The organism is Bacillus proteolyticus (assembly GCF_001884065.1).
Classification (GTDB): Bacteria; Bacillota; Bacilli; order Bacillales; family Bacillaceae_G; genus Bacillus_A; species Bacillus_A proteolyticus.
This window is the reverse complement of sequence record NZ_MACH01000160.1, coordinates 1-57402: the sequence shown is the minus strand read 5'-3', so window position 1 is coordinate 57402 and position 57402 is coordinate 1. Positions and strand designations below refer to the sequence as shown.

Sequence of the window (57402 nt, the reverse complement as noted above, 5' to 3'; positions counted from 1 at the left end):
TTATTATAAAATCAACTATAAAAATTCATTAAAATATAAAGTGAATTACAAATATTATTAAACTATAAAAATGTATAAGATCTTTAATAAATTCTATTTCTCATTTTAAATATAAACCATATTCTGATATGATATATACATATCTAAAATACTAGCAAACAATAGTTATGGAGGTGTCCTTACATGACACAAGATTTATTGTTCATTACAAAACCTACTGTAACGACAAAAGAGGCAGCCGGCTTATTAGGAGTAACGGTACAAACAATTTTACAAAAAGAAAAAGATGGATTAATAGAATGTGTATATAAAGATAACTGGAAGCAATTCGGTAGTAAGATTTACTATTTAGAGGATATTGAACGTTTAAAAAATATTGAAGAGGTTGAAGGCTATAGCACAAAAGAAGCAGCTGAAATTCTCAATGTAGCACCATCCACAGTTTTTACATATATCAAATCTGGTAAATTACCTGCCTCAAAGATTGAAAAACGTGGAAAAGAAGTATATATCATTGATAAAGATGACCTTGAAACTTTTCAACTTACTTATGAAAAAACTACATCAAAAGAGCGAAAAGCATTCATTACTAAGATTCAAGAAGAAGATATATATTTATATCAATTATTAACACATCAACATACCGGTAAAACAGCTAGGGTAATAGAGATCAATGGAGCAGACGGCAAGATTCTTACAGAAGACGAAGAAATTTTCCCTCTATCCACTTATAAGGAACATGATTATTCCTTTGAGCCTTTTCATAAACAAGCGGTAATTACGAAACGAGGGTATTTATCTTTTTCATTTAAAAAACCTCAGCTATTTAATTCCATCACTTATAATCTATTAAATTTATTTTATAAAGAGCTAGGTGTCACAAATATGCGATTGAGTATTTCATCTGATACTATCAAATTAGAAATTAAACCTTTCGTATTACAAGTTGATCCATTGCAGTTTCAAGAGGAGATTAAATACTTACATTCTCATATGAAATCCGGCACGATCCTTCCACATGTAGAAGGTATTTACTTTAAAAGTAATGTAGATTCATTAACTTTTCATGCAGAACATGAATTTAAGCAAAAAATAGTGCAAATGGCAGCAAATGCAGGTATGGGACAGGAAGAATTCTTATTGCAAGCTGTAAAATCTTATATAAGAGATTTAGAACAACGATAAATATTTATTAAGAAGAAAAAGCGTAGGAATTTAATCTTTCTACGCTTTTTAAATTATTCAATTTAAATATTTATTTCCATGATATCACCACATGCACAAACAACTTAATAGAAATTTATATTATTCCTTCAAATAAATACAATCTGTGCAGCAAAATCATTTATACTAAATGAGCGTATATAGTCTAACATACTTAAAGGAGAATAGAACATGATAAAACATATACTCAGTTTCATTCTAGGAACAATTGTTATGTTATTTGGTTCCTTTTGCGTTATTCCCTACACTCTCGAAGCAATTGACAGTAATGTAAGATATATTACTCGTAACAAAAAATATTTTAGTAAGCTATATGACTATGACATTAACCTTTGGATGATTGCAATGGTTATATTTTGCATTTTTTCTGCGATTTCTGTTTTTATATTAAAGTTACCTAATTATAAGAAGAACAGAAGTACTCATATAAAAAAATATAGTCATACAAATCAGCGTAAAAAAGCAAAGAGAAGGCGTCGTAAATAATTGTTTTTTATAAAACAATATACATATTTTATTTTGGATAACATAAGAAGAAAATTGTGATACTCATTATTGGGGTAGTGTCACATGCCCATCAACTTAAGAAAACAGATTCACCCCAAAACGAAAAAATGAGCTTAATTCTCATATATAACTGTTGAGAGATAAAATTTTTGTTTTAGTGGTGCTTCAAAATTCAACATAATTTTGATTTTACTTTAATAATTGATGAGGCCCATGGAGTTTTTCCATGGGCTTTTATTTCCGGTATATCAACTTTTTACTATCAAGAGGATAAATAGAAATTTAGAATATAAGTAGTTTACATATTTTCAATGTTTTCCACTAACGTGTATTACCCACTTTTTACTCCATCAATTAAGTGTTTAATCTTGTTTAAGTGTTCAGAGAAATCATTTTTTCCTAACCAATTTTTATGATATTCAATACTCTCAAAAGTAGTCATCATAATTGCCTTTTTTTATTAATAGAACGGTGTCAACGACTGCTAATCCAACCAGGAATACCTTTTCTTAAGTAGTTTTTCAGCTTGGATAGCAACTAATTCATCTAATTTACCTGGTTTGGCAGTAAATACATTAATCCACACTTTGGCTTTACTAGATTTCCTCTAAATAACCTCTTTGAAATAAAAATCGCCTTTCCTACATTGAATAACATAGATATCCGGAAAGTTGATACTGAAATCTAGGGTGTTCATAAATACTTCGTCTATACTTCTAGATCCGTTTTACTTTCATTTTAATGGTGTTTCAAGCCCTTGACTTGATAGTGATGCGTATTCCTGTGAAATCTAATATACAAATAGCATCAATAAACTTGTAACAATCCCGACCCAAATGCAGAGAATGAAACAATAACCCATGATATCTTTAATTTTCAATCCCAGCACTCCTAAAAGAGGTAGTGCCCAGAACGGCTGAATCAAATTTGTCCATGCGTCCCCCCAGCCTACCGCCATAGCGATAGTAGCCGGATCTACACCTAACTTCAAGCCTGCCGGGACCTGCAGTGGCCCTTGCAAAGCCCATTGCCCCCCGCCAGATGGCGCTAATAAGTTCACCAATCCCGCTGACCAATATGTAAATATATCAAATGTATCCTTTGACGCAATGGATGCCATCCATTCAATGATTGAGCTTCCCAATCCTGAACTACCTAAAACAGCAATAATCCCCGCATAAAATGGAAACTGTAGGATAATTGGAGAAATGGATTGCGCAGATTCTTTGAATCCTTGTGCAAAGTTGCCAAGAGAACCATGCAGGAGCAAACCAAGTGATAAGAAAAACAAATTAATAATATTTAAATCTAAACTATGACCGTTTATGAATTCATAAACACAATACAACGTGCCGATTGCACCTAATACTATTCCTAGAACCGGTGTCCATTCCAGCTTTTCCGCAGTAGTTAAATTCTTTTGAGGAGGTTTTACAAAAGAATGTGTATCTGTTTCGAGTGCTTTATACCTGATAATCCCGCTTTTTGGAGCCATAAGTACAATAATAATTGGCATCGTGATGAATAGAGTGAAAAAAATAATTAGAGTAGAGTAACTAAAGATTGTTTGTGAGGTAGGAATAATTCCAATCATATCTACAAGAAAATGATCCTTTGTGGCAATTGTCAAGCCAATAGAACTAGAGAGACCAGCGCTATATAAGGCTGTCGGAGCATAAGCAGCTGCTACAAGTAATGGAAAATGTGCATTCGGATTCTTTTTCGCTACTTCCTTCGCAATGATCGCTCCCACAACTACCGCTAATCCCCAATTGATATAGTATGCAATTGCACTGATTAAAAATGTCATCGTATAAGCCTTTTGAGGTGTATCGGCTAACTTTGCAACTGACTGCAAGCCTCTATTAACAAACGGGACAGAAGCTAACGTCATCCCTGTAACCATTAGCAATACCATTTGCATTGTAAACGTTAAATAAGTCCAAAACCCATCCCCCCAGGATTTTACGATTTTGTACGGATTTGAGGGATTCATCAACAAAGCTATTATGAAAGTAAATAAAGTGAGCAGCACAGCAATAACAAAGGCATCCGGGACATATTTCTGAGACCATCTCGAAAATACATTTGCACACCGTGTAAGCAATGATTCTTTCTTTCCTGGATCTGTATTTGTCTCCAATAAGGAATGTTTCATAAATATTCTCCTTTCCAAATTTTCATAAAGTAAATATGAATAACATTCCACAAAAGAAAATAAAATCCTTTTGCACTTGCAAATTCTTCCCCCACTCGACTTAAGGAAACTTTTTATCTTTAGCTGCTATTTCCACCTCATAATTTACTTCTATATTTATACTAGAATAATTTAATTTTTATACATTTTTTATACATACCTGTCCTCTAATCTTAAATATTCTTTATGTTTAAATGTAAGTGAAATTATAATTTTCACCCCTTCATCATGACCATGATTATCCAACCTTAATGTTTTCCTTATAATTCTTCAAGTTGTCCCCTAGTTAACTATTAATTTTCACACTAGTAATATCGATATACAAGGAGGATCGCTGGTTCTGGTGTACACAACGACAGTATTTTTTTGCACCAAAAACTCCTTTTCCATACCGATCCCCCACTTTTTTTAGAATAATACTATCAATATGTCCAAGTTTAAGAGATTACTTGCAATTATCTTGAAGTTTTTGCACCAGAACCAAAAATAAGCCCAAAGAATTAAATAATTCTTTGGGCTTATTTTTAAAGTAATGTGGAAAATGACGCGCCCACATACATTAACGGCGACGTTTTCTCCTGTAATATTAGGGACAGTTGCATCACTTTATGTTGCCGAAATTAATTGGCTTTTATTTATTGCGATGATGCTTGCATGTTTAGCATTACAAATAGCAACGAATTTATTTAAAGAGTATTATGATTTCAAACGTGGATTAGATACCGCTGATTCTTTTGGTATTGGTGGCGAAATTGTCCGTCATGGTGGGATTTTCATTTTAGAATCTCCTTTATTTATTGGAAAATACTTTAAATTCAGGCACAGTAACAGTACTTCAATAATATTTCTTTTAGTTGTATAATTTTTATATAACTAAAATTGTTTATGTATCTATTTGTTTGCACCTGTTCTAAGTTCCCATTAGTTCTTCGTCAAGCTTCCCTAAAAATTGTCGTATCTATAGGGAAGCATGTAGATCCTTGCTATAAATATAAGTGTGGCTATAATAAATTTTTGAAGGAGATTCGAAATGGAAAAGACAAGTGACATATTATTATCTAAAATAGATACCTTAAATGATGAAGATCAAAAGGTATTAAAGAAACTTATTAGTAAATTGAAGTCGTTCGCTCATGCTCCACTAAATAGAAAACATTGTTTACGTATGACACAGTTTATTGAATCTCAAGAGGTAACACGACTTGTAGCAGATGTAATACAAACATATGAATTAAAACTGATGCCGAATAGTAGTTTTAATTCGTATGACGTTATCGGATATTATTATGGTATTTCATTACTTACATGTTGTGTTGTATTTGAGAAAGGTGATTATAATAAAGCATACGCTGTATTAGAGAATGGGGTCATTAAAGAAAATGCGAAGAATGCTCTTGTAGCTAAACGTGGCGGTGAGAATTACTATGTTATGGCACGTATACTTAATATTTTTAAAACGGATAAAGAGAGTATAGATATATTGTATACAAAACTATCAAATTATAACATACATTAACATTTCTCTACTCCAATGAATCAAAAAAAGAATCTACTTTTAAACAGATCTTTTTTGATTCATTTATTTAATCGCTGTAAACTGCAGTTCCATACTTAAAATATGGAGCATAAGCGCTAATGACTTCATTTCTACAGCATTTTTAATAATTAAATAATCTGGCCCAGACCAACCTCACCAATAATCCGGCTGGCGATGACTTTAATCCTGCCTAATCTCCATTCATACATCCATAAATTACACATTAGTTGAACTACCCCCACTTTCACTTCGTTTAGAAGAAGGGGCCTCAAGCTAAGATTTTGAGAACCCCTTTAACAAAAATTTCACCTTTTACAGCTATTTAAGGGTATTAGGGTCACTTTTTCCTTTTGGGGGAACAAAATTAATTTCTTAACTCGACAGTGATGTATGATGACCCCTATTAGGAAGAACGAAAAAATTTTTTCAGGGTAAAAATCAAGATTACAGCCAAATTTTTGCTAATTGAGAAACTCCTTCTATTATCTTTTTTTCACATAAATTACCCAATCCAAGTTGAATATGGGGATATCGTGGTATGTAGTTCGAGAAATATTTTGAACAAGGATAAACTACAATTCCGTGTTCATATGCCCTTTCAATTAGCATTTTTTCACTCATTTCTGTTTTCACTTCAATAATAACGAAAATTCCGGAGTTACCACCTTTTATTTCAACATGATTCTTAAAATTTTTTAATAATTCCCTATTCAATAGATTCATTTTACGTTTATACAAAGCTTTCATCTTCCTTAAGTGTGAGTACCAATGTCCTTCATTCATAAAGGTCGCCAGTGTTCGCTGATGAATAGATGAGGATGTTTGCTCCAGCAAAGGGAGTATCTTTTTATATTCACTTGTTAGCCTCCTAGGCAAAACCATATAACTGACACGGATAGAGGGTAGCAGTGCTTTTGAAAAAGTTCCTAAATAAACCACCCTGTCATTAGAATCTAAACTTTGAAGCGATGGTATAGGTTGATGGATGTATCGAAATTCACTATCATAATCATCCTCAATAATATATCCTTCCACCCTTTTTGCCCATTGAATTAACTTTAATCTTTCATTGACGGGGATAGTCACTCCATATGGAAAGTGGTGAGTAGGAGTGACATATAAAAGTCTGGAAGGCGATTTTAAAAGGAGATCGACTTGGATGCCTTGTTTTTTTACCGGGATTGGATCAATGATAAATGATTGAAGAACAAAAAGTTCCCTTGCCACATTATATCCAGGGTCTTCTACTGCCAGATAATGATAGTCTTGCTTTAGCAACAGCGACAAAAGTAATAACAAGTGCTGTGTGCTACTGCCAATAATAATTTGTTCTGCAGAAGTATTAACTCCTCTTGATTGAAACAAGTAATCTGTTAGTACCTTCCTTAATTTAATGTCGCCTTGTTTTTCTCCGTATGAAAACATGCTAGAGTCTTTAATGACTTTGTTTGTAAGCATTCTCCATTTTTTCAAAGGGAAGTTTTCTTGATCCACTGTCCCAATCTTAAAGTCAATAGTTTTCGTGGCAGTGCGATTTGTTTCATGATGCTGTACTCTAATGGGTTCATAATTAAGTGTCTCATCCGATATAGTAGCCTCTACAAAAAATCCCTTTTTGTTCTCACTTCGAATATATCCTTCCGATTGCAGTTGTTCATAGGCTACTTGTGTTGTGTTTCTGCTGACCTCTAATTGGATAGCAAGTTGTCTAATCGATGGCAATTTTGTACCCTTTTCTAATTTACCAGATAAAATCTGAGTACGTATGTATTGATAAACTTGTTGGTACATAGGAGTGTTACTTTCTCGATTGATATTAAATATTAGTTCATTCATCATTGTAATACCTCATCTGTCATTTGTATTTATTGTAAACTGTACCTTTTAGAAATGACAGTATAAATGCATAATGAATTTAGAAAAACATTGATTTGGGAGAAAACTTATGACAATATTTATGTACATATTTTGTTTAATTGTATGGGGACTCAACTTTATTGCAGTAAAAATCCAAGGAACTCCTGTCAGCTTAGAATTATCCTTAACTTATCGTCTAGTTATGACAGCCTTTTTATTTTTGATTCTTGTTTGGTTCCTTCGACCAAGAGGGATGCCAACAAGAAAAGATATCCCATTTGTAATAGTTTTTGGTGTGTGTAACTTTGCATTAAGCTATTTATGCCTTTATTACGCCACAATTTTGAGTTCTGCCGCAATCGTAACATTGGTTTTTTCATTAAAAGTGATTTTGACCCCGATTACCCTTCGGATTTTTTTAAAAGAAGAGTTACATTCACGCGTTTTGGTTGGGGGGATTTTTGGTGTATTAGGCGTATGTATTCTCATCTATCCGAATTTGAACAACTTTCAAGGGTCCAATGACATAAAAGGAATTATGTTTGCGTTCTTAGGTACGCTTGTTACAGCAATAGGTGATGCCTGCTCGGCACGAAATGCAAGTCACAAGGTGAATCCTATCTATGCAAATGCCATTGGATTTACAGTGGGCAGTATATTGATGGGAGTAATTGTATTATTTCAAGGACAAGAATTTATATTTCCAACATCGTTTTCATATTTATTTGTGTTGCTATATTTAACTTTGGTTGCTTCATTTGTAGCATGGTTATTCTATTTAAAGCTTGTAGAAAAAATTGGAGGAGCTCGAAGTGGCTATATGGTTGCACTTTTCCCGGTAATTGGAGGAATAGCTTCCGTTTTAATCGGTGAGTCCGACCCATCATTGTATTTGTTTGCTGGTTGTTTTTCTAGTTGTATTGGCGCTGCTATCGCATTGGGGTTTAGAACTCGGAAGCAAGTTGCGAAGTTTGCTCTAAAAAGAGTTAATTAAGAAGGAATAAGTGTTGTGAACTTGAAAATAGAGCTCATTTATTTGGTATGCAAATCTTTAAAGAACATACACTGAATCTTTAGAAAAAGAAAAAATCTCACCTGAAATTAAACTTATATAACCTTAGCTTGATGGGCATGCGGTAGCACCAACAAAACGCGGATTTCGTACGTTATCAAGACCTAAATAAAAAAAAGATTAATAAATTAAAGGGCATAACATATTAGTCATATATAATATGTTATGCCCTTTGTTATTCGACAAACGCACCCGATAGTATCATAAAATACTAAGTCTATTACTACAAGTCGGAGGGTAACATTCCATATACAATACTATCTGTCCATTCATTTTTATTCCAAAAATCTTGTATGAAATGGGCTTCCTTTCTCATGCCTATTCGTTCACACAATTTTTGTGAAGCTGTATTACGTGCATCAAGATTAGCTTGTATACGATGTACATTTAATTCATTAAATAATTTAAATACCAAACTACTTACTGCTTCTGTTGCCAAACCTCTCCCAGCTACTTCATTTGAAAAACTATAACCAATCTCAACAGTGTCTTTCATATCTGTGTACCATACAGATAAATCACCAACTACTTTAGTCTTGTATATAACTGCCAAACTTAATAGTGATTCTTTAGTGAGTACATTGTTTGCTAGCTTCTTATTAAATCTTTTCTGCATATCTTCATGAGTCCACTTATTATGTAATAGGAACTTACATGTATCATCATTATTATAAATAGCAAATACATCCTGTAAATCAGTACTCTTAAAAGGTCTAATTATTAATCTTTCGGTTGTGATTTCCAAGTTAGCTCTCCTCCCTTACATTCATACTACAAAACATTTTTTATAGTATTTAAACCTCCTTCTTAGATTTTATCTTGATTACATTTTTCATCATAGAAAATTAAAATCCTTCTTTTACTAAACTGCATCGTTAGCTGCATAAGAAAAAGAGCTACAATCGCAGCTCTTAAATTACTATTGCATCAGTTAGTTGAATAACAAATAACATTATCTAATATAGTTTCTCCACTATCTTTTTCATATAAATTATAGCTAACAGGTGGACGGCCAATTATATACTTATTATCAGAAAATCCGACAATATCATCCCTCCCTAATCCTGTCGAAACACTCCAGACAAAAATAATCTGAAATATAAAATAAACAACAATACCACATAAAAAAAAAATAGGGTTGATTTAAAAAATAACTTTAAAGGTATCCTGCCCAAAAACATTCCCTCCCATTTCACCTCGGGATAGCAAGAACAAAACGTGAATTTTGTACGCTAAGGAACCGAATTTATTAGATTGTTGAAATCAATCCCCCGTCAGTGCCATAAGAAAAAGAGTTACCGCAGTAACCCTATTGCTTATAATACACGTCATTGGGAGAAGCTATGGATGAATAAAGTCAATCTATGAAATTTCCCACAATCTTTTAACCTCCACCAATTCCTGTCCATTGAATTCCATTCTATATATATCTGGTTTTGATGTCTGTAGTAAAAAATTCAAATCATACTTACTGTCATAATACTCCATCATCAAAGTCATAACAGCTCCATGAGTGCCTAATACTACTTTCTGTCCTCGATAGGTGTTTAATAATTCTTTTAAGACTTTTATAGCACGTTTCTGACAGTCGACATTAGACTCTCCTCCCATTAAAGCAAAGTCGGGATCTAAGAATGACTTTTTTATCAAAGGGAATAATTCTTTATCCGACATTCGTTCCTCTTCAGCAATAAAGATTCTCTCTTTTAAGTCCTCAAATACTAAAACTTCTTGTCCTATTTGCTTCGCTAACTGCTGAACAGTTAGAATTGAACGATTGTATGGACTTGAGATAACTACGTCGATTCCCTCATCTTGTAATGCATCTGTTATTCGTTGAACATCTAATTTTCCTTTTTCAGTTAATCCTCTCGTTTGTTCTTTACCAGATTTTGGTGAATCTCCGTGTCTCACCATATATATGAAAGTTTTCATAATTACCTCCAAGTTTTTAAGTTTCTTTATTCCATATATAGCTTATATTAATTTAAAAAAACTTTCCCGATGACCATAACTAATACTCACTATAAAGCCTTCTACATGCGATATCTTAAATACGTTTCTTTACAATTCCGTGAACGAAAATGTATTATGTCATAAAATAATAGAACACGTAAAAAAGAGTGCTAAAACAGACGCGTTCTGTTCTAGTTCTTTTTTCATTTTTTAATTAATAATTCGTTTGCATATTCACGAGCCCAACGATCGGCGTCTAATACTGTTTCTAAATCTGGATTTGCAATGCTATGATGAGCTTCAAGAGTGGAATAAATTGTCTTTTCAATATCAAAAAATGAAATTTCATTTTGTAAATATAGCGCATTTGCAATTTCATTCGCTGCATTTAATACAGCTGGTGTTGTACCACCAATTTTTCCTGATTCATACGCATAATGTAAGCAAGGGAATTTTTTGAAATTTGGTTTTTCAAAGTGTAGGCTAGCTATCTCTAGTAGGTTTAATTTTTTATAGTTTGATTGTAATCTAGTTGGATAATGGAATGCATATTGAATCGGCATTCTCATGTCAGGGGCACCGAGCTGTGCCATGATAGAGCCGTCAATAAATTCAACTAAAGAATGAATAACACTTTCTTTATGAATTAAAACATCAATTTTCTCATAAGGGATATCAAATAACCAACGTGCTTCCATGACTTCAAAGCCTTTGTTCATTAATGTAGCTGAATCAATGGTTAGTTTTGCTCCCATTAACCAGTTTGGATGCTTTAAGGCATCTTTAGCTTGTAAGATTTCCATTTCTTCGCGCATTTTATCTCGAAATGCACCGCCAGAAGCAGTAACAATAAGCCTCTCGATTTCTTGAGTATTTTCCCCATTTAAACATTGAAAAATGGCAGAGTGTTCACTGTCTACTGGAATTAAGCGGCAGCCGTTTTGTTTCGCTAAATCTGTCACAATATGCCCTGCCGCAACTAATGTTTCTTTGTTAGCAATTGCTATATCTTTTTTCGCTTTTAATGCTTCAATTGTTGGAAGGAGACCAGCGACACCGACAACTGAAGATAATACAAGATTAGAATCAGGGTGAGTTGCAACTTCAATTAATCCATCTGTTCCATATGTGACTTTTGTGTCCGTAGGAATTCGCTTCCGAAGAGCATCTGCTAATTCTTTTGTACTTACACTTACAATTCGAGGGTGAAATGTATATATTTGTTTTTCGAGAAGGTCAATATTGTGATTTGCTGTTAAACCAATAATTTTAAAATGTTCCGGATGAGAAGTGACTACATCTAATGCAGACGTACCAACTGAACCGGTTGAACCAAGAATTGAAATATATTTTACCATAATAATTCCTCCAAAGTTGTATAATCCCCTTTTACAAATCTATCCTACGATTCTATAGAAAGAATAGCGTATTTTTCATTTTAAGTATTATATTATGATGACATTTTATTCAATCTTTCCTGAGACTGACTATTAGTTCTAACGAACAAGCCATTATATAGGAAAAATGTCCCTATTATTACAATGATACTAATGTAAACAGACATCATCGTAGGAACCAAGAATGCACCGACGATAATAGTCATTCTTGCAATTAGATCCGCACCAATATCTGATAGACCCGCAAAAGCTGAATACGATCCTCTTTTATCAGCCGGAATCATATTAGCTTGTTCTGCATTTCTGATTGGGGAGTAGACAAGTTCACCAACAGTGGCAATAAAATTAAAAATAATCAGTACGTACCAAGTGTTTGCAGATGTTACTGTCACATAGCCTACACCATAGAGCACAAGACCTAAAAGTAACGCTTTTTTTCCACTTAGATGATCTGTAAATTTATTTACAATAAACGTTAAACATACTACTAAAAGCATATTTTGTATGTTAAGAATACTTAGCATCCTCACTCCTACTATTTCAAAGTTCCCAATGCTTATTGGATTGAATGTTTCTGAAAGTCGTACACCAATATAACTGTTTAAAGAAAACTCTGCCGCAAATATGCAGGTAGACCCTATTACAACTCTTAAAAATGCCCTATCTCGAATAGCAACTTTATAGTTTTGAATTAGATCAAGTACTATATTTCCCTTCCTTTTTTCTAAGCACTCTTTAACTTCTGCAACTAACCAAATTTTATAAGCAATCGGTAATGTAGCAGAAACAAAAGTCAGTAATATAAACAACTCTTTTTGGTGATTCATGTATAAAAAACCACCTAATGCTGCACCAATTGCCATAGAAAGATTCATAAGCCAATAGTCAATTGTATAAACAGCTTTTCGATTTTCTGGTGTAGTTGAGTCTATGATGATAGCTTGCATGGATGGGCGCCCAAGACTGCTAGTTATTATAAAACCTACATAAGCGATTGCAAATAACCAAATCATCTTATCTGTAGGATATAAGCTTAAAGTCATGAATAAAAACATCAAAGTACTAGAAAAAGAAGTTAACAATAAGATTTTCTTTCGTTGAAAGCGATCTGAAATGTAACCTCCAATTAAATTTGAAAAAAAACTTAAAATAACTGTTAAGATTAAAAATAACCCGGCCCATACTTTATTTATTTCTTGAGCAAAAAACAATGCCATGAAAGGCATTACTGCTGATGTAACAGCACGATTAAAAAACGATGTAATTAAGCGTACTTTTATATTTTGCTCAAAGTCTTTCCAATTCATCGTATCTCCTCCCTTTGTCTAATGTTATATTAAACTAGACTTATCAAACTAAAAATGGACATATTCAGAAAAACATGTCCACTTATAAAAGGAGATAGGAAAATGGATAAAAATTTACTTAATCTATGGCAATCATTTTCTTCAGGAAATATAAAAATACAAGACCTGGCAGATTTTTTAAATTTAAGTACAAAGCAAACAGTACGTTACTTACATAAATGGATGGATGAAGGTTGGCTGACTTTCATTTCTGGAAAAGGTAGAGGAAATTCCTCCTCTCTCCAATGGTTGAAAAATATAGAACAAATCTATGAGTCACAAGTAATGGAATTTATGGATCAACAACCTGTTGAAAAAAGTAGTAAATATTTACTATATAATTGGTCTCCAAACAGTAAACTACGCTTGATGACTAAGTTTCATTCAAAATTTGGCTATATACATAATTCGGATGATAAATTAATTATTCCAAGAAGAAAGCCCTTTTTAACAACACACCCGCTCGAGGCTACCGATGTACATAGTGCACATATTGTCGCGAACGTTTTCAATCGACTTGTTTATATGGATGAAAAGGGGAACATATTCCCTGAAATAGTTCACAGTTGGGATTTAACTCAATCTAAGCTTAGACTATATTTAAAAAAGTCTATAAAATTTCATGATGGATCCATCTTAACAGCGGCTGACGTGAAACTATGTCTCTCAAAACTACGTATTCATAAATACTATAAAGACTTATGGGCACCCATAGACAAAATAGAGATTGTATCACCATTAATTATTGATATACATTATCCAGATAGTTGTAGTTATTGTTTACAAATGTTATGCATGATAAATACAAGCATTTATAAAGAAAATAACGGCCAAATCATAGGAACCGGTGGTTTTTATATAGGGGAGAATAACCTGGAGAAAACATCATTGATAGCATTTCATGATTATTTTCAAGAAAGACCATTGCTAGATACAGTAGAATTCATTCAGGTCCCTCTAGAATTTGATACTATTTATCAATCTTCCAAACACCATAAATGTAATTCTACCTTTCAAGTAGAAAGGAATTCAGGTTTCGGTGTTATAATTATGAATGCTTGGCGTAATTCCTCAATTCAACACATAGATGTTCGTAATTACTTACATTCTATTATCGCTAACAATATGAATCATATTCATGAATATGATTCTCAAAAAATCCCAAATATTAAAAGCTGTTTGAAAGACATAGATCATCAAGTCAATATTCCAAAAAGAAAACGTCCCGAATTTAAAGAACCACTTATTATAAAAGCTACTCAGTATACAGAAGCGACAACAAAATGGTTAATGAATATCTTAGAAAAAGAAAATATACCTTTTCAAGTTAAATGGGTTCCATTTGAAAACTATCTTAGGGATGAAAAACTTAATGAACAAGTCGATCTTTTTATTCATGGTGAAGTATTCGAGATGAATCAAGAGATATCATTTTATTATTTTTTAACAGCTAGATATTCACCATTGGCTAAGGTTTTAAAAACAAATAAATCACTAAGAAACCACCTTTCTAAATACAAACATACACATTTTGAGGAGTGGGCTTCATTAAATAAGAATCTTGAAAAAGAACTGATAGAATCCTCTATTATGATTCCCTTATACTATGATACACGTCAAATTCCTTTTTCATCAGATTTAACGAATATTAAGATGAAATATTTTGGATATGTGGATTTTTCTCAACTTTGGATAAGACCTTTAATTTAAAATTCACAAGAAACCTAATCCACTTGTAATAATTATCACCCTATTTAATTTCCCTGATGCCAAAGGTGAATTTTTTAGGAGTACGGATTCATCGCTATCAGGTCAACTAAACTGGTATCTTAGAGTCATCAACTTAAACAATAAATAACACCATCTCCAGTTTTCAATATTTTGAAGGACTCACAAAACAAAATTATTATCTCTCCACAGTTATCTAAGAGAAGTTAGCTCGTTTTTTCGTTTTGGGGAACCATCGATTTCTAAGCTTGATGACGATGTGGCGAGACTTCTTAATATAACACCAATTTATCAGTAGTCGTATCTAGAAACCTAAAAAAGTCCATTTAGAAGATCTAAAGGGACTTTTCACTTATATAATCCTATCTATAGTTAAACAAATAAGATTGAATAAATTCAGAGGCCTTTGGACCTATACCCTGTTAACATAATATTTGTACTGTTCTCTTATATCAATACCTGCGCATGAGCATTTACCTGAAATAAATACCAAAATTCTTTTAAGGAATACAAATGTGTTAATCCTTTCCGAGCATGAATTCGAACAGGTACTCCTTGCAATGTATCATGAAAATATAAAGGATCATCAATTGGTTCATTTGGAAAACCAAGTGTAAATAACTACAGCGACATAAAACCACTTTGGCCCTAAATCACCTTCTTGTATAATTAGTTGCATGAAACTTTCTCCTAAAAGAAGGTTTATTTTTCGAATATTCAGTTGACGATTATGACATATCCACTTTACAATTTAATGGTGATGATTTTCTCACAATTAAACTACTTAGAATCTACTTTACATATGTAAAAACAATTAAAAATAGGGGTGTTAAAATGAAGAACCGAGTAAATGCAGATTTATTACCAGGTTTAGAAATGTTTCCTGATCTCGATTTACGCCCAGAGAACTTACAAACAATCAGAGAAGGAATATCGCAAATGAGACCACCTACTGTTGTTGATGAATCCCTTTCATTAACAGATGAAGTCATTGTTGGACCTGACGCTAATCCATTACCATTAAGAATTTATCGTCCTAAATTAAATAATGGATCCTTACCTGTCCTGTTATGGATACATGGTGGTGGTTATATCTTAGGGTCTATAGATGATAATGATGATACTTGTATGAGGTTTGCAAAAGAAGCTGGCTGTGTGGTCGTGTCTGTAGACTACCGTTTAGCTCCAGAGCATCCTTATCCAGCACCAATTGAGGATTGTTATGCAGCATTAAAATGGATTGCTGATAACGCAGAGCCATTAAACATTGATTCGAATCGAATTGGTGTTGCAGGAGCGAGCGCTGGCGGTGGACTAACAGCAGCATTGACATTATTAGCTCGCGATCGAAAATATCCTTCTATTTGTTTTCAAATGCCACTTTATCCAATGATTGATGACCGAAATAATACACCTTCTACGAATGAAATTAAAGAAGGATTTGTTTGGAATCAAAAGACAAATGAAGCTGGCTGGAAAATGTATTTAGGAGAAATATATGGGACGGATAATATTCCTGCCTATGCAGCCCCTGCTCGAGCAGAGGATTATAGTAATCTGCCATACACCTACACGTTTGTTGGTCAATTAGATCCATTCCGCAGCGAAACATTAACCTATGTAACCAAACTTGCGCAAGCTGGTGTTGATGTCGAATTTCATTTATATCCTAGGTCCTATCACTGGTTCGAAGGATTAAATCCAAATGCCGAAGTATCTATTTATGCTGTGAATGAAATGATACAAGCAGTAAAGACTGGTTTCGAAAGAGTAGCTAAGGTAGAGGCTTAATCTCTTTACATATTCTATTATCTTAACAACAAACACACTCTCTTATTAAAAAGAGAGTGTGTTTGTTGTTGTACATTTTTTAGTGCTTTCATTCCGTTTTATTTAAAGTTGCGGAATTGAAATAAGATGTTTAGACGATATGTTTACTTCCTCTGCAAGTTCTTTGATTTTCATCATAATTTGATTCATTTCTTCTGTTGTCGTCCTTGGGTTGATGGAACAAAGTCGAATTACCATTTTTTCTTTTAATTTGGTCGTACTTAGCATAGCGAATCCTCTATGATTAATCTCTTCCACCAGTTTTTTGTTTATTTCATGAATTGTATCTGTAGATGTTAGTCCACAAGGAATATAACGAAAAGTAACAATCCCTAACTGGGCAGGTGTTACCACTTCCCAATCTTTTTCTTTCCTTAAAAACTCTTCAACTTGTTCAGCTAACATAATGCCATGATCAATTGCCTCGCGAAAAGCTGTGACTCCAAATACTTTAAAAGAAAGCCATACCTTTAATGCCCTAAATCTACGAGAAAGTTCAATTCCACGCTCCCCAAAATTCACTTTTTCTTCTATATTAGTTTCCGTATCCTTAATATACTCTGGGATCATACGGAACGTTTTGCTTAAGTATTGGCTGTTTCGAATGAGTACACAACCAACATCATAAGGTTGAAAAAGCCATTTGTGCGGGTCTAACGTCAAAGAATCGACACGATGAATTCCTCTTAACAACTCACTTCCTTTTTCACTGAGAATTGCTGCAGCCCCATAAGCCCCATCCGCGTGCAGCCATACATCTTCATCATTACAGAGATCCGCCAATTCATTGAGGGAATCAACCGCTCCGCAATTAGTTGTCCCTGCATTAGCAATAACACAGAATGGTTTTTTCCCTTTTAATCGATCTTCTTTTATTTGCTTTTTTAAAGTACTAACTGAAATTCTTAAATCTTCATCTGTTTCAATTCGGCAAATTTGATGATGTTTAAACCCTAATACTTTAAGTGCTCGATCTACAGAAAAATGAGTTTGGTTAGAGAAATACACAACTGCATTTTCTATGTCATTATTCAGCTTGACCTGTCTCGCTACAGTAAGTGCAGTCAAATTAGCCATGGAACCTCCACTTACAAATATCCCTTCGGCTGAATCAGGGAATCCTAGCATTGATTTTAACCAGTTGATTGTCGTTAATTCGATTTGTTCAGCACCAGCACCTACTATCCAAGCTGTAGGAAATACATTGAACCCACTTGCTAAAAAATCTGCTACTACACCAACATAATTATTAGGACCGGGCACAAAAGCCATAAAATGAGGATGATCCACATGAGTAATTTGATTAAACACATTGCTATTAAGAAAATTAAGTAATTCTTTCGGGTTGGATCCGTTTTCTGGAATTGTTTCAGTTAGCTTGTCTCTAAAAATATTAATATCAATCGTTTCAGATACTGGTTTACTTTTTAAATGATTCATATGATCAACAATCAAATCAACCGCTTGATATCCTAACTGACGCATCTCTTCGGCTGATAACTGCAGGTTTTTCGTCATTTTGTTTACTCCTATTCTATTTAAAAAGGCGAGTTCTTACTCGCCTTTTCATTTTTTATAATTTGTAATCACCGATTGCCTGTGTTGGATTTTGCAGAATTATGTTGATTAACTGATGGATATGATTCAATATTCCCTGTATTTTCTCCGCTTCATATACAGTTTGATCATATCCAAACTTTATTGTAAGTTGCTCTTCAGGGAAGCACATAATTCCATACTTTACATGTGGCTCATCAACGACTTGGTAATCTGTGATGGCAAAATTTCTGTTTTCATTTGAAGAAAAAATAGCCTGGTTAGTTGGATAGTTTTCAAAAACCCAAAGATGGTCGGTAAGCTGATTCATCATTTCACTTTGTTTTTGTATCTCAACAAATGAATAGTATGCATACTCATTACATTTCAATGTTTCTAGTTGTACTTTTTGCATAAAGTCCACAAAAGATTGCGTTTCTGTCCATGCTAGTCGGATAGGCAAAACATTTGTGAACAGACCAAACATATTTTCAATTCCTTCTACTTCGTGAGGTCTGACAGATACTAGATTAGGTAATACTACTTCTCTCATTCCGTTGTATTTGCCAAGCAATATTCCCCATACAGCTAGTAATGCCGAATTCATAGTTGTATTGTTTTTATTCACAAATGTCTGTAACTGATTAGTCAAACCCTTATCTAATGTTAAATCCATAAATGTGAAATTTAACCCTTCACTTTGAGTTGGTAATTTCTTTTTAGGAATACTAATTTTTTGATTGTATCCTGATAAATAATCCCGCCAAAAATGACGTGCTTTTTCATGATCTTGTGCTAAAGTCCAGTCTATGAATGTTTCAAAAGGTTTTACCATAGGTAACTCCACTGTAGTTCCCGCATTTATTGTTTCGTAGAGTTGGAATAATTCGTCTATCAAAATGCTGACGCTCCAACCATCACATAATAGATGATGGGAACTCCAAACCACCTTATGCTCGTCATTCCCTAGTTGGAATATACAGAGACGGGTCATTAGTTCATCGGTTTTGAATCCTCGACTTAAATTTTCATTTATCCACTGGTCTAGGAATTCTTGCTGCTCTTGTTTCGTCATCTCGATCAAGCTTTTTGTCTCTGAAATCATTTGAACATCATGTAGAACAGCTTGCCAAGGTTGTGCTTGTTCATCTTGCACAATAATCGTTCTTAAAGAATCATGACGATTAACTAATTGTTGGAAACACTGAATAAAGAGATCAATATCCAGCTCCCCCTTTAGTGTCCAAATTGTTTGTTCAAAATATGCATTTGTATCAGGTTCAGTGGCAGCATGTTCATAAATAACTTCCTGGAAAGGTGCCAATGGGTAAATTCGTTCTATTTTTATACCCGGTATTTTTTCTTGTATTTTGGTAAGTGTATGCTGATTAAGTTGTTTATCTTTAACCTTTAGTAATGTAACTTTATTTTCGTTCAATTTCTTTACATCATTTGTTTGTGAACTTGAAAGATGGTCTAGCTTTTTAACAAATTGAACCATGTCTCCTAATACAGGAAATGAAAATAGATTTTTTGGCTCTAGCTCAAATCCTTGTCTATACAGTCTGACGGAAACTTGAATCGCTTTTATCGAATCTCCACCTAAGGCAAAGAAATGATCATTTACTCCAATCCGATCTACTTTGAGTACTTCTTGCCAAACATTAGTTAATATTTTTTCCATTTCAGTTTTTGGAGCAATAAATACTTCATTTTTTTGTTTCTCCGGAGCAGGGAGCGCTTTTCTATCTAATTTCCCGTTTGGAGTCAAGGGCAGTTGTTCCAAATAAACAAAATAAGAAGGAATCATGTAATCTGGCAAGTAGTCTCGCAAATGCTTTCGTAGTTCTGTTGTACTAATATTTTGCTCAGTTACCACATATGCGACTAAAAATTTTATTCCATTCTCATCTGTCTGATCAATCACTACAGCATGTTCGACTTGTTTGTAAGTGAGAAGACAATGGGCGATTTCTTCTAACTCTACTCGATATCCTTGAATTTTGACTTGATGATCTTGGCGTCCTAAAAATTCAATATACCCTTCAGGATGCATTTTGCCACAGTCTCCTGTCTTGTAAATAAGACCAAAATCCGGATGTGACACAAATGCTTCATTCGTTTTCTGTTCATCATTTAAATATCCTTTAGCAAGGCCCACTCCCCCAATATATAAATCCCCAATTACACCAACAGGGCACATTTTCTTTTCATAGTTCAACACATAATACGTTTGGTTTGCCAAAGGCATCCCATATGGAATACTATTCCATTGTGATTCCACCTGTTTGACAGGATAATAAATTGACCAAATCGATGCTTCTGTTGCTCCTCCTAGTGAAACTACTTCCGCAATCGGAAAATGTCGTTTTATTTTTTCTGGTAAAGAGAGTGGAATCCAATCTCCACTATGTAAAACTAAACGCAAGGAAGAATGTTCAAAATGAGAGCCTACTTGCTCCAATGCCAAATCCATGATTGCAGGTACTGTATTCCAAATTGTAATTCCTCTACGTTCGACGGTACGGATTAATTCTTGCATGTCTCTTGGATCACGAATCATTACCAACATTGCACCTGTGCTTAACGTTCCGAAAATATCGTATACAGATAGGTCAAAACACATGGAAGAGATACCAATAATACGATCATCTTCATTTACCTGATATTTTTGATTAATATCTTGAATGGTATTTGCAACCGCTTGGTGAGTAATAATTACTCCTTTTGGCTTTCCTGTACTTCCTGAAGTGTAGATAATATAGGCAAGATCTTCCGGACCAGCAATGGCAGGAATATCTACTGTTGTATATAATGACAAGTGATTTTCTTCATAAAGACTAGGTTCTAATAAAAGTTTACATGAGCTATTTTCTAAAATATATGTTTGGCGATCTAAAGGATGGTCGGGATCAATCGGTACATAAGCGGCACCTGCTTTTAAAATCCCTATCATATTAGCAATTGTGTCAACTCGTCTCTGCGCCAAAATCCCAACTTTGTCACCTAGACCAATTCCTTGTTTTTGCAAGTAGTGCGCAACTTGATTGGAGCGCTTATGAAGCTCCGAGTAAGTTAACCATTCTTGTTCAAAGACCACTGCTACTTCATCTGGTGTACGCTTTACTTGGTCTGTAAATAATTGATACAGAGTAGTTGAAGGTATTTTTTCTGTTGTCTGATTGTATTGCTCAATTAAAGTTTGATCCGATTCTTTCATTTGCAAAGAGGTTACGTCACTTTGTTTCACCAATTGTTCCAACAAGTCAACAAATTGGGAAAACATTGCTTCTATTACATCAACATCAAACAATTCTTCTACATAGTTCCAGCTAATTAATAACTCTCCATTTTTTTCAATTACCACATTATCCAAATACACTTGTGGAGTCCGAGCATGAATATGGCGAAGAGAACCAAGTTGTTCCCAAGCAAAAGCACCCGCACCTGCTAGCATCGAGGTGAAAACAATTGGCATAACTGCTTTTGGCGTCATTTGGTGATATCGAGTGAAATCTCGAATAAAGTTAACTCCATCGTAATGCCGATGTTCAAGGCCATCTAATAAAGTAGATTGCGTTTGTTTTACTCTAGTAAAAAAAGATTGCTCTGGTTTTACATCAACATCCAACAAGATGAGCGAAGTGAAATCTCCCACAATCTGCTCTACTTCTTCATGAACAGGATAACGGTTAAATACAGTCAAGTTAATAGCCAATTTACGTTGGTTACTCCAATATGCCAACACATCTCCATATATCGTACATAGTAGAGCGGAAGGAGTTACTTCTTTCTCTTGTGCTAACTTCCGTAACTTTGTCCATTTTTCATTGTCCAGGATCTTAGTAAGTGATTGGAATTTAGGAGTAGCAATCTCTGCCGGATCCTTTTTTAATAGCAAAGAAGGTGCGAACGGAAAGTCAGGAAGCTTACTTGTCCAATAATCTATTGCTGTTTTATATTCTTTGCTTTGCTCCATTTCATCATAGATAAACATGTAATCTTGAAAATCAAAAGATAGAGATTCTAATCTTTCCTCTGGTTTGTAATAATAATGAAACAAATCATGTCCAACGATGTTCATGCTTGCTCCGTCCATTAACAAAGCATCGTATCGAAAACATAACAAATACGTGTCTTCTTTTAAAAGAAAGGCTTTTAATTCAAACAAAGGCCATTGCCCCAAAGGGAATACATGGTTAGTCATTCGAGAGCGTTCTTCTTGCAAGTGAGCGTTTTGTTCCCCATCATCTAAATCAATGAGACTTTCTATTTCAATCTCGTAATCAGGAACGCTTTGTAAGATTTGTTGTTTTCCCTCTGGCAAGATCATAGCTCGTAACATTGGATGACGATGAATTACCTTTTGAAAACTTTTGGAAATACGGTTGATATCCAATTTTGTTTCATATTCAAAATAAGTTTGAGGTGAAATACCACTTAATTCAAACTGTGAATTCCGTCCTAACATGTAAGCTGTTTGAACCTCTGTTAAGGGAAATGGCTTAGACAAATCTTTAACACGAGTTGGTATATTTTCAAAGTTTTCCTCTGTATGCTCTGCCTCTACACAAGAACTAAGCTGAGCAATCGTAGGATGTTTGAAAAAATCTGTTGTACTTATTTTCAAACAGTCTTTTCTTAATAAATTAATTATCTGTAGTGCTTTAATCGATTCTCCTTTTAAAGCAAAAAAATTATCATGAATACCGATTCCCTCAATCTCTATAACTTTTTCCCATGCATGCACCAATTTTTGTTCAATTTCATTGCGCGGGGCAACGTATGGAATTGATAAATACTCCGTTTGCGTTATATCCAATAATCTTTTCCGATCTACTTTCCCATTTGGATTCAACGGAACCTCTTCCACCTGAATCATTTTTTCAGGAATCATAAACTCAGGTAATTTATTGCTTAAATATTTTCTAAGCTCACCAAAAGGGACCTTATTATCCGATACATAGTAAGCGGCTAATAATTTCCTGTTTCCATATACCTGATCAACAACGATAGCTTGGTTTATCTCTGGATATTCCCTTAACTGAGTTTCGATTTCTCTTAATTCAATCCGATACCCTCGAATTTTCACTTGATGATCCATTCGACCTAGATATTCAAATTCGCCATTAGGCAACCAACGAACGAGATCACCCGTATGATACATCATTTCTCCTGTCGCAAAAGAATTCGGTACAAATTTTTCATCTGTCAGTTTAGGTTTACCAAGATACCCTCGGGCTACCGCAACGCCAGCAATGCAGAGCTCACCCGGTATCCCAAATGGCTTTAATTGACCATACTTATTCAATATATAGGAACGATAATTGGGATTGGGATTTCCAATCGTCACTTCTTTGGCAGAGCTCAAATCTTTTACTGCTGCACAAATGGTCGTTTCTGTAGGACCATAGATATTTAAAATTGTCGCTTCACTGATACATCGAATTTTTTCTACCAAATCAATGGAAAACGCTTCTCCTGCTAACAAAATGGATTTTAAATCTTTTAGAAAATTTGCCCCTTCTGGATCACTCAAAATCACTTCCATTCGCGATGGCGTTGATTCCCATAAATCCACTTTATGTTCTTTGACCAAATGAGCCAATTCTTTTGTTGCAAACTGGTCCTCTGTAGCAATGACTACTTTCGAACCTTGCGTTAAAGGCAGACATATTTCTAACAAGGAAATATCAAAAGAAACACTAGCAAGAAACAAGAACGACTGATTATCTTTTACTTTGTCTCTCATAACACTTAAAAAATGGACAAGAGATTTCTGTTCCACCATTACGCCTTTTGGATTACCTGTTGATCCTGATGTGTAAATAACATAAGCTAAATCATTAGGATCACTTTCTCGAACTAAATTGCATTCTTCACCTTGGAAGTGATGTTCTTCATCAAGATATAGCACTTCACCAGCAAATTGCGGTAATTCTACCTCTGTTCGCTTGCTCAGTAAACATTTTGCTTGACTATCTTGTAACATATATTCAATTCGTTCACTTGGATAGTGAGGGTCGATTGGTAGATAAGCTGCCCCTGATTTTAAAATTCCCATCATGCCAATGATCATTTCCAATGACCGATCTACCATAACCCCAATAATACTTTCTTTCGATACACCTTTACTTTGAAGAATAGAAGCCAATTGATGTGCTTTCTTATTCAATTCTCTATATGTCAAAGATTGATCATTACAAACAACAGCAATTTGATCTGGGGTTTTTAACACTTGCTCTTCAAACAAATCTTGAAATGTTTGAGACAAGTCTATGCCCGTCTGACCTTGATTCAATTCTTCTAGCAACTCTTTCTCTTCTTCTGAAATAATACAAATATCTTTCACCGCCAGATTCGGATTTTTTGATACTTGCTTTAGAACATAAAGATAAGAATTTGCAAACTGTTGCAAAGAAGAGAATGAATGAGACTTGAAAGAGATTTGAAATTCAAATTCATTATGTATTTCATTCCATTTTCTCCGTATCCAGATGGATAAATTATTCTCTGCATATTCTTCTAGCGAATTTTTATTATGCAATCCTTCCATCCCAATAACGATTTGAAAAGGAGTTAAATGGTGTTTCGCTAATAATTCAGAGAGTGGATAACTCTGATTGTCATACCCAAATAAAGTCGTTTGTTCAACTTGATCTACCACTTGCTTAAAAGAGTGATTCGGTTGGATTTCACTTCCTATAGGAAGCAAATTATTATGATTTTTCCTTTGTTCATCATTTTTTCCAATTACAGGAACCCCAATTGTAATCCTTTCTTGATCTGTATAATGTGCCAAGCAAACCCTTAAAGTTGTCTGTAACCAGCTAAATAAAAGTATATCCTGTGACTTACTTTCTTTTTGTATAATTTGACTAAGCTCTGAATCCATAATGACTTGAATATGGTCGCACGGATTGTCTTTATTCAATTGATAACCACTATTAAATAAAGAAAAATCGAGAACCTCGGAAGATAATTGCTCCTTCCAAAACGTTTCTATCCTTTTATTCTCATGAATTGAAGTTCGATCTTTAATGTGCATTTTTATCTTTAGCCCCCTAATATTCATTTCATCTATTCGTTAACTTTTAAGCCAACTTCAAGCCCATGGAGAAATACTTGATGGTTATCTAAACTTAAAAAGCGCTGAATCTCTTCAAATTTCATATGACCAACGGAACAAACTCCTAAATTTAATGTCTCAGCTACCATATTTAAGGTAGCAGTGATGATGCCTGACTCAATACAAGCAAATAAATATCCATCTGAACCGTATTTCGGTATGGAAGCGCTCGCATTATATACTAAATAAACTGAAAAGGCAGACTGAGTAAATAACTCCTGGTTAATTAACTCATGATCACTTTTGATTACTTGATCAATATTGTTTACAATCACAAGACTATTCTTTGATGGGTTAAAATAATAAAAACCAGCTTTCATACCTTCTATACGTTTTGGTTTTATATAAACAAAGATATCAATAGGATAGAGCCCGCCTGCACTTGCGTAATGATAGTTTATTTTTTCTTCTTTAACCTGTTTTAGAGTGGATATGAATTGGGAAAATTCTGAAAAACTAATATGTTTTTTCATATCAAATTGGCGACAAGACCTACGCTCCTTGATTATTGTGGGTAACTCATTTGTTGTTTCAAGTTGAATTTCGGCTGACCGCGCAGCATGGTGCGTTCGATTTAATTGTTCACTAATATACTTATCTAAGTCCTCTTTAGAAAAGCGAATCTTATTGCTATATGGATTCGGAAAAATTTTTTCTTGTGTGGAAAATACTTCTCTTGGATGTAATATGTTACTTACTAACACACGATTTTTGATCATAAGTTCTATTATTTTTTGTGTCTCTTCTTCATTTCCTAACGAAAAACGATCTACTAGCTCGTTAATCGTCACACCTTTTTGAGTCAAAAAATAAAACTCAGGAAACCACTCAGATAAAACGCCTGTAAATCTCGTTTCTCCTATCAAAACTTCATTATGCAACTTCTCCCAATGCTTAATAGGAGACCAGTAATAAATTTGCTCGCTCATATTCCCCTCCATAAATGATTAACTTATTTTACTTCCAATCCACAAAATTTTAGATTGTATTTCTTGTCCCATAGCAACTATGAATGCATGTACTTCAAGACCGCCTGAGGATAATAAAATAACTTTTTTTCTTTAAAATCTTTTATTTCATCATAAAACACTATTTTTTATTGAGCATTTCACATCCTTTTCCTGAGTAATCCCATAAAATATAAACCTTTTAAAACATTGGGAATATTCATGTATTTTCAATGTGAAATTATTGTAATGGATTGGAAAGCAGATGAATATAGTTATTAAACAAAATAATATTGAGAAAGTTTTATTTGTTATAGCAATAAAGCTTTAAAATGAGATTTATTACATATAAATTAAGAGGTTCTGTTGCAAATTTTTCTAAATGAGACTACACTCTACAAAAAGAGTAAGGCGAAACACAAGTGCGATGAAAACAGTTCAAGAAAGATATTATTTTGGTAGCCGTCGGCTACTACTGTCGTTTTTCTTTAAGTTATCGTGATGTCTCTGAAATTTTAAAAGAACGTGATTATCAGGCTGCTTATAGATTTATGAAAAGATTAGTGAAAACATTTGGCGAACCAACGGCTCTAATAACAGACAAAGCGCCGGCATTACTTTGCGCATTTAAGAAATTAAGAAAACAAGGTTTTTATTCAAATACAACGCATTGTACAATCAAACATTTGAACAATCTCATCGAACAGGATCATAGGCATGTCAAGAGGCGTTTTGCCAAATCCGCAGGATTTCAAAACCTTCGGCATGCTTCACGTACGATAAAAGGAATCGAAACCATTCATGCTCTATATAAAAGAAACCGAAGTCTTGGCTCAGACTTCGGTTTTTCAGCGTATAATGAATTACACAAATTATTAATCACTGCCTAAATGGTTCCACCATTTATCAACACCTGTTTATGCTGTTGAAACTTTGCAACAGAACCCTTTTCACTCATATAATCCTATCTATAGTTAAACAAATAAGATTGAATAAATTCAATTTTTCTTGTTTTATCTAATAAAACTTACCCACTGACGATCTGCATCGACTTGAATAATATCACCTGTTAAAAGGAGTCCTTTTTTGTCACTCCCATCTTTCCAATGTAAAACAGCACCACCTTTAGACTCATGGAGAGTTGATGAAACCTATATCTAAATAAACGGGGTCACCATACATAGCCATCAATTTAAGAATTTTATAAAACCCCCAGTATGAAAATTCCGTGTATTTTTGACAGAAAATGGCTTGTTTTTTCGTTTTGGGGGTACTCCAAAATATTAGCTTGATGGGGATGTGGTAGGGCCCTATAGTTGACTCTTTTTCTACACCTAAATATTCTAGAGTTCGTTCTAACATAAGTGCAGCCTGTTGACGTGTGAGTTTGCCATATGGGGTAAACTTAGTAGCTGAAACACCTCGGATAATTCCTGTATCATATAGGGCTTGTACATCAAAATACCGGCTGCGAACGTATTTACATCAAGAAGATTAATGGAGCAAATGATTGCCCAGAATTGGTATGATAGCTGTTTTTGCAGAGTTTGAGCGGGATATTATTCTTTGAAATTCTCTTCTTAAAGATAATACGTAAATACAAACAAAACCAGCAAAACACCGTTCCTATGTCGTACTGGTTTTGTTGAAGTCCATCTTGAATTGTACCTAGTTCAACGTAATTGCAAATTCTGAGTTCGGTGCCCCAGCAATTACTACCGTTCCGTTCTTCGGCAGTTTTACTTTGTTATTGCCGCTCACGATGGTAAAGTTGACGCATACTCCATTCTCATCATACACCGCGAACGCACCCTTTGATGGCAATGTCACAGTCATCCTTTTCCCTGCTGCCGCTTGCGGGATCGTAAACCATTTAGCATGCCCATTTGCTTGCAGCGTAACTTTGGATGATTGGCCTGCATCAAGTGGTTTTACGTTGGTTCCACTTACGTATAACAACCCGGCCATTTCCATATATTCATTGCCGCCTTCTGTATAGAAATGCGTTTCCGTCGTATCACGGCCATTCATCACGGGAATCTGGAGCTGATGCGTCGCGGTGTTCGGACCTGTAATTTTTCTGCCCTCCCAATAGCCCGCCAGACCTTCCTTACGAGTAATTTGTGTGGTAATAAGTTTCGGTTGTACGAGATATTCAATAGAACTAAATTTTTCATTCACGAGATAGAACTTGACACCTTCCCGCTTCGCCCATGCGGCAGCGGTTTTCTTCGATAGCACATTGTCTTCTAGTTTCTCGGCTAAATAGTGAGTCATCGCACCTTGCCCTAAGTCTGGTGTCGATTTATATGTGCTCTCCCTCAAATAAATTCTTCCATTCTTCTCGGTGACGAAGTTGAGCTTAGAAGTACCCTTCTCATTAATAAAGCTTCCATCCGCAGTATATACATATTTTTCTTCTCGATTAGATGGTAAGAACAGCTCTCCATTATTCGTAATTTCAATTTTGAAATGAGTTTCGCTATTGCCATAAAAGCCCGCTTTCTTTGCCACGTCTTGAGGCATCTTGACCTTGACCGGCTTGCCAAAAGATTTATTCGGCTTGATGTTCTTAATTGTACCCTTCTCTTTAAGCAAGGCGAGCAGCAATTCAGTTGCCAGCAGTTGATTTGTTGAGCTTCGTCCACCGGATGACAACACAGCTGCTGCCATTTTCTGTTCCGGAAGCACGACCAGTATAGCATGTTGCAGTGCCGTGTCGCCGCCCTTAGCCAAGCCTTTTATCCCATATTCACTGAATGGGTATAGTTTCACACTATCCCAGCCAAGACCATAGTTAAAAATATTATCTCCATCCCCCGGCCACATTCCTTTTTTATATTCCTCTTGCTCCATCGCCTTGACTACCTTATCAGAGAGGATCCCTTTTCCCTGTCCCATAAATAATTGTGAGAATCGCACCATATCTTCTGCCGTGGAAGAGATCCCTCCCGTACCAATCACATTCACCGATTCAATTGGAAGCTGCCCTTGGTACGCCGGAAAATAAAGTCCAGCCCGCTTTTCATCTCTCCATTTGTCCTGCGGCGTTCTTGTATGATTCATCTTTAAGGGTTCTGTAAACCGTTGATGTAGAAATTCGGTAAAGCTCATACCGCTGACTCTTTCCACCAAAATTTCGGCCAGCGTAAAGCCATCATTGCAGTATACCGAGAACGCGCCAGGGTCTGCTTTCAGGCTCTGGTTGGACAATTGCTGCAACAAGAAATCATGGGAATAGGTATCATTATCGTTAAATAAAAATGCATTACTTAACGTGGAACCTTGCAAGCCAGAGGAGTGATTCAACAACATACGCGGGGTAATGCGTTTGTATCGCCCATCTTTCATCTTAAAATCAGGAACATAGTTGACGACAGGGGCATCCAAATCGACTTTTCCTTCGTCGACCAATTTCATTACAGCCGCTGTTGCATACATTTTACTGACTGAACCAATACCGTATAGAGTATCTTTGGTTAGCGGCTGTTCCCCTTCCATATCGTTCTTTCCAGCCTGCCCCGACAAAGTAAGTTTGCCATTATCAATTAGCGCATACTGCACGCTAGTCGTCCCATGGGACTTCGTGAGTAGCTCAGCCTTCTCTGCTGCAATCTTCTTCAGTTCTTGGCTAGCTACTTCTTCGTTAGATACAACTGTAGTCTTACTGTCAGAAAATGCTTTCGCACCTGTTGGTAGGATCATAGTTAGCGCTAATGAAGCGGCTAACACACCAGTTAGCTTATTTTTCATGAGGGAATTTCCTCCTTAGATAAGTGATCGATTTCATCATTTATTTGTTTAACCATGAAAATATGATACAATTTATCCGTTCTTCCTTTTGGCCTACTTGCTAAATTCAGCAAGTAAAATATTTTTAAAAGGATCAGGACTATCAGCTTTAAGGCAGTTCAAATTGACGGCCAATGTATGCTTGCCTCCCAGTGTGCCTCCAACAAAAGTAACAAACCCTGGAATACTACCTCCGTGTCCCCATATTGAGACACCGTTTGGAAGCTTAGTTTCATAGATTCCAAGACCATATCTCCCGAGTTCAGCTTCTCCTGTAGGAACTGTAGTAAGCATTTGTTTTAGTTGCTGTTCTTTCAGTAATTTACCTCCAAGTAAGTAAGAGAAGAATTTGTTTAAGTCGTCCGCAGTAGAAATCATATCTCCAGCCGAGCTACCCATACTTGGGTTGTAATAAGTAACGTCTTTTAGCTCACTTGCTCCGTCTGGTTGAACATATCCACGGGCATGCTTGGTGCCTGGAATCACGCTTGAATTGCCAGGTAGGAATGTATTCGACAATTCAAGCGGTTCAATAATCCGATTTTCAATCTCTTCCGCATAGCTGTTTCCAGTTACTTTTTCAATAAGGATACCCAGTAATACGTATCCTGTGTTTGAATAAGACCAGCCCTTTCCTGGAGCAAAGTCTGGTGGAAGAGAATTCCCCATCTTTACTAGTTCTTCAGCCGTATACGATTTTTTAGTGTCCATAAGATTAAAGTCTTTTGACCTTGTGTATTCAGCGATACCACTTGTGTGGTTCAATAATTGCCGGATAGTAATCTGTTTATCATCATATCCGTTTCCTTGAATGACACCAGGCAACCATTTTTCAATAGAGTCGTCTAGATTCAAGCGGTTCTCTCCGGCTAATTGAAGTACAACTGTTGCAGTGAACGTCTTCGTCACGCTACCAATGCGAAAGCGAAAATCTGTTTTCATTGGTTTCTTGCTGCTCAGATCCGCTACCCCAGCGGCATAACTCCATGTTTTTCCACCCTCAGAAGTTTTAGCAAGTATCCCCGGGAATCCAACTTGCAATGTATCCCGCATTGCTTGCTTGACAGAATTACGATCTTGTTGAGTACTTGTTTGTAACGAACTAGATACACTTTGAGTAGGTTCTGCTTTTACAATTAAGGTTGGCGTTGTGTATAACAGGGAACTTCCAGCTATTAAAAGGGCAAGACTTGCAAATGTAATTTGACTACGTGTTTTCATAGGGCATTCCTCTCCTCTATTCATATTGTATAGGTGGTGGCTTGCTATTTCGTATTAACCACACGGCTACCCTCTCCACCAATGACAAAAGGCCAACATTGAATTCGTAATCATCTTCATAATTATTATTTTTACAAATGTCATTCTGTCCTGGGTAAATCCCTCTTTTTCCACATATTTGTTAACCACAGAAATTACTTCTTTTCCTTGAAACACTCTTGTTACTAGTTTGTTTTTCATATATAAGTCATATCTGTTCCGCCTTTCACGCCTCTTTATATTTTTATCATACACAATGGAAATTTCTTTTTTCTTACCCATTTCTTACAAATTACTTACGTTCAAAATAGCTTCTATAATAGGATAGAAGGAGCATCTGTGCCGGAAAGTCCAGTAAATATATGTTACTCCACCAGTTGAGAATCCAGTTGAAGTTTTTACAAAATCAGCACCAGCTTTTACAGATAATTCACAAGCACGAACTTTTTCTTCTTTTAACTCTTGGATAGCGATGGGATAATCTGGGCAGTTATTACACGAGGCTTAGAAACCCAAGGCTTTCTTAAAAAAGCGCTTGGCTGCTTCTCATATTTGTAAATCTCGCGTTATCACAGTAGACAAGAACCCATCCTATCCTATGGCAATTGAAAAGTTGAAGAAAGAGAAAAAGATACCCGTAGGCATCCAAATAAGGCAGGTAAAATATCTTAATAACATTATGGAACAAGACCACCGGTTTATTAAAAGACGAGTTCGTTCTATGTTAGGATTAAAGTCATTTAAAACAGCAATCTCTATATTGAGTAGTGTTGAAGCCATGCATATGATTATAAAAGAACAGATTGATTTACGAGATCAGTCTGTTCAAAACCAGAAAAAATTCATCCATCAATTGTTTGGACTAACAGCATAAAATAAAATTCTGCTAGAAATATTTAAGTATAGAAAAGGCTTAGCTATAAAATTTAAAACATTTACTTTCTACATAAACTAATCCCGCCACCAACTAGGAAATCAAAATCTAACCGTTGTCTTCGTTAGTCAAGTAACCGTAATTAAAACTAGCTCCCTGTTTACTTATTATTGAGTAATAAGAATACTTAAGTAGTTTGAAGTAAATATTATAACTGTTACAAATCAAAAGGAGGTCATTATAATGAACAAACAAAGAGCACAAGAGATTGCCGCTTCACCAGTCATGGTTAATGTAACGTATAATGGAGTTCCAATTTATATTCAACATGTAGCTGAAAATAATGAAACAGCTAGAATTTATCCTCTTAATGAACCCAAGAATGAACAAGAAATTCCTTTATCCAACTTAATAGAACATTAATTGGTTACATGTTACCTCAATAAATAATTACTCAAAGATACAAGCACTGCTTACAATGGTGTTTGTATGTTTGAGTAATCTTATTTTCTATTTTTTTCTAGCTAATTAGGTTAATAAGGATAAAAAAACATTTTTGATTGATGGTTATAATCCTCTTTAAAAAAGTAGCAAAAAAACTACCAAATCATGGTATTTTTTACTAAATAAATGACTTATTTAAATTAGTGATAACAATGTACCTCCAACGGCACCAGTAAAAATGTAAAAACATGCCTCGCTAGTTTAAGAGGCGCTCAAGCAAGCTTAAGTTCCCTTTCATTAAATTCAAAAGATGAAGAGGTAAAACGTGTGTTTCATGAATGTATGTGAGAAATGGACAGCGTCATTGCTGATTTAAAGGATAGAGCTTCCGTATTAGAACGTGAAGAACCTCAATATAAAGGGTTTTAAGTAGACTGGGGGAAATTACTATGTCTCACCTACCCGAATGGACGCTTGTCATTCTCCGTTCTGTATTCAGATTAATTGTTTTATTTACTATCACAAAATGTTTAGGGAAAAGGCAAATCTCTCAACTTTCCTTTTTCGAGTACGTAGCTGGAATGACAATCGGTGGTATCGCCGCTCAAGTATCTACAGGGCTAGACCAAAAAATTTTCCATGGCGTCTTGGCCATACTTATTTTCGCTTCGGTACTTTTTTCATAGGAATTCTTTCCTTAAAAAACAAAGCCGCGAGAGATTTCTTTGAAGGTAAGTCTACAGTTTTAATAAAGGATGGCAAAATACTTGAGGATAATTTAAAGAAAGAAAAGTATACCAGTGATGAATTACTTGAACTTCTCAGAGGAAACGGAGCCTTTAGTATACCCGAAGTAGAATTTGCCGTCTTAGAACCAAGCGGAGAATTAAATGTATTATTAAAGAAAGAATCTCAACCACTTACAGCAAAAAATATTGGCTTGAAAGTACCAAATGAAAAGGAACCACAAACTGTTATTATGGATGGAAATGTACTAGATGAACCTCTTTCAGCTAGTGGGCATAACCGCGCTTGGTTACATGCTGAACTAGAAAAACTCGGTGTTGTCATTGAAAATGTCTTTCTCGGTCAAGTTGATTCATACGGACATCTTACTATCGACATTTATAATGATAAACTTCAAATGCCTTTTCCTCAAAACAAACCTTTATTATTAGCATCTTTAAAAAAATGCCATGCTGATCTTGAACTATTTTCTTTAGAAACGAAATCAAAAACGGCAAGTGAAATGTATAGTAAAAATGCACAACAAATTGAAGCTATTTTAAACAAGGTAACCTACCTTCTAAAAGAATAAAAAAGGACGTTCTCACAAGCATCCTTTTCTCAGAGTGTCGGAAAAACCTTTAGGATTTCCCAACACTCTGACATCTTTGTAGATTTTAGCAAATGAAAACAATAAAAAAATATAGTCATACAAATCAGCGTAAAAAAGCAAAGGGAAGGCGTCGTAAATAATTGTTTTTTATAAAACAATATACATATTTTATTTTGGATAAAATAAGAAGAAAATTGTGATACTCATTATTGGGATAGTGTCACATCGCCATCAAGCTAACAAAACCGAGATACTCCCAAATCGAAAAAATGGGAGTATCTCGGTTTTATATATCCAACTCAATTTCTTTGTTCATACAACAAAACTTATATTTTTTCCCGCTATTACAGGAACAATTCTCATAAATATTTGCCGGTTATTTGTAATCTTTGATTGTTTTCTTTAAACCCGATATATCCTCATTGAATTCTAAACCCATGATGTAGTCGAAATCATGCGTAGCACAAATGGTAGCTATCTTTTCAGCTCTTTCTTTAGACGACACTTTTACAATCATTGGACATTCTTTCGAACCTAATGGGTACATGGTGGTTTCCTTCTTCTTTTTCAGCATATTTTGGTCGTATTTGGATTCTAGATGGGGACACATTATCTAAAAAAGAAAATTATACGTTAAGGAAGTATGTATCCATTACAAATACAAACATATATTATTCTAATTTAGAATTTACTTACATATGTTCTTTGGGGTGTCATACTCCAATATCTTATTCATATCGAGTCAACATAATCCATCACTATCAGCAGCAACAAAAAGGCTTACCCTTTTTATTTACTTATTAAATAAACGACTCCACAATAATTTTTTATTTTATTTTATTTATTTGGCATTGATTCTCAGATATCCGGTTAAACCTCCGTAAACAATATCACCATCTGGCAAAACCTGAATCAAGGAATAAGCTCCATTATATGCTTGACTGCCTCCTAAGATTAGGCGCGTTTTAACCTTTCCTGTATCCCAGTCGAGTCCAGTAATCTCCCAAGCTCCATCAACGTAACCATTGAAATAAGCTTGATTACTACCCGCACTTACCATAGGCACTACCGATGGAGAACTCACATCTGGATTCGCCCATGCTCTTTTCCACTCATTCTTCTTAAAATCCCACTCGAATTTTTCTACTCCTTTTGGCCCTTGTCGCGTCACCCCAGAAACAACAACGTTTTCAAGCTTTGTCGGAAGTTTATCAGGAAGACTGTTATTGACTACAAAAGCACCATACCCCAATATAGCCACCGATTGTTCTGACTGTGCTTCTTTCAAATTATTCTGTCCGAAGTTCACTTTCATCTGTCCGGCGATACGACGAGACTTTGTTCCAGACTGCTGCTTAAAATCTGTTGGAATTTCATCACGCCAAAAAGCAACAATGTTCATTACTTTGGAACCATCCGTGATGACGACAAGTTTATCTTTGTCATCACCAAATCCCATAAGAGTCGGAGTAGATCCTGATCCTACATCAAGTTTTATACCACCTGCTGCTTTTCCCACTTCATACTCCGATTTCCAGGCCCCATCCTTTGGATTATCACTGAGCTTCTTACCATTCCAGACAAATTTGTGCATATATTTACTGGATACCACGTAAATACCACCTTTTTCATCAAGAGAAAAGGAATTTGAAATAGTTTCCCCACTCAGCTTAATATACTGTACTTGCTCTTTGAAATAGCGATCAATAACCCCAACTACACCGCCTCCTGTTACAAAAACAACTTGGCCGTCATAAGTAAGATTCAATCCTAATAATGCATCTTTCATGTTTGGATTTAATAACTCCTTTGGCAGTGTAAATTTCCGTTTTAATTCAATTTTCGAAAATGGATCATACGAATGTTTGTCTCCAAAAACCATAATGCTATCATTCACAACGGTATAAAAATTCCCTTCATAATCCATCATCGGATACACTCCGGCACGAACAGCAATATTTTCCGCATATTTAGGGAAGTTCTTATTGATGTAAGCCAATAACTCGTTCTCACTTTCAAAACTATCTAACTTATCCGTTACTGCATCAGCATCTTGGGGTGATAAATACGACTGACCAGGAATCTTGAACTCGGAAATTAATTTAAATTGCTCATCATCAATCAGAACTTTGGCAATACGATTATTGTTTGCCAACCAAATAGTCTGTTCCCCTGTAGGATATACCGGACCACTCACATAGCAGATATTGATTAAACCACCAGGAATGCGCTGAATCTTTTTTTTAGGAATTTTCTTGATTCCAGAAGGACCTGGAACCACAGTTGAATCCGTCTGGGCAGGATCCCAATGAGAGAGCCCAGATAGTCCATCTACTAAGAAGGGATTCTTCGGAGGTCTATTCGGTACATTGATATGGCTTAATGAACTTGTTCCTCTTTTTTGTTTTATACTCTCATTACTTTCTTTCATAATAGGAACAGTATTTGTTTCCGCCTTGATAGGACATGCGATAGTAGACAATACCAATAGTAAACTGATTATGAAAAAAAATCGTTTCATATTTTTAATAACCCAACTACTATAAAAAGCTTAAACCGGTGATACAAGGACTTATTTTCTGATAGCGTAATAATCTCTGTAGGAAGTCGATATATCATACCACCTGTATCCAAAACTACAGTTCGAAAAACTTTCTGTTGCATTATGTTGTAAAAAATCATTCAGCAATCCAACTTTCTTTAGAAGTGTTTTAATTGTATGTACTACATCTTTAAGTATTTACAATCATTCATCTCCATATGCACCAACTTGCAACAACCAATGTATCTCCAATGATTAATTGAGATAGTAAATCATCTAATAGGGGTTACCATACATCGCCATCATGCTAAAAAAATGTATCCATAAAACGAAAAAACGCTATTCTTTTTGTAGAAATATACAGGGTTACCGCCAGCATTTTGGAAAAACCCTACGTTAAGAGCATGCAAGATTTTATACAGTTTTTCGGCTAATCGAATAACAAACAAGAACTCTAAAACCGCACCAGGATAGGAATGTATAAAAAAACGCATAGATCCATAGAACAAAAAAGGAGGTTCCCTTATGAGAGTGGGGGTTCCTCCTTGTCCTTACTACTGATAATAATGTGTTATGTAAATTAGCAATGAATAGAATATACAATTTCATCGTGGTATTTTAATTATATAATAATATTAGAAAGTAGGTACGGAGTTTGAAAGAATGGATTTTGTTAAATGAACAAGAATATGAGAATGTTTGGGATAGATTTTATGATGAATTTGCTTTTAATCCTAATATAGATGGTGACCAATCATTTAAATTTTCTTGTCCATATATTACTTATGATTTACCTAATTATTTTGAAGGAAAATGGACTGATGACGATGATTATATTTTTGATCATATATTATTAGAAGCTCTTATTTTATGTACCGAGAAACATGAATATATATATGCGTTAGATTGGCAGCATGCTGGCTACTGGATGAATCCTAGTTTAAATTTAAATCTAAACGAAGATGATCATCAATGGAAAATCCCATTTTTTCCGGATGGGGATTATTATTTCTTTTTGCAAAAAGACTTTAAGTGGGGTTATTTAGGGCATCCATGGGAAAAAGTTATTTATATTTTCGGAGAAGAATTAATCAAGAATTTCAAAGAATTAAGGGCTAGTAGATTAAAAAAGACCAATGAAAAAGTATAAATTTCACTTCCCATATCGAGAATTATGTAAATGAGCTGTCCAAATGGGTAGCTTATTTTATTTTTTGCTTAGCATGTTTTTTTTCCAAAATGCTGGCGGTACCCCATTGCTATCAAGCTAAGAAAATACAACTCTCCCAGAACGAGATTTTGTCCTAATTTGTAATAAAAAAGCTCATTTTTTCGTTTTGGGGTGGATTTGTTTTCTTAAGTTTATGGGCATGCGTCGTATCCCATAAAGGGAAAAAGAATTAATTTTCGAATATTTAACTATAATATACTAAATTTAGGAGGAGCTTATGAAAAGGATTTTATTGAAAAAAGCACTTTCCGCGTTATTATTGACCACAGTTTTAACATTCTCATTTTCTACTGCTGCATTTGGAGAATCCGGAACTACCCAATCACTTAAAATGAACAATGTTCTTGAAAGGGTTGTGACGGTTGAAACAAAGGGTGAATTTGATCATGAAGAGACCCAAAATATGGTTGATCGTCTCTGGAGCATCCCAACTAATATATTGATCACCATGCATAAACAGGGAGTTCAGGTTAAACTGATTAATTTCCCTCTTACTGATTTGCCGGAGTATGAATATTTAAGGGGAACCGTTCCAAGGGGATGGGAACATACTCCATATACGTGGGATGATGTGCCAGGTGCAGGTGGGCAAACAGTTGTTGCTCGAATCGGTTACAGCTATAAAAAGATGCATAATTCTGTAAGCCTTGAGCTGCATGAAACAGCCCATTCCATTGATCGTTATGTATTTGACAATATTAGTTATTCGGATGAGTTTACTAAAATTCACGCTTTGGAGCATGATGATTTTAATGACAATCCATATTTCGATTACAAGGAAGAATATTTCGCCGAAGCCTTTGCCTATTTTTATGCTGGTCCAGACACGAAGGCTGAGTTAGAAGAAAAAGCTCCATTAACTTATAAATTTATTAATGAGTTGCAGCGGAATATCCCATCGGAAAAGCATTCAAATAAGTAGAATTATAGAATTTTTCCATAATCATGGGATTCCTAAGTTATAGAAACGGAATTCAAAAAGGAGTACGGCAAGAATTCCTTCTTTTTTGAGCCAATTAAAGAAAAGTCTTTTTATCCATTTAACGCTTGCTAGGTGTCAATATTTGTACGAAAAAAGCTGTGATCAGTGATTTTCACTTGATAAAATAATTTATTTGCGATATTTTTTTTTTATAATTTCAAGGTATATAATAGGATTTTCCTGGCCAGGGGAATCCTATTTTTTTGTTCTAAAAGGGGGCACGCTCCATCGCTATCAAGCTAAGAAATACAAATACCCCATGCCCATCAAGCTAAGCTTACATAAGTTTAATTTCAAATGAAATTTTTCTTTTTTCTAAAGATCCAGTGTAAGTTCTTTAAAGATTTGCATACCAAATAAACCCTATCGGGTTTCAATTTTTTGGATTATGCTACATGATTGTGAGACATAGAAAAGTTGTATACGATACCTAAGATATCAAAGACTGTTTTCTTCTCATACCTATGGGATTTTCGCCCATTTTTCTGTAGAAGATTGAGCAAACGAAGTAGTATCTTTGATATCTCTTGGATGTCTTTTTGTAACGCTTGATAAAGAAGTGGAAAATAATCTTTGATGATATAAATCGCTTTATATTCACTCAACTCTCGTTTCTTCTTGATGAGGAGTAATTGGCGCATTTGAAACATAGTGGAGCAACAAAGGAGAATACTAATTAACTGTCCGTATAAATGACACTCTAATCGTTCTAATTTTACAGAATTACAGTGATGAATACGAAAAAATGACTTCCATGTTTTAAAGATAAGTTCAATTTGCCACCGTAAAGAGTAAAAATCATATACTTGTTCTTTTGGTAGGTATTCCGAAGGGATATTTGTAATATAAAAATTAATCGCACTAAGCCGTTTACTACGTTCTGCATAAGTAATTTGCTTCTTATGTTCTTTAGATGCTAAATCCTTTTGTCTACGTTTCATTTGCGTTTCAGTTAATTTATACAGAATTAGTCTTGCAGGAAGCCTTTGATACATCCCAATATAAATCTCAGGGATTTCATATGTTTCACCTGACTGTAATTGGTCAATGAATTGCTCCATATCTAATTGGATGTACTCAGAGTGCTTTTTTATTGTTCCATTTTGAAAGTATTCAGGCTCTTTATTCTTCTGATATATACGTGTATTGAGCTTTAATCTTGAAATAAAATAAGCATTACTCTTGTCTATCGTATGTAGGTCCTTTAAATCGAAGTACCCTAAATCACGTATACATACATCGTTCGGTTGAAGAGACGTTAAACAAGTAGAACCATACGTTTTATCATTGTGCTTTCCTGATCCTACATGAACATGTAGAAACTGACCACTTAGTAAGTCATACTCTAGTTGAATTTTCACCCCAGCATTTTGACCACTACCACCTGAACCTTGATATGTAGAAGTGAATTTATCTGGAACCTGAAAATGTGTAGAATCCAATACACGAATACGCCGAAAATAGTTTGTATACAAAGTTGGAATTTTGCTAGAAGAACAAAATTGTTGATGAAGTAAATGTGCTAAGAGTTGTTGTAAAAACTGTACAGCCTGAGAATTAAAACGTTGATTGAGTCCTTCAGGACTCATAGAAATACCTGTGTTAGCTTCTAATCGACTACATAATTGTGTCAATGAAGTATGAGCTATGTTTTGACTTAACCAAACACATAAGGCTACTAAATCTTGTGCGCGGTATTTACTTTTTCGTTGAACAAATCCGACTTTTCTGGCTAACTGATCCAGAGCCTGTGGTGATATATGTTGCTGTAATTCTTTAGAAAATAATTGTAATTCGTCAGAAATCGATAGATTCATACCAAAAACGCCACCCTTTCTGTATATTTCTACAAAAAGAATAGCGTTTCTTTTATTTTATGTATACAATTTTACAGCTTGATGGTAATAGGACGTGCTCCCTATATCAGTCGATATTAAAATGTTATTATAATCTATACCCGATATTTCCGTATTACACGTCCCATTGGATTCACAAGGTAGTATATTTTAGCTTATCTGGATTTACTACATAAAATATCCGATTAATTTTATAGGTTTCAGAATTCCACTCAAAACAAAAAATACCCGTTAATTTTCCATTTTGCGTAACAACTATACCTTGTTGATTATTTACTATAGCGATATTGACCATTTTATCTGAAAAAAATTTATATACAATACCCGAAATAAGTGCAGAAACACGCTGTTTACCCTCAATAACATTAATTGCTGCTCTTACCTGTCCGCCACCATCAGAAGTAAGTGTGATATCATTAGATAGCAAATTGGTTATTACCTGAATATCTCCATTTGATAACGCATATTTAAATTGTGTTATATATTCATTCTTTAGACTTGATGGCATGGCTGATTTACTTTCACTTTGCCCCGATTTTATTTTTCTCTGAGCTCTACTCAATATTTTACGGCTATTGATTTCTGTAGTTTGAATGATTTCAGAAATCTCACTATGTTGTAGTCCCAGAGCATTTCTTAGAACGTATGCCGTTCTTTCTCTGGGTGAAAGGCTCTCCATAAGAACCAAATATGAATAACTTAGTTGATCCGATTGAATCGTCCTTTCAAGAGGTTCACCATTCAATTCCTGCAATATGGGTTCCGGTAACCAAATCCCTATATAAGATTCTTTCTTTTTTCTACTAGATTTCAACTCATTCATGCAACGATTAACAACCATTTTATTTATATATGCCTTAACATCGGTGATTTCATTATTAGTCTTTTCATGTTCTATTAGCTTTACAAAAACATCTTGAACAATATCTTCAGCAGCTCCTATGGAGCCAAGTAAGTAATATGCTATCGAAAAGTAATATTTCTTATATTCTTTATATAAGTCTTCTAAATCCAATTCTCGTAGTATACTTGCCATCCCTTTCATCTTTAGTAATTGTACATCCCTCAGTCTAATGAACATTAAAGATACATATCATTATATTATCCCTCTGAACTTCATACAACGATGAACAACCATTTTATATACATATGCTTTAACTTTAGTGATTTCATTATTAATCTTTTATTACCCTTTCAAATGATTTCTCCTTTTCTACAAATGTGAATAGGTTCATAAATTTCCTTATAATTCTCGGAAAATAATAAGCACAAGGTATGGAGCTAATAAAGGCCTCTCCCCACATTTGTGGCCAATGAATAAGAAATGTAGGGTTATATCCTATGTTTATAGAAACAAGTACAAATGATATGAAACCAGAGGTACAAAGCCCTGTTAGAATAGTAAGAATAATAGGTTCATATTTTTTATTTATCTTCACAACAATAACCGCCTTTGTTAATGGGGTGATCATTATTTCTTGTTAATAGTTGGTTATCGTGTTAAATCCCTCTTTCCATGAGGAATAGGTTGGTTTCCAGCCATATTCATTTTTTGCTTTACGATTTGAGTTTCCACGTTCCCATGGATTATATGAGTCCTGTAATTTGGGACGAGGAGCCCCAATTACTTCAGCAAAATGGGGTAGCCAAACGGTACCCTTCACTGGTTCATCATCTACGATATTTACCATTCCTGATGGCCAATTTAATGCTAATACTGCTGCTTTCACTGCATCTTCAACATGTAGAAAAGATGTTATCCCATTCGTTGCGAATAACTCTTGTCTACGTAGCTGCGTGGAAATTTTACCATCCTTTGAGTACCAAGTTCCCGGACCATATAATGTACCATAGCGAAGAATAACAAACTCAGGCATTTGAGATACCTTTTCCTCCAAGGCAAGCACACCATCAATTGTTATTTTACGTGGTAACGGGGCATTAATATCTAATGGCGTCTCTTCTGTAGCAAGCGTGTTACCAGGCTCGTATGCCCAAGAGATACTTTGGGCAATAATTTTTTTTACCCCAGCACAAATAGCAGCATCTACAAGGTTCCGAGTCCCTTCTTTTCTTATCCTAGCGTTTTCATTCACATCTTCGCTATTTAGGGACGTAAGTTGATGAATCACAACATCAGGCTTTATTTCATTTAAGGCAGCATAAACATTATCTCGGTCAAAGGCATCCGCAACCACTGGTATGCCTCCCATCTCTTGAATCATTTCAACATTCGATTCTGATCGAATCATCCCAAAAACCTCGTGACCCTTTTGTACCAACATGGGAATTAAAGAGCGTCCGATAACACCTGTAGAACCAGCAAGAAATATTTTCATAAATAAGCCTCCTAAATATAATAAGTACAAGATTTTTCATCTCCATAAATAAGACAATTAAGCTCTAAAATGTGTGACACTATTTAAAGGAATTCCAAAATTTTTTTCAAGTCCTGAGTTTTGTGTGAAATTTATAAAGTCATGGTTACAATAATGTTTTTCCAAAAAACGATAAAAATGATTAATAAGTAAAAATTTTTCGTTCTGGGGATATTATGATATTTTAACTTGATGGGCATGGGGTACCACCCACATTTTAACGAAAATATACGCTAAGCAAATTCGATAAAAAAGAATATGGGCTTGCTACTCTAAGGAAAAGCCTACTCTAAGTTTTTATTATAACAACTGGATATCACTGTAAGACCTTAGTTTCTACTTTTCTCTGATTCATTACTAAAGTTAAAATGAACAAAATCACGCTTAAAAATAATATCATGAGAAACACCTGTTGATAACCTTGAGAAAAGTCACGTATAATACCTGCTAAAACAGGAATAAGTCCACCAATCATATATCCTCCTGACTGCATCATGGCAGTCCATGCACTTGCATCTTCCGGTGTATTTGTTTCATCCAACGGTAACATAAGAGCCAACGGAAATAACCCACCAAGCCCAATTCCAAGTAAAATAGAAGGGATCCATGCTGTAGTCAATGGATATATCATGAGTGACAAACCTATTACCACAACACACACACTACCTAATAACCAAAATGTTCGATTTTTATAAAAATCCGCTAAAGTTGGAATGACAAAGCTACATACCATTTGAACAAATGTAAAGACGGTAACCAGAGTTCCAGCTTGCTGACTATTTAACCCTACACTTTGAGTTGCTGGAGCAAGCCAAGTGGTAATACAATAAAAAATACCTGATTGCAGTCCAAAAAAGACTGTAAACAACCATACCTTCTTATTTTTTAATGGTAATATATTGTTTTGTTTATTATGTGTTTTAGTAGTTTTATCTAGTCTCATAACGGGATACCAGAAGAGAAGAGCAACAATGGTAAACACACTCCAAAATGCAAGTGCCATATTCCAAGAGTCTTTCAATACATGTTGTAAAGGGATAGTCATCCCTGCGCTTAAGGAAGCACCTGTTCCCATTCCAACTGAATATACTCCTATCATTAAACCAATCTTAGTAGGAAACTTCTCCTTAATAAATCCAGATAGCAATGGACCAGCAACCGCAATACCAATACCAATAAATAGAGAGCTAATAAGCAATGTGAGAACTGAATAAGTAAAAGCTCTCATACATGTTGCAACTCCAATTAAAATAAGACAAGCTAAAATTGCCTTTTCTGCTCCATACTTCTTGTTCACCTTACCTGTAAGTAATGCAAACACACCCATACATAATACGGGAATAGATGTCAGAAAACTAACGGAAAAGTTGCTCATGTTTAAGTCCTGACGAATTGTCTCTAATAAAGGTGAGATTGATGTGATTCCTATACGTAAATTAATAGAAGCAAAAAATAATGCCAATATATAGATATAGGTTCGTTTTCTATTTTTCAAATTGTATATCTCCTCTCTCAAAACATCAATATTGAGTATATCATCTGATGTTTTACGGTGTAATTATTTATTTAATCGTTTCAATAGTAACTCTCTTAAACTGTCCGATAGTGCATCCACCTCAATAATTCTATCTAGTGCTTCTTTATTGTATTTATTGTGGAATTTAACATGATTGACTTGTGAAATCGATACCCTTTTAGGATGCGATGAAACAAGTTGTAAACAATCACTTGCCGACACATTACCTTCTTGTAGCACTCGACATAGGAAACCGGTATATCCTGTTTGTTGCATTTCAAACGCTAGATTAGGAACGTCATATTTTTTAGCAAGCTTATAACATGGATTCCTTGGCTCGGAAACCTGTATGACTGCTTCTCCGAAAGCGAAGATATCCCCAATATGAACCTTTTCTTCAGTCAAACCGTATACCGTGATATTTTCTCCAAAGAGTGAATCATCTATCATGTTATGGATTATATTGTTCCAATAGGCGTAACGATTATAAGAATACACACACAAAGCTTTATCTTTTCCGCCATGGTCTTTATAGGCTTGTTCATCTCCAAGTAAACCTATTTTCGTTAAAAAAATCCTTCCTTGGACAGAACGCTTTCTTATCGCTGTTGAAATAACAGTTTTTCCATAGCTTAGATTTTCAACTTTGCCAATATTGATGGACTTTACTTGAAAAATAGTTCATGACATTTTCTATCTCCCTTCATAATTCATAATATCATCTGATGTTTTTAGTTGTTATTTAAGGAGCTTATTTCAGCTCCAAATTTTGAATAGCGTATGTTTGTGCTTTCTCTGCATTTTGATTTGAAATAGCCTGGAACAATTTTTCATGAATAACAGAGTTGTCTTGATAGTCATTTGTATTTAATATCAATTGGGTTAGGATATGACGAAGAACGGGTACAAATGATTGATACAAATCCAACATAACCTGGTTCTTACTTGCTTTTGCAATAGATAGATGAAATTGAATATCTGCATCTATATATTCTAAATAATTTCCCTCGTGAAAAGCGTTCTTCCTCTTATTTAAATATCCTTTTAGGAGTAAAAGGTCTTCCTCATCGCGGCGTTTTGCAGCCAGCATAGCTACTTCTTTATCTAACATATTTCTTGCTTCATACACATGGTCTATATTGGCATCTTGTAACCGTTTTTCAAATGAATCTTGTACCATACTTAGTGATACAATACGAGTACCGTGTCCTTGCCGAACCTCTAGTATGCCGGCATGTACTAAGATTTTTATACTTTCTCTTAGCGTCGAGCGTCCTACGCCTAGCTCTTCCATTAATTGTGGCTCTGTAGGAAGTCGATCGCCTACTGCGTACTCACCAGAAAAAATTTTTTCTTGTAGACGTTCTAAGACCTCATCCACTAACTTCCTATGAGAAACTTTCGAAAAAGACTTTTTTGAGTTTGTATTCATCTGCTCATCTCCTGTTTTATTCGTTTTTATGATAACCAATTTAAGTTACTTTGACAATGTCATTTTTAGACAATTTAATCTTTCATTGATAATGACATGATTATGATTCATCTCAAAAAACTCCGTTTTTGAGACTTCTTTATTTCTCTAATTTGGCGTTTCTAATCATTTACTCCAGTGTTACCTTATTCAATCACATTAATATATTAAAAATTTGTGACACCTTACATTGTTAACATAATATTTTTATCGTCCTCCCATGTTGATACCTACACCTTAAGGAATACGGACACGATTTTGGGTATGAAGGGGCACTCTAGGAAAATGTTCAAAGTAATTCTATAAAATTCATTAATGATTTTGATACGTTTCCTTCAAAAAACTTACAGATTGTTTGATTAGCGCTTTTAGAACATCGCTATCAATGTCTGCCATTTTATTAATATAAATACACGATTTTCCAGAGGTGTATTTTCCAAAGCTTTTTAATAGTTCCTCTCTCTTAGGATCACCAGCTGCAAAATATAAACTAATTTTAGCCTTTCTTGGGGAAAAGCCTACTAATGGAGCATCTCCCTCATGACCAGATGCATACTTATAATGGTATGTTCCAAAGCCGATAATGCTTGGTCCCCACATTTTTGCTGTATAACCTGTTGTTTCAGTAAATATATCTAATAATTGATATGCGTTTTCTCGTTTTTTAAGATTTTCAACACTTTCAATAAATTCAATTACACTATTGTTAGTTTCTTTTGTTTTAAGTTTGTACATATTAAAATCACTCCTTTTTAGACATAGGTTTCATAACATAAATAATTATAATATAGTGCTCATCATACATGTCTCTTAACTTTAAAATGCTAACTGATTCCTTTTATACCTTTCTGTCCATTATGGGAATAATGATAATTGAATCACTTAAAATCCCTGTATTACTGACTTTTTTTTATTAATATAAGATACGGTACGTGAAATTTATTCGTCTCTACAGCCAAATATGGATTGAAAATTATGATTTCAAATTTCATTTTCATAATTAAAAATAAAAGATGGCTTAATATCAACCATCTTTCATGGCGCAATACCTAAAAAATTTATATGTTAGTATTATCCCTTTTAGTAATGGCTAATTATATCTTTTCCTTTCACAATCAAAATATAGGAATGATTTCTTTAGCAATACACAGCATACTTTGTCTTAAGAAAATACAAATACTCTATTCCTGCATCAGTGATCTTTGTACCTGCCCGTCCTCTGCCTTTTACGACGAATCCTTCACTTTCTAAAATATCCAGGCGGCGGCGAATTTGCTGAGGAGATAAAATAAAGTCTGATTCTTTGCTTTTACTTGAAAGCAGATCTCTGCTTGCCGCTTTTCCTTTTTCGTTGCATTGCTTGATTACTTCCAAGATAAAAATATGCTCCTTCATTTCCAGTATACTTCCACATATGGAATATTCGGATGTCATGCTACCCCCCTCTTGTCCCAGCATTGACGGAAGATCTCCTTTCGTCACGACATTTCCCTCACAAATCGTTAGCATATAATCAATTGTGCTTTTTAGTTCTCGTATATTTCCAGGCCATTCATATTGCATGAAATACTCTAGTACATCTTGTTCTATCTTTACCCATTTTCCACTCTTTGTGATGAAATGCTTAATCAAAATTGGTATATCCGCCCTTCTCTCAATGAGTGGTGGAATACAGAGATTAAGTACATTCAGTCGGTAAAATAAATCGGCTTTGAATGAACCGGCACGTATCTTTTCTTGAAGATCTTTATTTGTTGCGGTAATCACTCGAACATTAACAGGTATAATTCTTACACCGCCGATTCTTCGGATTTCTCCCTCCTGCAGAACGCGCAGCAGATGTGATTGAACTGTAAGACTTATGTCGCCGATTTCATCCAAAAAGATAGTTCCGTTATCAGCTAATTCAAACAGACCTTTCTTGCCCCCCTTTTGTGCTCCTGTAAATGTCCCTTCTTCGTAACCGAACAATTCACTTTCAAGCAGGTTCTCTGTTAATGCGCTACAGTTTACAGCCAGAAACGGTCCGTTTTTTCGCAATGAATGCTCATGAATAGCATGGGCAAACAGTTCTTTTCCTGTTCCTGTATCACCCTGAATTAAAATTGGATGTTCTGATAAGGCAAGTTTCTTGGCGATTCGCTTACGCTCTTTCATTACAGTATGTTCGCCGATAATATCCTGAAATCCGTATTTAGTATGAAATCCTTTATTACGCATTTCTCTTTGCGCTGTTTTTTCAATTTCAAAGGCTTGATGTACACTCTTAAAAGTTGCGACAATTGTATTTTCTTGCACCATTTGCAATCGAAAAATTACGACATCCACGCCATCTATGTTGAAGAACTTGCTTTCATCCTTTCCATTCATGATGAAATCGGTAATATCCCGACGGCTCATCACATGTTCTATATGCTCATTAACCACATCTTGTGCCACAATATGAAACAATGCCGTAAGACGTTCATTGATTACCGTAATCCGTCCTTCCTGGTTAACGACCAATATTCCATCATCGACAGTTCCCAACACATTTTGGATATGCTCGCTCATCTGCTTAGCATCCCGCTCTGCATGTAATAGCTTACGTTGTAATTCAATGATATTGCTAATATACCTTTCTGAGACCTTCGAGGATATCTCCTTGTTCAAACCGCAACATTCTACAACCTCCAGGATTGTTGTCATATCAAAAAGACGTACGCCTATATCGATTACTTCTTTTATGTAAGAAGGGCACAGATGTGTTTCTCCTGGCGAAACGGCAATTCGAACATCATCATAAAACAATACCCCCTTCCGAAAAGGGATAAATTGAATATGATCGATACCAAGTTGATATAAGGATTCAATAAGATTTATAGTTGCATCATCATTATCATTCACCACCAGAACTGATGAATCTTCAGGTATTCTTAAAAGTTTATCAATATATTCATGATGAACTGTTCTCTTTCCCACAATTATTTCCTCAGCATTCACACTATACATATCATTTGTTTGATCATAAACAGAAGCTGATGAATACAAGATAATTGTATCTTCAAGGGACTGCGGTATTCCCTCATCCGCAGCATAGCTTTTAATATGAACATAGTCTCCAAGCAATTGTTCCAGTTGCTCCTGTAAGGCTTGCTTTGTTTTTGAGCTTCCAGCTATGAGTGTAAGTGAAAATTTTGACATTAAAACACCTGCCTACGTTTAAATTGGTTCTATTATATCGCCAAAAAGGAACAATAAAAACCAAAAACTCGAATCTTACCATAAAAATCCCCTTAAAAATCAATCTATTAATACTGGCACAGATATTGCATATATAAATCGATGAAGTGTCCGAGGTTATGAAAAGGAGGTAAACAGCAGAATACGCGAAAGAGAACATAGTCTATTGGCGGCACTTTGGTAAGCATTCTATTTCAAGCCATTTATTTTAAATACAAAGGAGGAACACATATGAGCCAACTACACGAACAGACTGTTTCGCTTGGACAAAAAGAGAAAAAAATTAATGTTTTTGTATTGCTGTTCGGCATTCTCGTAATAGCGACCCTATTAACTTATTTCTTGCCGACCGGAGAATATGCACGGATTGAAGTAAATGACCGGACAACTGTAGACCCAAATTCTTTTAAATCGATAGCATCAACTCCGGTCGGATTTTTCGATATGATAAAAGCTGTTCATACGGGAATGGTAGAAGCCGGCAATATTATATTTTTCTTGTTGATTATCGGCGGTTTTTTTGGTGTCTTACGAGCAACAGGTACGGTTGATATGCTTATCGCTACATTGGCTAGGAAGTTGGCGACGCGTGAAAAACTATTGATTCCTGCCGTGACGCTATTTTTCGCTGTAGGTGGTTCTTTAATGGGGATGGCGGAAGAAACTCTGGCTTACCTTCCACTTATCATTCCTCTGGCGCTGGCTCTGGGATTTGATGCAATTACAGGAACTGCTATCGTCATAGTAGGAGCATTGTCAGGCTTTACAACTGCCATCATGAATCCTTTCACAGTAGGACTTGCCCAAGGAATCGCAGAATTACCAATGTTCTCAGGCATAGTGTTTCGTTTTATTTTATTTGTTATCATCTACCTTGTTTCAGTTCTTTATATCTATCGTTACGCTATGAAGGTAAAGAAAAATCCTTCTATAGGAATTTACGGAAAGTATATAAAAGAAGACGCGGAAAAATTACTGCAATCAAGTGGGAAGTTAACAACAAGACATAAGTTCATCTTAGGAGCTTTTGTAATTAATTATATCGTTTTGGCGTTTGGTGTAATCAAATTCCAATGGTACATTACAGAAATCACATCTTTATTCCTTTTATTGACAATAATAATTGGAATCACTGGAAAACTATCTGCAGATCAGATTGTTAACTCCTTTATCAACGGCTCTGCATCCTTGCTCGGCGGTGCTTTGATTATTGGTGTATCGCGCGCCATTCTTGTTGTATTGAATGAGGGACATATCGTTGACCCTATGCTGCATCAATTATCTGTATCAATCAAGCATATTCCGGACTATTTAAGCGTTGTTGGCATGTACAATTTCCAAGCTCTTATTCATTTTGTTCTAGCATCTGGCACTGGTCATGCGATGCTGACAATGCCGATTATGGTGCCACTTGCAGACTTATTGGGTATTACACGCCAAACTGCAGTGTTATCTTTCTCTTTTGCTGATGGAATCGGAAATATGATTTTTCCGACCGCTACGACCTTAATGGCAGGCTTGGCGATTGCAGGAATTTCTTGGACAAAGTGGGCAAAGTGGATTCTGCCACTTGTGTTCATTCACTATCTCATCGGATTAGTAGCTGTTATCATAGCTCACTTCATAGGATATGGTCCATTCTGATATAAAACGAAAAGTATTGACAGGAGGAAAAAAGAATTGATTACCTTAATAAAAAATGGAGAAGTATACGCACCCAACTACCTAGGACGGAAAGACATATTAATTGCAGATGATAGAATCGCATTCATAGATGATAGAATCGCAATTCCTAACAACTTTGCTCCTATTCTAGTCATTGATGCGGCAAATCTTTTGGTTGTTCCAGGATTTATCGATTCACACGTTCATATTATTGGTGGAGGCGGAGAAGGCGGATTCAAAACCCGCACACCTGAGCTGATGCTCACTGATATTACAACTGCAGGTATTACAACACTAGTCGGTTTACTCGGTACTGACGGGACAACACGTAAAATGGAAAGTCTGCTTGCCAAGGCGCGGGCACTTGAAGAAGAGGGAGTTTCTTGTTTCATTCACACAGGCTCCTATCAAGTGCCAGTAAAAACGCTGACGGGAAAAATCGAAGATGATATTATTTTAATTGACAAAATTATCGGTGTTGGAGAGATTGCTATCTCCGACCATAGATCATCAGAACCTACATTTGAGGAGATAGTTAAAGTCGCCACTGCCGCACGCAATGGCGGCATTCTGTCAGGAAAAGCTGGCATATTAGAAGTTCATGTAGGGGACGGCGAGGGAAAACTTTCATTGTTGCATGAAATTGCAGATAAAACCAACATTCCGATTCGGCACTTCCATCCAACACATATAAACCGAAACGAAGAATTATTCAGAGCGGGTATTGATTACGCAAAACGAGGCGGTTACGTAGACTTTACCACAAGTACTACTCCTCAATTTTTGGAGGACGGAGAAGTGAAATGCAGTGAGGCATTACGTATTATGCTTGAAGATGGGGTCCCGGTCGGACATATTACCTTCTCCTCAGATGGACAGGCCAGCCTCCCCTTCTTTGACAACAATGGGGAGTATGCAGGCCTTCAAGTCGGAAAAGTATCTTCGCTATTTCACGAAGTACGAGAATCTGTTTTAGTGGAAGGTATTCCGTTAGAAACGGCACTGGAAGTCATTACTACGAATCCCGCACAATTGCTGAAGCTTTCAAGTAAGGGCTGTATCCAAACCGGGAAGGATGCTGACATCGTATTGTTGGAAAAAGAAACGTTGGATATTCACAGCGTCATTGCAAAAGGCAAGTTTATGGTAGAAAATAAAGTTCCGATAGTGAAGGGAACATTTGAATAGAAAAGATAAGAAACTTCTAGTAATTGTTGCAATTCATAATACACTAAAAAGGCGGAGTCTGTTTGATGTCTTCGCCTTTGTTTATATAGAGCATGAACGGTTTCGATTCCTTTTATCGTACGTGAGGCATGACGAATATTTTGGAGCCCTAAGGAACGAGCGAAACGGCGCTTCACGTATCGATGATCTTGCTCGATGCAATTATTGAGATATTTTGTTGTACGATGAAAGGTATTTTTGTAAAAATCTATGCTCTGTAATTTTTTAAATGCACAAATTAAAGAAGGGGCTTTATCTGTAGTCAGAACCAATGAAACACCCATCGATTATAGAAAGAGCATTTTTCAATATGTACTAACTAATTAAAGATTGAGTAACTATTTTTCCGTTACTTGACTATTCTCCTGTTTAATTACCCTATGCGAATGTTAGCAATTTCTCATCAGATCCGACTCTTTTTAATATTTGTAAAGCTAGTTTTTCCCTTGAAAAATAGGTTTTTTAATTAATGAAGTAACAGGACGTATGTTAAATACAACATACTGCGTAAATAATGCTATTAATAATCCATGTACACATCCTGCAATTACATCAAATGGATAATGTACTCCTACCCATATTCTTGAAAAAGCTACACCAAGCGCTAAGAACAACCAAGTATATTTAAAACGATATGCAGAGAACAATAGTGTAGCTGCAATTACAATAGCCGATGTTGCATGATCACTTGGAAAAGAAGAATTAGCAGCATGATCTACGAGTTGTGTGATGCTATGTGAGACAAAAGGACGCTCCCTATAAATAAATATCTCAATGATTCTATTGATGGAATACGCTAAAGTAAACGCAACCATCGATTGAAAAGCTATTACACGAAAATTAGGTTTATTCTTTATCCATAACAGTATGAGTAGTAACACGAAAGCATATTGTACATATTCTGCAAATAAAATCATTACATTATCTATTAGTGGATATTGTTGTACTCTATTATTTATAAAGTTGAACCATTCATAATCTAAATCTTTAATATTCATTACATAATCTCCTTTAATGCTTTAACATGTTACATCCTAACAAAATATACCTTATTAAACAACTTTTATAAAATCCTAATAAATTCTTATTATATTTTTTCATTGTTTTCTACCTTTAAATAATATTCTATTCAATTTTAAAAGGGTTACTAACAATGTACTATCTTATTTTGTGACATTAACATTACATTTTTGTAAGGTTTTTTTATTTTAATAGTTCAACTTAGGGGCTCGCCACATGCCCATCAAGTTAAGAAATACATTCTTCCCCAATACGAAAAAAATGAGCTGATTACTCTAACTAACTAACTTTAGGGAAAGAAAATTTTCATTTAGGGGGTAGTTCACATCACTATCAAGCTAAGCTTATGCAAAGTCAATTTTAGGCGAGATTGTTTCTTTTTTCTAAAGGGCAAGTGTAGGTGATTGAAAGATTTGCATACGAAATAAACCCTAACGGGTTTCACTTTTTTGAATTAAGCGGCTTGATTATCAGACATGGTACAATTGTAAACGACAGCTAATATATCAAAGACCGTTTTTTTCTCATATCGATGAGATTTCCGCCCGTTTTGCTGTAGGAGATTGAACAGGCGAAGTAACACCTTTGATAGCTCTTGGGTGTTTTTTTGTATAGTTTGGAATAGAAGAAGAAAATAGTCTTTAATCATATATATGGCTTTATACTCACTAAGCTCTCGTTTTTTCTTCATGAGGAGCAATTGGCGCATTTGAAACATGATAGAAGAACAGAGTAGAATGGCAATCAAGTTTATTTTTATCGTTGTGGGGGGACACCAAAACCTTAGGTTGATGGACATGGGGTACCGCCAGCATTTTGGAAAAAACCATGCTAAGCAAAAAATACAATGAGCCGCCCATATGGACAGCTCATTTACATAATGACCGTTATTGGAAGTTGTAATGTGGTCTCTTGTTTTAAACGGTTAACTAACTTTAAATTTTTCCATTTTGACGACATGCTCAACGCCGCGAAAAAATAAGTTTATTTTCTGTTCCTGAAAGTAACCTTTTTATATTTTCTCTATGCTTGAAAATAACTATAAACGTCATTAGGAAAGCAAATATATAAAAATATATGGTATTCCCGAAAACTGGAACAAATGAGATCGCTGCAAAAAGCATTGTAGCGCATATTGTGCCTAAAGAAACATAACGGGTAAAAACTACTATCGTCACAAAAAAACAAATGCATAAAATGGCCATAACCCAGTTGATCATAAACATCACAGCTACTCCCGTAAGCGCTCCTTTGCCCCCTTTAAAACCAAAATATATCGGCCAGTTATGCCCTATAATCACTCCTGCACCTGCCGCTAAAAGGCTTACGCAATCTTTAGCCTCTCCTGAATAAAAGTAAACGCTAAGGAACAATCCTATAAAACAGGCAATTATTCCTTTTAATATATCTCCAGCAAGAACAAATACTGCAGCAGATTTACCAAGTACCCTCAGGGTATTGGTAAGCCCGGCGCTTTTGCTTCCATGGTTTCTTATGTCCTTTCCGTATATTTTCCCTACAATCACCGCTGTATTAAGGCTGCCTAAAAAGTAGCCCAAAGCTAAGGCCAAAAAATTTTAAAAATATCAATCATCACTCTTCTCCCTTTAAATTATTCTAATTTTCTTTTATTTCATTTTATCAGAATGTAGCATGTAGCAAACTATGAATATCGTATACATGCTTGGTTAACATAACGCATTATTATCAGTAGTTAATAATTAATAGAATTTTCGTTATGGGGGGATATTGATTCTTTAGGTTGATAGCGATGTGGTGCTACCCCATCCCTATCAACCTAAACTCATACAACGTCACTTATAGTAGAGGTTATTTCTTTTTTTCTAGAGGATACATGTAGGGAATTTAAAGATTTGCATACGAAAGAAACCCTAACGGGTTTCATTTTTTTCTGAAAATCCAATGTCCTTATAACACTTTTCTAAAATCATTAAAAACATTTTATCTACTGCTTTATCCCTATTAAGTAAGGTATCATCTAAATCAAATAGCATTGCTTTATAACCTCTCAAATAACTTCACAGCCTTTCTCACATTATATAAATAATCCCTAGTTCGCACCTTCAACTATCGCACCCGATAATTGAAGATAAGCAAAACTGAGTTGTCAATTGGCAACCAGTTCTTAAAATCAAATTCATTTCTTTGTTAATCATTATGTAAAATCTATTACAACGGGGTTGGAGCATTAATTAGTTGGTCAAAATTTATTTCTAAAAGTTGTCCTGCGTGAACTAAACCACTTCCAAAACCGTACATAAGAACTCGATCTCCATTTTTGACTTTTCCTTCACGAATTCCAAGATCAAGGGCTAAAGGAATTGTAGCAGCAGAGGTATTTCCATAATTGACTAAGCTATAAAGGGTTTTTTCCAATGGGTATTCTAATTTTTCGCAAATTGGTTCTATCAATCTTAAGTTAGCACTATGGGGTATAAACCAATCAACTTGATCTAAACTCGTTTGCGTTTTTTCTAAAATCTTTCGTATACTATCTGGAATATTTCTTACAACCCAACGAAAAACTTCTCTACCATTTTGTACAAGGCATTGAGTATCGATTAACTCAATCCCATTGACCTTTTTGGATAGTCCAGAACGATATACATGTTGTGCTCCTCTTCCATCACTTCCTAAATGAAATCCAATGAAATCGTTTGATTGTTCATCCCTTTCAACTAATACTGCACCAGCACCATCACCAAATAGAATACATGTACTTCTATCGGTATAATCCGTAATTTTTGAGATTGTGTCTGCTCCAATAACTAATACCTTTTTGTGTAGTCCAGAAGAAATTAAACTGTTTGCTGTATGTAATGCGTAAACAAATCCTGCACACGCTGCACTTAAATCTATAGCACCTGTTTCGGTTATATTTAATTGATCCTGTATTATGCTGGAAACAGATGGGAATGGGAAATCTGGTGTGCTAGTTGCTACAATAATCATATCTACATCTTCGACTTTTTTATTATATCTGTGCATTAAATCTTTTACAGCAGATACACATAAATCACTGGTAAATTCATCAGAACGAGTTATTCTACGTTCATGAATTCCTGTTCTTTGAATAATCCAATCATTACTTGTTTCGACCATTTGCTCAAGCTCAAAATTTGTTAATTTCTTTTCAGGTACATAGGTACCAATAGCTGTAATCCTTGCTTTTGACATCACTTGTTTCTCCCCCTTTACTATAATTATACTTAGTATTATAATCTAATATTAGTATCAGATACTAATATTTGTCAATGATTTAAAATGAAAATACTGGTAATTGAATATCCGCTTATGAAAATATAAAAAGGGAGAGGGAGTCATGTTCAATACTCAACAAATTAAAGAAATTATTCCACATCGTTATCCGTTGTTATTAGTTGATCGTATTCTTGAAATAGAGGAGGGAAAACGCGCAGTTGGAATTAAAAATGTTACTGCTAATGAAGAGTGCTTTAATGGTCACTTTCCAGAATATCCAGTAATGCCAGGTGTTCTAATTGTAGAAGCGTTGGCACAAGTAAGTGCAGTTATTATGTTAATGAAAGATGAAAATCGAGGGAAAATTGGATTATTTGCTGGCATTGATCGTTGTCGTTTCAAGAAACAAGTTCACCCTGGAGATCAATTGCGTTTAGAAGTAGAAATGACAAGGGTTCGTGGTTTGATTGCAAAAGCAAACGCTGTTGCCACGGTAGATGGGGAAGTTGTTTGTGAAGCAGAAGTTACGTTCGCTCTTTACAACAATAAGAAATCCTAAAGGATTATTATAATCTTTAAATTAATGGAGCAAAAACATATTTTAAAAGGGCTGTTTTCCTAAGTATTGTTGCTAATAAGGGTCCCACTCCATGCTCATCAACTTAAGCATTCGGAACGCCCAATGCCGATCAACCTAATAGAACGGGTTGCCCCCAAAACGATAAAAATGAACTTCGTTGCTACAAAAGACACAAAATTTTCGTTTTGGGGGCATTATAAAATTTTAACTTGATGGCGATGGGGATAGTTCAATAAAACAACATTTCTTTATTTCTCAATATAAAGAGTCTAGAATTTTCACTAACAATCATGTAATATATAAGCAAAGAGTAAGGTAAGAGTTACTCTTTGCCATTTTAGAAGAGGATTTGCTATACATAGCAGGTCCTCTTTTATTTTGATAAACCCTCACTAGTTACGATAGGTAAGAATTTGAAGTTATCTCCATCTTTTCCCCCGCTTAATACTGTACGTGCGGTAGAGTAGGTAGCCAGCGAGTTACATATTTGAAATAAGCACTTTTCCAACTACCCCTCC

40 protein-coding genes and 10 pseudogenes are annotated in these 57402 nt (G+C 35.0%); 17 read left to right on the top strand and 33 right to left on the bottom strand.

The window, feature by feature from the left end; all coding sequences use genetic code 11:
• The first annotated feature begins 183 nt into the window (after positions 1 to 183).
• Positions 184 to 1185, top strand: coding sequence for a helix-turn-helix domain-containing protein (locus tag BAQ49_RS29500; RefSeq protein ID WP_071748184.1), 1002 nt, complete (start codon positions 184 to 186; stop codon positions 1183 to 1185).
• Positions 1186 to 1395: 210 nt separating this feature from the next.
• A complete protein-coding gene (locus BAQ49_RS29495; protein ID WP_071748183.1) occupies positions 1396 to 1710 on the top strand; it encodes a hypothetical protein in 315 nt (104 codons plus the stop codon).
• 811 nt (positions 1711 to 2521) lie between these two features.
• Here the strand turns inward: BAQ49_RS29495 and BAQ49_RS29490 are convergent.
• Complete coding sequence (locus BAQ49_RS29490; protein ID WP_084667613.1) at positions 2522 to 3889, bottom strand: short-chain fatty acid transporter; 1368 nt, start codon at positions 3887 to 3889, stop codon at positions 2522 to 2524.
• A 571-nt stretch (positions 3890 to 4460) separates the two neighbouring features.
• On the opposite strand from BAQ49_RS29490, the pseudogene BAQ49_RS29485 reads away from it, so the two are divergent.
• Both BAQ49_RS29485 and BAQ49_RS29480 read left to right on the top strand, forming a co-directional pair.
• Positions 4461 to 4694: pseudogene (locus tag BAQ49_RS29485) on the top strand (1,4-dihydroxy-2-naphthoate polyprenyltransferase); the annotation flags it as partial.
• Between the two features lie 264 nt (positions 4695 to 4958).
• On the top strand, positions 4959 to 5444 hold the full coding sequence (locus tag BAQ49_RS29480) for a hypothetical protein (RefSeq protein ID WP_071748182.1): 486 nt from the start codon (positions 4959 to 4961) through the stop codon (positions 5442 to 5444).
• A 465-nt stretch (positions 5445 to 5909) separates the two neighbouring features.
• Here BAQ49_RS29480 and pdxR read toward each other — a convergent pair whose 3' ends face one another.
• Positions 5910 to 7301, bottom strand: a complete 1392-nt coding sequence (gene pdxR / locus BAQ49_RS29475) for a MocR-like pyridoxine biosynthesis transcription factor PdxR (protein ID WP_071748186.1) — start codon at positions 7299 to 7301, stop codon at positions 5910 to 5912.
• A 109-nt stretch (positions 7302 to 7410) separates the two neighbouring features.
• Here pdxR and BAQ49_RS29470 point away from each other — a divergent pair, with 109 nt between their 5' ends.
• Positions 7411 to 8316, top strand: coding sequence for a DMT family transporter (locus tag BAQ49_RS29470; protein WP_071748181.1), 906 nt, complete (start codon positions 7411 to 7413; stop codon positions 8314 to 8316).
• A 301-nt stretch (positions 8317 to 8617) separates the two neighbouring features.
• Here the strand turns inward: BAQ49_RS29470 and BAQ49_RS29465 are convergent, their stop codons facing one another.
• From BAQ49_RS29465 to BAQ49_RS29445, 5 genes and pseudogenes are all read right to left on the bottom strand, one after another.
• On the bottom strand, positions 8618 to 9139 hold the full coding sequence (locus BAQ49_RS29465; protein WP_071748180.1) for a GNAT family N-acetyltransferase: 522 nt from the start codon (positions 9137 to 9139) through the stop codon (positions 8618 to 8620).
• Between the two features lie 194 nt (positions 9140 to 9333).
• Positions 9334 to 9569 (bottom strand): annotated as a pseudogene (locus BAQ49_RS29460) (hypothetical protein); the annotation flags it as partial.
• A 187-nt stretch (positions 9570 to 9756) separates the two neighbouring features.
• Positions 9757 to 10329: a histidine phosphatase family protein gene (locus BAQ49_RS29455; RefSeq protein ID WP_071748179.1), complete on the bottom strand. Its 573-nt coding sequence runs from the start codon at positions 10327 to 10329 to the stop codon at positions 9757 to 9759.
• 224 nt (positions 10330 to 10553) lie between these two features.
• On the bottom strand, positions 10554 to 11708 hold the full coding sequence (locus BAQ49_RS29450; protein WP_071748178.1) for a 1-deoxy-D-xylulose-5-phosphate reductoisomerase: 1155 nt from the start codon (positions 11706 to 11708) through the stop codon (positions 10554 to 10556).
• A 92-nt stretch (positions 11709 to 11800) separates the two neighbouring features.
• On the bottom strand, positions 11801 to 13054 hold the full coding sequence (locus BAQ49_RS29445) for an MDR family MFS transporter (RefSeq protein ID WP_071748177.1): 1254 nt from the start codon (positions 13052 to 13054) through the stop codon (positions 11801 to 11803).
• Positions 13055 to 13156: 102 nt separating this feature from the next.
• Here BAQ49_RS29445 and BAQ49_RS29440 point away from each other — a divergent pair, with 102 nt between their 5' ends.
• Positions 13157 to 14803, top strand: coding sequence for an ABC transporter substrate-binding protein (locus BAQ49_RS29440; RefSeq protein ID WP_071748176.1), 1647 nt, complete (start codon positions 13157 to 13159; stop codon positions 14801 to 14803).
• A gap of 852 nt (positions 14804 to 15655) precedes the next feature.
• Entirely contained in the window at positions 15656 to 16612 is a 957-nt protein-coding gene (locus BAQ49_RS29430; RefSeq protein ID WP_071748175.1) for an alpha/beta hydrolase, read from the top strand.
• A gap of 102 nt (positions 16613 to 16714) precedes the next feature.
• Here BAQ49_RS29430 and BAQ49_RS29425 read toward each other — a convergent pair whose 3' ends face one another.
• From BAQ49_RS29425 to BAQ49_RS29415, 3 genes are read right to left on the bottom strand one after another with little or no spacing between them, the layout of a single operon-like run.
• A complete protein-coding gene (locus BAQ49_RS29425; RefSeq protein ID WP_071748174.1) occupies positions 16715 to 18169 on the bottom strand; it encodes an aromatic-L-amino-acid decarboxylase in 1455 nt (484 codons plus the stop codon).
• A 55-nt stretch (positions 18170 to 18224) separates the two neighbouring features.
• The gene (locus BAQ49_RS29420) at positions 18225 to 25235 is read right to left on the bottom strand and encodes a non-ribosomal peptide synthetase (protein WP_071748173.1); all 7011 of its coding nucleotides are present in this window, start codon (positions 25233 to 25235) and stop codon (positions 18225 to 18227) included.
• 32 nt (positions 25236 to 25267) lie between these two features.
• A complete protein-coding gene (locus BAQ49_RS29415) occupies positions 25268 to 26245 on the bottom strand; it encodes a SagB/ThcOx family dehydrogenase (RefSeq protein ID WP_071748172.1) in 978 nt (325 codons plus the stop codon).
• Positions 26246 to 26712: 467 nt separating this feature from the next.
• Between BAQ49_RS29415 and BAQ49_RS29410 the strand changes: the two genes are divergently transcribed.
• Complete coding sequence (locus BAQ49_RS29410; protein ID WP_084667609.1) at positions 26713 to 27153, top strand: DDE-type integrase/transposase/recombinase; 441 nt, start codon at positions 26713 to 26715, stop codon at positions 27151 to 27153.
• A gap of 241 nt (positions 27154 to 27394) precedes the next feature.
• Here the strand turns inward: BAQ49_RS29410 and BAQ49_RS34375 are convergent.
• The 5 genes and pseudogenes from BAQ49_RS34375 to BAQ49_RS32600 form a co-directional block, all read right to left on the bottom strand.
• Positions 27395 to 27706 (bottom strand): annotated as a pseudogene (locus tag BAQ49_RS34375) (hypothetical protein); the annotation flags it as partial.
• Positions 27707 to 27931: 225 nt separating this feature from the next.
• A complete protein-coding gene (locus BAQ49_RS29395; protein ID WP_071748169.1) occupies positions 27932 to 30016 on the bottom strand; it encodes a serine hydrolase domain-containing protein in 2085 nt (694 codons plus the stop codon).
• 93 nt (positions 30017 to 30109) lie between these two features.
• Positions 30110 to 31276: a serine hydrolase domain-containing protein gene (locus BAQ49_RS29390; protein WP_071748168.1), complete on the bottom strand. Its 1167-nt coding sequence runs from the start codon at positions 31274 to 31276 to the stop codon at positions 30110 to 30112.
• 66 nt (positions 31277 to 31342) lie between these two features.
• Positions 31343 to 31597: a hypothetical protein gene (locus tag BAQ49_RS29385; RefSeq protein WP_071748167.1), complete on the bottom strand. Its 255-nt coding sequence runs from the start codon at positions 31595 to 31597 to the stop codon at positions 31343 to 31345.
• Positions 31598 to 31678: 81 nt separating this feature from the next.
• Positions 31679 to 31768, bottom strand: a pseudogene (locus tag BAQ49_RS32600) (deoxyribose-phosphate aldolase); the annotation flags it as partial.
• Positions 31769 to 31829: 61 nt separating this feature from the next.
• On the opposite strand from BAQ49_RS32600, the pseudogene BAQ49_RS29375 reads away from it, so the two are divergent.
• The 4 genes and pseudogenes from BAQ49_RS29375 to BAQ49_RS29360 form a co-directional block, all read left to right on the top strand.
• A pseudogene (locus BAQ49_RS29375) lies at positions 31830 to 32189 on the top strand (DDE-type integrase/transposase/recombinase); the annotation flags it as partial.
• 243 nt (positions 32190 to 32432) lie between these two features.
• Entirely contained in the window at positions 32433 to 32612 is a 180-nt protein-coding gene (locus tag BAQ49_RS29370) for a small acid-soluble spore protein H (protein WP_071748166.1), read from the top strand.
• Positions 32613 to 32870: 258 nt separating this feature from the next.
• Positions 32871 to 33062: pseudogene (locus tag BAQ49_RS29365) on the top strand (DUF1657 domain-containing protein); the annotation flags it as partial.
• 20 nt (positions 33063 to 33082) lie between these two features.
• Positions 33083 to 33951, top strand: a pseudogene (locus BAQ49_RS29360) (DUF421 domain-containing protein).
• Positions 33952 to 34258: 307 nt separating this feature from the next.
• On the opposite strand, the gene BAQ49_RS33795 reads toward BAQ49_RS29360, so the two are convergent.
• The 3 genes from BAQ49_RS33795 to BAQ49_RS29350 form a co-directional block, all read right to left on the bottom strand.
• Positions 34259 to 34339: an SEC-C metal-binding domain-containing protein gene (locus tag BAQ49_RS33795; protein WP_244159152.1), complete on the bottom strand. Its 81-nt coding sequence runs from the start codon at positions 34337 to 34339 to the stop codon at positions 34259 to 34261.
• A gap of 9 nt (positions 34340 to 34348) precedes the next feature.
• Positions 34349 to 34519 carry a hypothetical protein gene (locus tag BAQ49_RS29355; protein ID WP_244159150.1) on the bottom strand — a complete coding sequence of 57 codons (171 nt, stop codon included), beginning with the start codon at positions 34517 to 34519 and terminating at the stop codon, positions 34349 to 34351.
• A 294-nt stretch (positions 34520 to 34813) separates the two neighbouring features.
• Positions 34814 to 36403: a hypothetical protein gene (locus BAQ49_RS29350; RefSeq protein ID WP_165616089.1), complete on the bottom strand. Its 1590-nt coding sequence runs from the start codon at positions 36401 to 36403 to the stop codon at positions 34814 to 34816.
• Between the two features lie 766 nt (positions 36404 to 37169).
• Here BAQ49_RS29350 and BAQ49_RS29340 point away from each other — a divergent pair.
• Together BAQ49_RS29340 and BAQ49_RS29335 are read left to right on the top strand one after the other, a co-directional pair.
• Positions 37170 to 37664: a DUF2716 domain-containing protein gene (locus BAQ49_RS29340; protein WP_071748163.1), complete on the top strand. Its 495-nt coding sequence runs from the start codon at positions 37170 to 37172 to the stop codon at positions 37662 to 37664.
• Positions 37665 to 37962: 298 nt separating this feature from the next.
• Positions 37963 to 38667 (top strand): anthrax toxin lethal factor-related metalloendopeptidase, encoded by a 705-nt coding sequence (locus BAQ49_RS29335; protein WP_071748162.1) that lies wholly within the window; start codon positions 37963 to 37965, stop codon positions 38665 to 38667.
• Between the two features lie 446 nt (positions 38668 to 39113).
• On the opposite strand, the gene BAQ49_RS29330 is transcribed toward BAQ49_RS29335, so the two are convergent.
• From BAQ49_RS29330 to BAQ49_RS29290, 9 genes are all read right to left on the bottom strand, one after another.
• On the bottom strand, positions 39114 to 40544 hold the full coding sequence (locus BAQ49_RS29330; protein WP_071748161.1) for an IS4 family transposase: 1431 nt from the start codon (positions 40542 to 40544) through the stop codon (positions 39114 to 39116).
• Positions 40545 to 40716: 172 nt separating this feature from the next.
• Positions 40717 to 41598 (bottom strand): sigma-70 family RNA polymerase sigma factor, encoded by an 882-nt coding sequence (locus tag BAQ49_RS29325; RefSeq protein ID WP_071748185.1) that lies wholly within the window; start codon positions 41596 to 41598, stop codon positions 40717 to 40719.
• 160 nt (positions 41599 to 41758) lie between these two features.
• Positions 41759 to 42055, bottom strand: a complete 297-nt coding sequence (locus tag BAQ49_RS29320) for a DUF2798 domain-containing protein (RefSeq protein WP_208610862.1) — start codon at positions 42053 to 42055, stop codon at positions 41759 to 41761.
• Between the two features lie 9 nt (positions 42056 to 42064).
• A complete protein-coding gene (locus BAQ49_RS29315; RefSeq protein ID WP_071748159.1) occupies positions 42065 to 42922 on the bottom strand; it encodes an NAD-dependent epimerase/dehydratase family protein in 858 nt (285 codons plus the stop codon).
• A gap of 355 nt (positions 42923 to 43277) precedes the next feature.
• The gene (locus BAQ49_RS29310; RefSeq protein WP_071748158.1) at positions 43278 to 44456 is read right to left on the bottom strand and encodes an MFS transporter; all 1179 of its coding nucleotides are present in this window, start codon (positions 44454 to 44456) and stop codon (positions 43278 to 43280) included.
• A gap of 63 nt (positions 44457 to 44519) precedes the next feature.
• Positions 44520 to 45155: an MOSC domain-containing protein gene (locus BAQ49_RS29305; protein ID WP_244159151.1), complete on the bottom strand. Its 636-nt coding sequence runs from the start codon at positions 45153 to 45155 to the stop codon at positions 44520 to 44522.
• A 73-nt stretch (positions 45156 to 45228) separates the two neighbouring features.
• Positions 45229 to 45909 (bottom strand): FadR/GntR family transcriptional regulator, encoded by a 681-nt coding sequence (locus BAQ49_RS29300; RefSeq protein WP_071748157.1) that lies wholly within the window; start codon positions 45907 to 45909, stop codon positions 45229 to 45231.
• 351 nt (positions 45910 to 46260) lie between these two features.
• Positions 46261 to 46683 carry a DUF1801 domain-containing protein gene (locus BAQ49_RS29295; RefSeq protein ID WP_071748156.1) on the bottom strand — a complete coding sequence of 141 codons (423 nt, stop codon included), beginning with the start codon at positions 46681 to 46683 and terminating at the stop codon, positions 46261 to 46263.
• 402 nt (positions 46684 to 47085) lie between these two features.
• Positions 47086 to 49131 carry a sigma 54-interacting transcriptional regulator gene (locus tag BAQ49_RS29290; RefSeq protein ID WP_071748155.1) on the bottom strand — a complete coding sequence of 682 codons (2046 nt, stop codon included), beginning with the start codon at positions 49129 to 49131 and terminating at the stop codon, positions 47086 to 47088.
• Between the two features lie 270 nt (positions 49132 to 49401).
• Between BAQ49_RS29290 and BAQ49_RS29285 the strand changes: the two genes are divergently transcribed.
• Both BAQ49_RS29285 and iadA read left to right on the top strand, forming a co-directional pair.
• A complete protein-coding gene (locus BAQ49_RS29285) occupies positions 49402 to 50814 on the top strand; it encodes a YfcC family protein (RefSeq protein ID WP_071748154.1) in 1413 nt (470 codons plus the stop codon).
• Positions 50815 to 50850: 36 nt separating this feature from the next.
• Positions 50851 to 52023 (top strand): beta-aspartyl-peptidase, encoded by a 1173-nt coding sequence (iadA, locus tag BAQ49_RS29280; protein WP_071748153.1) that lies wholly within the window; start codon positions 50851 to 50853, stop codon positions 52021 to 52023.
• An 8-nt stretch (positions 52024 to 52031) separates the two neighbouring features.
• On the opposite strand, the pseudogene BAQ49_RS29275 reads toward iadA, so the two are convergent.
• The 6 genes and pseudogenes from BAQ49_RS29275 to BAQ49_RS29250 all read right to left on the bottom strand — a co-directional run.
• A pseudogene (locus BAQ49_RS29275) lies at positions 52032 to 52343 on the bottom strand (DDE-type integrase/transposase/recombinase); the annotation flags it as partial.
• 153 nt (positions 52344 to 52496) lie between these two features.
• Positions 52497 to 53060, bottom strand: coding sequence for an undecaprenyl-diphosphatase (locus tag BAQ49_RS29270; RefSeq protein ID WP_071748152.1), 564 nt, complete (start codon positions 53058 to 53060; stop codon positions 52497 to 52499).
• 476 nt (positions 53061 to 53536) lie between these two features.
• Positions 53537 to 53830, bottom strand: a pseudogene (locus tag BAQ49_RS29265) (IS4 family transposase); the annotation flags it as partial.
• A gap of 214 nt (positions 53831 to 54044) precedes the next feature.
• Positions 54045 to 54653 carry a glycerol-3-phosphate 1-O-acyltransferase PlsY gene (gene plsY, locus BAQ49_RS29260; RefSeq protein ID WP_116733519.1) on the bottom strand — a complete coding sequence of 203 codons (609 nt, stop codon included), beginning with the start codon at positions 54651 to 54653 and terminating at the stop codon, positions 54045 to 54047.
• A gap of 333 nt (positions 54654 to 54986) precedes the next feature.
• Positions 54987 to 55097, bottom strand: a pseudogene (locus BAQ49_RS33790) (HAD family hydrolase); the annotation flags it as partial.
• A 175-nt stretch (positions 55098 to 55272) separates the two neighbouring features.
• Entirely contained in the window at positions 55273 to 56280 is a 1008-nt protein-coding gene (locus tag BAQ49_RS29250; protein WP_071748151.1) for a ketoacyl-ACP synthase III, read from the bottom strand.
• A 145-nt stretch (positions 56281 to 56425) separates the two neighbouring features.
• Here BAQ49_RS29250 and fabZ point away from each other — a divergent pair, with 145 nt between their 5' ends.
• The gene (gene fabZ, locus BAQ49_RS29245; protein WP_071748150.1) at positions 56426 to 56863 is read left to right on the top strand and encodes a 3-hydroxyacyl-ACP dehydratase FabZ; all 438 of its coding nucleotides are present in this window, start codon (positions 56426 to 56428) and stop codon (positions 56861 to 56863) included.
• The last annotated feature ends 539 nt before the right edge of the window (positions 56864 to 57402 follow it).

Excerpts from the sequence above, each read along its gene's own strand:
- BAQ49_RS29500 (WP_071748184.1), top strand. The coding sequence starts at position 184 with ATGACACAAGATTTATTGTTCATTACAAAACCTACTGTAACGACAAAA.
- BAQ49_RS29495 (WP_071748183.1), top strand. The coding sequence starts at position 1,396 with ATGATAAAACATATACTCAGTTTCATTCTAGGAACAATTGTTATGTTA.
- BAQ49_RS29490 (WP_084667613.1), bottom strand. The coding sequence starts at position 3,889 with ATGAAACATTCCTTATTGGAGACAAATACAGATCCAGGAAAGAAAGAA.
- BAQ49_RS29480 (WP_071748182.1), top strand. The coding sequence starts at position 4,959 with ATGGAAAAGACAAGTGACATATTATTATCTAAAATAGATACCTTAAAT.
- pdxR (WP_071748186.1), bottom strand. The coding sequence starts at position 7,301 with ATGAATGAACTAATATTTAATATCAATCGAGAAAGTAACACTCCTATG.
- BAQ49_RS29470 (WP_071748181.1), top strand. The coding sequence starts at position 7,411 with ATGACAATATTTATGTACATATTTTGTTTAATTGTATGGGGACTCAAC.
- BAQ49_RS29455 (WP_071748179.1), bottom strand. The coding sequence starts at position 10,329 with ATGAAAACTTTCATATATATGGTGAGACACGGAGATTCACCAAAATCT.
- BAQ49_RS29450 (WP_071748178.1), bottom strand. The coding sequence starts at position 11,708 with ATGGTAAAATATATTTCAATTCTTGGTTCAACCGGTTCAGTTGGTACG.
- BAQ49_RS29445 (WP_071748177.1), bottom strand. The coding sequence starts at position 13,054 with ATGAATTGGAAAGACTTTGAGCAAAATATAAAAGTACGCTTAATTACA.
- BAQ49_RS29440 (WP_071748176.1), top strand. The coding sequence starts at position 13,157 with ATGGATAAAAATTTACTTAATCTATGGCAATCATTTTCTTCAGGAAAT.
- BAQ49_RS29430 (WP_071748175.1), top strand. The coding sequence starts at position 15,656 with ATGAAGAACCGAGTAAATGCAGATTTATTACCAGGTTTAGAAATGTTT.
- BAQ49_RS29425 (WP_071748174.1), bottom strand. The coding sequence starts at position 18,169 with ATGACGAAAAACCTGCAGTTATCAGCCGAAGAGATGCGTCAGTTAGGA.
- BAQ49_RS29420 (WP_071748173.1), bottom strand. The coding sequence starts at position 25,235 with ATGCACATTAAAGATCGAACTTCAATTCATGAGAATAAAAGGATAGAA.
- BAQ49_RS29415 (WP_071748172.1), bottom strand. The coding sequence starts at position 26,245 with ATGAGCGAGCAAATTTATTACTGGTCTCCTATTAAGCATTGGGAGAAG.
- BAQ49_RS29395 (WP_071748169.1), bottom strand. The coding sequence starts at position 30,016 with ATGAAAAATAAGCTAACTGGTGTGTTAGCCGCTTCATTAGCGCTAACT.
- BAQ49_RS29390 (WP_071748168.1), bottom strand. The coding sequence starts at position 31,276 with ATGAAAACACGTAGTCAAATTACATTTGCAAGTCTTGCCCTTTTAATA.
- BAQ49_RS29385 (WP_071748167.1), bottom strand. The coding sequence starts at position 31,597 with ATGGGTAAGAAAAAAGAAATTTCCATTGTGTATGATAAAAATATAAAG.
- BAQ49_RS29370 (WP_071748166.1), top strand. The coding sequence starts at position 32,433 with ATGAACAAACAAAGAGCACAAGAGATTGCCGCTTCACCAGTCATGGTT.
- BAQ49_RS29355 (WP_244159150.1), bottom strand. The coding sequence starts at position 34,519 with ATGTACCCATTAGGTTCGAAAGAATGTCCAATGATTGTAAAAGTGTCG.
- BAQ49_RS29350 (WP_165616089.1), bottom strand. The coding sequence starts at position 36,403 with ATGAAAGAAAGTAATGAGAGTATAAAACAAAAAAGAGGAACAAGTTCA.
- BAQ49_RS29335 (WP_071748162.1), top strand. The coding sequence starts at position 37,963 with ATGAAAAGGATTTTATTGAAAAAAGCACTTTCCGCGTTATTATTGACC.
- BAQ49_RS29330 (WP_071748161.1), bottom strand. The coding sequence starts at position 40,544 with ATGAATCTATCGATTTCTGACGAATTACAATTATTTTCTAAAGAATTA.
- BAQ49_RS29320 (WP_208610862.1), bottom strand. The coding sequence starts at position 42,055 with ATGATCACCCCATTAACAAAGGCGGTTATTGTTGTGAAGATAAATAAA.
- BAQ49_RS29315 (WP_071748159.1), bottom strand. The coding sequence starts at position 42,922 with ATGAAAATATTTCTTGCTGGTTCTACAGGTGTTATCGGACGCTCTTTA.
- BAQ49_RS29300 (WP_071748157.1), bottom strand. The coding sequence starts at position 45,909 with ATGAATACAAACTCAAAAAAGTCTTTTTCGAAAGTTTCTCATAGGAAG.
- BAQ49_RS29295 (WP_071748156.1), bottom strand. The coding sequence starts at position 46,683 with ATGTACAAACTTAAAACAAAAGAAACTAACAATAGTGTAATTGAATTT.
- BAQ49_RS29290 (WP_071748155.1), bottom strand. The coding sequence starts at position 49,131 with ATGTCAAAATTTTCACTTACACTCATAGCTGGAAGCTCAAAAACAAAG.
- BAQ49_RS29285 (WP_071748154.1), top strand. The coding sequence starts at position 49,402 with ATGAGCCAACTACACGAACAGACTGTTTCGCTTGGACAAAAAGAGAAA.
- BAQ49_RS29270 (WP_071748152.1), bottom strand. The coding sequence starts at position 53,060 with ATGAATATTAAAGATTTAGATTATGAATGGTTCAACTTTATAAATAAT.
- BAQ49_RS29250 (WP_071748151.1), bottom strand. The coding sequence starts at position 56,280 with ATGTCAAAAGCAAGGATTACAGCTATTGGTACCTATGTACCTGAAAAG.
- fabZ (WP_071748150.1), top strand. The coding sequence starts at position 56,426 with ATGTTCAATACTCAACAAATTAAAGAAATTATTCCACATCGTTATCCG.